The following is a 56541-nucleotide window of genomic DNA, read 5'->3' on the forward strand; positions in this document are numbered from 1 at the left end:
TGAACTTGTTGGAACGCTTGATCATGCCGTGACGCTTGCCGGCCGCAGCCGACAGGACTTTACCCGTACCTGTGATCTTGAACCGCTTCTTGGCGGCCGATTTGGTCTTCATCTTGGGCATTTTGCTACTCCGTCTTGGTGGCGCACAATCGCGCTTCTTGTTCGCTTCGGGCGGACCAAAAGCCCGAAAAGCAAATGAAACCGCCACGGCATGCCCTGCCGGGCGGTTTTCTTGGAACGGCGGTCCTATACGTCAAAGCGGGCTGGCGCGCAACACCCGAAGGGCTGCGACGCTCTGTCTTAATTCACGGTGCAAGGCTGGGCTCCGATAGGTGGGTTGAGATTCAGGTCAGGCCGGCCTCACCTGAATATCGGCCTACCTAGGGCAGCCTGAACAGCACCGGGAGTATACCCGATTGCTGGGCGCCATCGATGGTCTCGAACACCGGCAACGCCACCAGAAACACCAGTCCGTCGAGCAAGGTGGTCAGCAAGAGGCGCGGCTTGAAGCTGCCGGTGTCGCCTTCCTGGTAGAGCGACAGCTTGGGGAAGAAACGCGGCACCCGCGCCAGATAGGCTGTGTAGGGGGCGCCGAGAACCTCCTTGAGATACCGTTCCTCGCGCAGGATGACGATGTGGAAGGCGCCGGCGCACAAAAGCGCAAACAGGACGATGCCGGAGAACGAGCCGATCTGCGCCCCGACGCCGGCGGCGGCAACGGTCGAGAACACGTAGAGAGGATTGCGGGTGATCGAATAGGGTCCGCCGGTGACCACTTCGGAGGATTTGCGCCCGCCGATATAGAGTGTCGACCACAAGCGGCCTACGACGCCAAGGAAGATCAGCAGCACGCCGACCATCTCGATCGTTTCATGCACCGGGGTATCGGGCGGGAAGGTCGACTGGCCGAACAGCAGTGCCGCAAACAGCACCACCACCAGCACCGCAAGCACCATGCGGCGCATGTGCTGGTAGCCGCCCAGCTCCTTGATGGGCGCAGGGTTGATTTCATTGGCCATGTCGGGAATCCGATCGTCGAGAAGCTTTGCCGGCGATCGCGGCGTCTGGACAGGAGAATCGGCGTCCCGCCGATCGCTGGGACGCCATGAGACAGGATTCAGGCGGATTTAGAGCGCAACGCCCGAACTGATCTAGCGCGGCGCCAGCACCATCATCATCTGGCGGCCTTCCAGCTTCGGCTCGGCTTCGACCTTGGCGATGGTAGCCGTCTCCTCGCGCACCTTGTTCAGGAGCTGCATGCCGAGTTCCATATGCGCCATCTCGCGGCCGCGGAAGCGCAGCGTCAGCTTGACCTTGTCGCCTTCCTCGAAGAAGCGCCGCACGGCCTTCATCTTGGTTTCGTAGTCATGGCTGTCGATGTTCGGGCGCATCTTGATCTCCTTGATCTCGATGACCTTCTGGTTCTTGCGCGCCTCGGCCGCCTTCTTCTGGTTGGCGTATTTCAATTTGCCGAGATCGAGAATTTTGACGACAGGCGGCACCGCATTGGGCGAGATCTCGACCAGATCGAGCCCTGCCTCTTCGGCGAGCAGCAATGCGTCGTTGATGGAAATATCGCCGCGGTTCTGGCCATCGGCGTCGATCAGCTGGACCCGGGGAACCCGGATATCACGGTTGGAGCGCGGGCCATCCTTGGCGGGCGCCGCTGCTTTGAAAGGTCTGCGAATGGTCGTGGTCTCCTTGGCCGTTTCGTTCAGGGTTCAAATCTAGAAATGTTCGGGACGCGCCAATGTGGTGAGCGCGCGGGCGGAGTCAATAGCACAGCGCTGACAGAAAATCACCCTGATCGCAGGCCTGCACCAAACAAAGGATGTCGCGAGCACTTTCCGCCTCGCCTGTGCCTGTGTCAAAAGACCGGCGAGTAAAATCAGGCTCCCACAATCAGGCCCCCAGAACCAGGATTGATCCACAGCCATGACCGCGACCACCCCAACCCTGCTGGATGTCGACGGCATCGATATCGCGGTTCGCCATTCCTCGGGCGCAACGCCCGGCATCGTCTGGCTCGGCGGCTACAAATCCGACATGCTGGGCACGAAGGCGCAAACGTTGTCGGATTGGGCGGCCAGGGAAGGCCGCGCATATCTGCGCCACGACTATTCCGGCCATGGCGAATCCGGCGGCGCCTTTGCCGACGGCACCATCTCGAAATGGCTTGGCGAGAGCCTCGCCGCCTTCCGGCGTTTCACCGAGGGCAAGCAAATCCTGGTCGGCTCGTCGATGGGCGCCTGGATCGCGCTGCGCATGGTGCAGGAGCTGCGCAAGGCGGGCGACAGCAATGTGGTTGGCCTGGTGCTGCTCGCGCCGGCGCCGGATTTCACCGCCGAGCTGGTCGAGCCGGCTCTGACGGAGGCACAGAGGCGCGAACTTCGGGAGAAAGGCTTTTTCGAAGAACCTTCGGACTATTCCGCCGAGCCTTACATCTACACAAGCGCGCTGATCGAGGACGGCAGGGCGAACCGGGTCATGATCGGGCCGATCGATACCCATTGCCCCGTCCACATCCTGCAGGGCCTGGCCGATGCCGACGTGCCGGCAAGCCATGCGCTGAAGCTGGTCTCGCTGCTGCCAGCCGACGACGTCACTTTGTCGCTCATTCCCGACGGCGACCACCGCCTGTCGCGGCCTCAGGATCTCGACATGCTGCTGAGGGCGGTGGGCGACATGGTTCAGCGGGCGGGGTAGGCAAGAATGCGCATTTCCATCCCGATATCCGCCTTTGTCGCGGCAATCGTCGGCTTCGGCGGCACGCTGGCCGTCGTCATTGCCGCCGCCAAGGCGGTTGGCGCCACCCAGGCCGAAACCGCGAGCTGGGTGACGGCAGTGTGCGTGGCGATGGCGGTCGAATGCTTGTGGCTGTCCTGGCGCACGAAAATGCCCATCATCACCGCCTGGTCGACACCAGGCCTGGCGCTGATGGCAGCATCGAGCGGCTTTACCATGGCCGATGCGGTCGGCGCCTTCATCGTCACCAGCTTGATGTTGATCGCCACCGGCCTGTTCAAGCCGCTGACCCAGCTTATATCAAGGATACCGACGTCGGTCGCGTCCGGCATGCTGGCCGGCATCGTCGTCACCTTCGCGCTCAATGCCGTCAAGACCATTCCGGTCGACCCCTGGCTTATCCTGCCGCTGATCGCGGCCTTCTTCGTCATTCGCCTGTTCAACCCGGCGCTGTCGGTGCTGGCGGTGCTGATCGGCGGCGGCATCGCCGCCTTCCTGACAGGCCGCGTCGGCGGACTGCCGGCGCCGGAACTGTCGACGCTGACGCTGATTGCCCCGCATTTCAGCGCCGCAGCTGTCATCGGCCTGGCGCTGCCGCTCTACCTCGTCACCATGGCGTCGCAGAACCTGTCGGGTCTCGCCGTCTTGCGCGCCGCCGGCTATCACCCCGAACCCGGCCCGCTGATCGGCGTCACCGGCCTGTTCTCGCTGCTGTCGGCGCCGTTTGGCGGCTCGACCACCAATCTGGCCGCGATCTCTGCGGCGATCTGCACCGGGCCGGACGTCCATCCCGACCCGGCCGAGCGCTGGAAGACCGGACCCTTCTATGCACTTGCCTATCTGATCTTCGCGGTTTTCGGCGCCTCGCTGGTGGCGATCTTCGCAGTGCTGCCGCAAAGCCTGATCGTGCTGGTGGCCGGCCTGGCGTTGATGGGGTCGCTGGCCAACGCGCTGGCGATCGCGCTCAAGGACGAGGACCAGCGCATGGCGGCTACTGTCACCTTCGTTGTCACCGCGTCGGGGCTGACTTTGTTCGGCGTTGGCGCCGCCTTCTGGGGCTTGGTCGCCGGCCTGGTCGTGCTTTTCCTCGAAGCGGTCAAAAAGCGATAATCATTTCAGGACCTTGTCCGGTTTTGGCGGACGTTGTCTTGAATCGCCGTTTTTCTCATCCCATTTCGAATCCACGCAGCCGCTCTTGGCTGTCTCCAACCGAAGGAATGGGAGAAAATGAACACATCCGCATTGATCCGCCCGGCTTGGACGCCGGCGACCATCGCGTTGATGGTGATCGGCTTCATGGTGTTCTGGCCGCTTGGCTTCGCCATGCTCGCCTACATCATCTGGGGCGACCGGCTTGACGGCTTCAAGCGCGACGTCAACCGCGCCACGGACGGCATCTTCGCCGGCTGCCGCCGCGGTTCCGACAAGGCCGCGCGCTGGGGCCACGGTTCGGCTCGCACCGGCAATGTCGCTTTCGACGACTGGCGCGAGAAGGAACTCGAACGCCTTGCCGAAGAGCGTCGCAAGCTCGACGAGATGCTGAGCGAGTTCGATGAGTACGCCCGCGAATTGCGCCGCGCCAAGGATCAGGACGAGTTCGACCGCTTCATGGCCAACCGCAACAAGTCGACAGCGCCTGCGAAAACAGGCTCGGCCGAAACGGCCAAGCCCGCGACCCCCAAGCGTAAGGGCCCGAACCTGCTTGACGACTGAGGCTGCGCGCATGACCCCGAAAATCGAAACCGATTTTCGGAAAGGTTCATGCGCCAAATTAGAGTGCTACAGCGTCCTTTGCGCGTCAGAGACGCGCGGCGCTGTAAGACAGGCCTTGGCATGATGGACGGCGTCGCGCGAGCGGCGCCGTTTCTTTTTTGTTCTGGTCGTTTTCCTCGAATCGCGTATCGTTCAGCCATGTCCTTCGGCTTTTTCCGCAACCTGACCAAACCAAAACCCTCGCCTGTCGAAGAGCGAGAGCACGTCGTTGCCGGCCGCACACTGCCGCTCAGGATCGTCGAGAGCGCCCGCGCACGGCGGCTGACGCTGCGCATCGATTCGGGCGGCCAGGGGCTGCGCATCACCGTGCCGCCGGGCCTGCGCCGCGGCGAGGTGGAGAAATTCCTTCACCGCCACCAGGACTGGCTGGAGCAGCGTCTGGCCAAGGTACCGACACGGCCGCAAGTGCGCCCCGGCATCAAGATCCCGATACGCGGCGTCGCGCATCGCATCGTCCACGAACCGTCGAAACGCGGCACCGTCACCGTGTCGCGCGACGAGCGCGGTCCGCTGCTGATCGTCCATGGCGAGCGCATACATTTGCCGCGCCGCATCGCCGATTTCCTCAGGCGCGAGGCCAAGAAGGACATCGAGAAGCTGGTGGTCAAGCATACCGAGGCCATCGGCAAGCGCGCCAAGGCGATCCGCTTCAAGGACACGTCGAGCCGCTGGGGCTCCTGCACTTCCGACGGCAATTTGTCCTTCTCATGGCGCATCATGATGGCGCCGACGCCGGTGATAAACTACTTGGTCGCGCATGAGGTGGCGCATCTCAAGGAGATGAACCACGGCCCGAAATTCTGGAAACTGTGCGAGCAGCTCTGCCCCGACACCGACCGCTGCAAGGACTGGCTGAAGCGGAATGGTGGGGCATTGCAGGCGATTGTGTTCGATTAGCCTTCGCCGGCGGCGCGCTCAATCATCATTGGCCGCATTAAGCTCTTCAGGCCGCAGCCCTTCGTCGCCATGGCGCGGCCATGGCAGGAAATTCTGCTCGAACGCATCGCTGCCGAAATAATCCAGGACCCGGTGCGCTTCTGCCCCGTCGAAGGCGGCCTTTTGCATCAGATGCGCGATGACGTCGCGCGCTTGCGCGATCTTCTGCCTGAGTTCGGCTATGCTCTGGTCGGCCATTGGTCTGCTCCGCCTTGCTTCTCCCATCAATAGGTAGCGCCTTTGGCGTTGCCGGCAAACAGCATGCTTTTTCTCGACTCTTGGCCGGTTTCGTGCCAATCCCCGCGCCATGGCGCTCGATATCAAGATCTGTGGATTGAAGACCGATGATGCAATGGCCGCGGCATTGGCCGGCGGCGCCAGCCATGTCGGCTTCATCTTCTTTGCCAGGAGCCCGCGCTATGTCGAGCCTGCGGCAGCCGGCCGCCTGCGCCAGGCGGCAATCGGCAAGGCCCTGGCGGTTGCCGTGACGGTCGATGCCGATGACGCCTTCCTGGACGAGATCGTCGAAAAGATGCGACCCGACATGCTGCAACTGCACGGCACGGAGACGCCCNGACGCCTTCCTGGACGAGATCGTCGAAAAGATGCGACCCGACATGCTGCAACTGCACGGCACGGAGACGCCCGAGCGGGTGGCCGAGGTGAAAGCCCGCTACGGCCTGCCTGTCATGAAGGTGTTCTCCGTCAGTGAGGTAGCCGATCTCGAGCGGCTAAAGCCGTTCATCGGCGTTGCCGATCGCTTCATGTTCGATGCCAAGCCACCAAAGGGCTCGCAACTTCCGGGCGGCAATGGCGTCGCCTTTGACTGGCGCATCCTGGCCGGCCTTGACGCCGGGCTCGATTACATGCTTTCCGGTGGGCTCAACGCCGCCAATATCGGCGACGCCCTGATATCAGCCAATCCGCCCGCGATAGACATTTCGTCGGGGGTGGAAAGCGGCCCGGGCGTCAAGGATCCGGCGCTGATCGAGCAGTTCTTCCGGGCCGTCAGGGCCGCGCGCGACGACCGCGCTGCCTGAGGCACTTCTTTCGAACCCGAGCATGTTCCGGAGAAGTGGGGACCGGTTTTCCGATAAGACATGCTCAGAACCAAGACCAGGAGATCGGAGATGAACAAGCCGGCGACACCCAATTCCTTCCGCACGGGACCCGACGAACAGGGCATGTTCGGCATCTTCGGGGGCCGCTTCGTGGCCGAGACGCTGATGCCGCTGATCCTCGACCTCGAGCGGCACTGGAACGAGGTCAAGAACGATCCGGACTTCAAGGCCGAGTTGACCAATCTGTCGACCCACTATGCCGGGCGGCCGTCAAAGCTGTATTTCGCCGAAGGCCTGACCAAGCATCTTCGTGAGGTTTCCTCGGCGAAGGGCCTCGGGGGCGGCGCCAAAGTCTACTTCAAGCGCGAGGATCTGAACCACACCGGTTCGCACAAGATCAACAACTGCCTCGGCCAGATTCTTTTGGCCAAACGCATGGGCAAGAAGCGCATCATCGCCGAGACGGGCGCCGGCCAGCACGGCGTGGCTGCAGCCACCGTCGCGGCGCGCTTCGGCTTTCCCTGCGTCGTTTATATGGGCGCCACCGACGTCGCTCGCCAAAGCCCGAACGTCTTCCGCATGAAGCTGCTCGGCGCCGAAGTGCGGCCGGTCACCGCCGGCCACGGCACGCTGAAGGACGCCATGAACGAGGCGTTGCGCGACTGGGTCACCAATGTCGAGGACACCTATTACCTCATAGGCACCGCCGCCGGCCCACATCCCTATCCGGAGCTGGTGCGCGACTTCCAGTCGGTGATCGGCACCGAGGCGCGCGCCCAGATCCTCGAGCAGGAAGGCCGGCTGCCGGACACCATCATCGCCGCCGTCGGCGGCGGTTCGAATGCCATCGGCCTGTTCCATCCCTTCCTCGACGACAAGGAAGTCCGCATCATCGGCATCGAAGCAGGTGGCCGCGGCCTCGACGGCATCGAGCATTGCGCCTCGATGAACGCCGGCGCGCCCGGCGTGCTGCATGGCAACCGCACCTATCTGCTGCAGAATGCCGACGGCCAGATCCTGGACGGCCATTCGATCTCGGCCGGCCTCGATTATCCCGGCGTCGGCCCCGAACATTCCTGGCTGCGCGACAGCGGCCGCGTCGAATATGTGCCGATCCTCGACGACGAGGCGCTGGAAGCCTTCAAGCTGACGACACGCGTCGAAGGCATCATCCCGGCGCTGGAATCCGCGCACGCCATCGCGCATGCGGTCAAGATCGTGCCGGATATGGACAAGGACCAGATCGTCATCGTCAACCTGTCGGGACGCGGCGACAAGGATGTGCACACAGTGGCCTCGATGCTGGGCATGGAGATCTGATCATGGTGACCCGCATCGACCGCCGCATGGCAAAACTGAAAGCCGAGGGCCGCCCGGCGCTCGTCACCTATTTCATGAGCGGCGACCCCGACTATGACACCGCTTTGTCGATCATGAAGGCGCTGCCGAAGGCCGGCGCCGACATCATCGAAATGGGCATGCCGTTTTCCGATCCGATGGCCGACGGCCCGGCGATCCAGGCCGCGGGCCTGCGCGCGCTGAAAGGTGGCCAGACGCTGGTCAAGACGCTGCAGACGGCGGCTGATTTCCGCGCTGGCGACAATGAGACGCCGATCGTCCTGATGGGCTATTACAACCCGATCTACATCTACGGCGTCGACCGCTTCCTTAAGGACGCGATTGCCAGCGGCATTGACGGGCTGATCGTCGTCGACCTGCCACCGGAGATGGATGAGGAACTCTGTATCCCTGCGCTGAAGGCCGGCATCAACTTCATCCGCCTGGCAACGCCGACCACCGATGACAAGCGCCTGCCCAAGGTGCTGCAGAATACGTCGGGCTTCGTCTATTACGTGTCGATGACCGGCATCACCGGCTCGGCTTTGGCCGACACCGGCAAGGTTGCCGCCGCGGTCAAGCGCATCAAGGGCCACACCAACTTGCCAGTCTGCGTCGGCTTCGGCGTCAAGACCGCCGAGCAGGCGCGCATTATCGGCGCCAATGCCGATGGCGTCGTCGTCGGCACCGCGATCGTCAACGCGGTCGCCAATGTGTTGGGACCGAAGGGCGAGAAGACCGCCGACCCGGCCGAGGCCGTCGCCACCCTGGTCAGCGGACTGTCTCAGGGCGTGCGTTCGGCCCGCCTTGCTGCTGCCGAATAGTTTCCCTACTTAGGCCTTGTGCAAGTCGTTATCCCAAAACCGGTTCCCACTTTTGGGCGACATGCACGAACCAACTCTTCGTCAGGACAGGAGCCGAAGCGATGAACTGGATCACCAATTACGTTCGTCCGAGGATCAATTCGATGCTCGGCCGGCGCACCGACATGCCCGAGAATCTCTGGATCAAGGATCCCGAGACCGGCGAGATGGTGTTTCACAAGGACCTGGAATCCAACCAGTTCGTCATCCCGTCATCGGGCCATCACATGAAGATTTCGGCCAAGGAACGGCTGAAATTCTTCCTCGACGACGGCAAATACGAGCAGCTTGAGAACCCCAAGGTCATGCAGGACCCGCTCAAGTTCCGCGACGAGAAGCGCTACACCGACCGCTTGAAGGACGCCAAGGCCAAGACCGGCCTGGAAGACGCCATCATCAATGCGCTGGGCACGGTCGAGGGCCTGCCGGTTGTAGTGACGGTGCAGGATTTCGCCTTCATGGGCGGCTCGCTCGGCATGGCCGCGGGTGACGCCATTGTGCACGGTTTCGAGGTCGCCTTGCAGCGCAAGCGGCCGCTGATCCTGTTTGCCGCCTCCGGCGGCGCGCGTATGCAGGAAGGCATCTTGTCGCTGATGCAGTTGCCGCGCACCACGATCGGCGTCGATCGGCTGAAGGAAGCCGGCCTCCCATACATCGTCGTCTTGACCAACCCGACCACCGGCGGCGTCACCGCCTCCTACGCCATGCTGGGCGACGTGCATATCGCCGAGCCCGGCGCGCTGATCGGCTTCGCCGGCCCGCGCGTCATCGAGCAGACTATCCGGGAGAAACTGCCGGACGGTTTCCAGCGCTCCGAATATCTGATGGAGCACGGCATGGTCGACATGGTGGTGTCGCGGCTGGAACTGCGCGAGACGATTTCACGGCTGTTGAAAATCCTGCTCAAACTGCCGCAGGAGCAAAAGCCGCTGGAGCCGGAAATCCTGCCGCCGTCGGTCATCCCGACGGAAGCCCGCCCGCAGGCCTGACGCGACATTTCTGGCCGCAAACCGCGATTGCGTGCACCTGCGCGCATGCGTAGGATTCGCTCATGACAACGCTTGCCGCAGATCGTGAAATCGAAGCCCTGATGGCGCTGCATCCGAAAGGCTTCGACCTTTCGCTCGACCGCATCACAAGGCTGCTCGAACGCCTTGGCAATCCGCAGGAGCGGCTGCCGCCGGTCATCCATATCGCCGGCACCAACGGTAAGGGCTCGTGCGCGGCCTTTTCGCGCGCGCTGCTCGAAGCCGGCGGCCACCTTGTCCATGTCCACACTTCGCCGCATCTGGTGAACTGGGCCGAGCGCTACCGACTGGCGGCCGAGGGCGGCGGCCGGCTGGTCGACGACGAGACCTTCGCCGAGGCCATCGCCCGCGTCGCCCGGGCCAATCAAGGCCAGAAGATCACCGTCTTCGAAATCCTAACCGCCGTCACCTTCATCCTGTTTTCCGAACATCCGGCTGCCGCCGCCATCATCGAGGTCGGCCTTGGCGGCCGCTTCGACGCCACCAATGTCGTTGCCCGGCCGGCGGTGTCGGTGATCATGCCGGTGTCGATGGATCACGAAGCCTATCTCGGCGACCGGGTCGAACTGATCGCCGCCGAAAAGGCCGGCATCATGAAGCGCGGCTGCCCGGTGGTCATCGGCGCGCAGGAGAGCGAGACGGCGCTGCAAGTGCTGATCGAAACCGCCGAGCGGCTGGATTGCCCGACCTTCGTCTACGGCCAGGATTTTCTCGCCTTCGAGGAAAACGGCCGCATGGTCTATCAGGATGAGGACGGGCTGATGGACCTGCCGCCACCGCGCCTGCCCGGGCGCCACCAGTTCGCCAATGCGGCGGCGGCGATTGCCGCGGTCAAGGCCGCCGGCTTCGAGATCAGCCATCGCGCCGCTGAAAAGGCGATGGCAAAAGTCGCATGGCCGGGCCGCATGCAGAAATTGGCACAGGGCCGGCTGGCGGACCTCGCTCCCAAGGGCGCCGACATCTGGCTCGATGGCGGTCACAATCCGGGCGCCGGCGTGGTGGTGGCGGAAGCCTTGGCCGAGCAGGAGGAAAAGAACCCGCGGCCGCTGTTTTTGATTGCCGGCATGATCAACACCAAGGACCAGAGCGGCTATTTCCGCGCCTTCAAGGGCCTGGTCCGCCATGTCTACACCGTGCAGGTGAGCATGAGCGACGCCGGTGTGCCGAATGACGAACTGGCGATCCGGGCGACCGAGGCCGGCCTCACCGCCGAGCCGGTCAGCTCCGTCGCCAGCGCGCTGATGCTGCTGCGCGACACCTGGGACGGCCCGGCGCCGCGCATCCTGATCGGTGGTTCGCTGTATCTCGCCGGTGCGGTGCTGGCCGAAAACGGCACGCCACCGACCTGAATCCACACTTTCGCGAGGGAGCCGGTGATGATCAAGGTGAAGCAACTCGCCCATGTCTGCATCTTCGCGCATGATCTGGAAGCGACGCGGGCCTTCTACCGCGACGTGCTCGGCCTCGACACGCAGTTCAACTTCCTGCGCGACGGAAAGGTGTTCGGCTTCTACCTCAATTGCGGCGATCGCAGCCATGTCGAGGTGTTCCAGAAGGACGGCACCAGCCATAGCGAGCTCAACCAGATCAACCATTTCTGCCTTGAGGTGGAAAACATCGATGCGGCGATCGCCCACATCAAGTCGAAAGGCATTGATATCACGGCCAAGAAGCATGCCTGCGACGACACGTTTCAGGCCTGGATCCGCGACCCCAACGGCGTGAAGATCGAGCTGTTCGAATACACCGCAAAAAGCGCGCAATTCACCGGCGGGGATCGCATCGCCGACTGGTAGTATTTTGGCCCGGGGAATCTATCGGGCGGTTGCCCCTCGGGCAGAAGCCCCGATATGCTTGGCGAAGCATGGAGGCAAGCTCGAATGGTTGTGAAGTGTCTTGTTACCGTCGACAACGACCCGCCGGAGGAGCTGATATTTGAATATGCTCCGCGGGTCGGCGATCATGTGATGTTACCGGGAGCCATCGAGCCACCGCACCCAATTGTTCGAGTGGCCCACAGACCGACGCGCCCCAATGATGCATCCGGCCAGCCCAGTGTCGCGTATTTCGTAAGCCGAGAGACGTTTCTCTATCGTGTGTATACGGGCGCTATAGAGGGATATGGGCAGGTCCTGAAGCCCGCGACCGGACGGAAGCCCGGCAAGCCTAGGCAGGCCAAAAAAACCGTGGCTCAAACTAAATAGACATCGGCGGCCGCGGCACCAGTCTGAGGCCTATTTCAGCTCGATCTCGATGAAGGCGTATTCGCCGTCATTGGCGCTGATGACGTCGTGCTCGACGCCTTCCTTGCGGAAGTAGGGCGCGCCCTTCTTCATTTCAGCAAAACTCTCGCCGTCCTTGGTCACCAGCTTCACCTTGCCGTCCATCAGCGGCACCACGACGTAGTCATGGCCATGCCGGTGCCAGCCGGTGTTGTCGCCGGGCTGGAAGCGGTATTCGGTGACGATGACGCGCTCATTGTCGATGAAGACGGTGGCCTTGGCGGATCCGGTCATTCTGTTTCTCCCTGTCCTGCCTCAAGCAGATGACATGGAGTGCGCCGATGCGAGGGCCAGAGGCGGCCGGGCGATGACGCCAAAGAAAAAGCCCGGCGCGAGGGCCGGGCTTCGATCTCGGGAACTAATGCAGGTCGCCCAAAAGTGGTCCCGGTTTTGGGAGGACGACATGCATCAAAACAAAGCCAGATCAGGCGAGGCTGCCATTGATCCAGTGCGACAGCGCGGTCTTCGGCGCGGCGCCGACCTTCATGTCGGCGACTTCGCCGCCCTTGAAGATCATCAGCGTCGGGATCGAGCGCACGCCGAACTGGGCGGCAAGCTCGGGGTTCTCGTCGATGTTCAGCTTGGCGATCTTGATCTTGTCGCCGAGTTCGTTGGCGATCTCTTCCAGCGACGGACCGATCATCTTGCAGGGGCCGCACCATTCGGCCCAGAAATCCACGACGACGGGCTGCGAGGCGTTGAGCACATCGGCCTGGAAATTGCTCTTGTCGACCTTGACGGTGGCCATACGAAAATCCTTTCGAAATTTATCTCGCACCAAATGTGGTGGTTGAGCAGCCCTTCTTCAAGCAGAACTTGTGTCACGCTCCCGTGAGTCGGGCAAGGGCGTCATCCATCGCCTGCGCCGGCAGTTCGATCAGCCTCGGCGCCTCGGTAAACAGCAGCGCCGCCGTCACTGCGCGGCCGGGGTAAAGCGGCTTGAGCAGCGCGCGGTAGAGCGCCAGCTGCAGTATATAGGCCGGCGGCACCTGGGCCAGGCCTGCGGGCGCCGGCCGGTTGGTCTTGTAGTCGACGATCGATACGCGCCCGGGCGTCACCGCCAGCCGGTCGATCTTGCCGGAGATCGAGCGCAGCCTGCCCTTGACCTCGATACTGCCCATGACGGCCACTTCGGCGCGGGACGAGGGCGAAAACAGCCCGGCAAAACGCGAATCTCTGAGGATCGCCATCACCGAAGCCAGCGCCTTGTTGCGCTCGGCCTCCGGCCAGTCGGCGCCGGCTCGAATGAGATACTGCGCCGCCGCGCCTTGCCGTTCGTCTTCGGCAAAACCGGGCAGCATCTGCAGCAGCTTGTGCAGCGCCAGCCCGCGCATCACCGCAAAGCCCGGCTCCGCCTCGCTGTCCAGCACCGGCGAGCGGGTATCGACAACAGCTTCCTTGGCCTCGTCGATCAGCGCCGCCGCGCCGGAAGGCGACAGCGGGCGCGGCAGCTCCTCATAAGGCGGCAAGGGCCGGAACAAGCCCACCGGCAGCGGCGGCACCTGTTGCGGCAGCCGCGACTCGTCGGCTGCCGCTTGCGCCACCGGCGGAAGCTTGGTCATGACGAAACGGTGCACCGGCTCGCTGCTGGCGGGGTGGCGGCGCTCCGTGCTTTCCGGCGCGGCAAGCAGCGCGCGGCTGACAATCGAATGCCAGGTGCCGGTGCTGGGCTGACGCTTGCCGTGATAGCCGCAGACGATCAGCCGGTCCTCGGCGCGCGTCATGCCGACATAGAGCAGCCGCCGGTATTCGTCGTCGGCAAGCTCCCGCGCCCTGGCCGAGGCTGCCTTTGAGAAGCCGTTGGCGACATCGGCGGCTGAGCGCCAGAGATAGCCCTTGCCGTCGAAATTGCGGCCCGAAGCGTCGAACGGCATGAGCCGCGGCAGATGCTGGTCGCTGAACGGCGCCGAACCGCCATCGACCAGGAAGACAACAGGCGCTTCCAGGCCCTTGGCGGCATGCACGGTCATGACGCGGACCTCGTCGCGCAACTGGTCCATCTCGCGCTTGATCTCCGGACCGGTGTTCTCCAGCGTCGCCAGAAAGGCTTCCAGCCCCGGCAGTCCGGTGCGTTCCTCGGCCAGGCAGAAACTCAGGAATTCGTCGAGGATGTCGCCGGCTTCCGGTCCAAGCCGGGCGATCATCTTCTTGCGCAGGCCGTCGCGCGCCAGCACCCCGGCGTAGAATTCGAACACCGGCCGGAACGCCGCCTCGTTGGCCCAGCCGTCGAGCCGGGCAACGACATCGGTCAGCGCGGTATTGTCGCCAGCATGCTGGCGTAGTGAGGCGATCAGCGATGTTCCGGCTGGCCGTCCGGCGCCAAGCGTAAAAAGCGTCTCCTCCGACACGTCGAAAACCGGGCTGCGCAGCACGGCGGCGAGCGACAGGTCATCCTGCGGCTGGATGAGGAAATGGCCGAGTGCGATCAGGTCCTTGACCGCGATGTGGCCGGGCAGGCTCAGCCGGTCGGCGCCGGCAACGGGAATATCGCGGTCCTTCAGCGCGCGCGACAGCGCATGGACGAAGCGGTCGCGCTTGCGCACCAGCACAAGAATGTCGCCGGCCCTCAGCCTGCGTCCCTTGCCCTCGATGATCTCGCGGTCCTTGAGCCAGGTCTGGATGGTCGCAGCCACATGCTCGGCCACCCGCACAGCCGGCGCGCTGGCATGATTGACCGGCAACGTCCAGTCGTCGGGCTCCTCGACGGCGTCAGCGCCGAGCGACGGCCAGACCTCGACATAGCCAGGCGCGTCGTTGCGGATCGCCTTGTGGCCGAGCGGATCGGGGTCATGGCTGATGCCGCGCCGCACGCCCGGATCGGCAAAGACGCGGTCGACGGCGGCAAGCACGTCGTCGGTCGACCGGAACGACCAGGTCAATTTCAGGTCGGCAAACGAAGCATTGGCGGCGTTCACGCGTCCGGAAAACAAGAGCCGGCTGTCGGCAAAGGAATCCGGTGCGGCACCTTGAAAGGAATAGATCGACTGCTTTTCGTCGCCGACGGCGAACACCGTGCGATTGGCCGTGCCGCGCTGGCCGTGGCCGGCAAAGAACTCCTCCGCCAGCCGCTTTACCACCTCCCATTGGTCCGGGCTGGTGTCCTGCGCCTCGTCGAGCAGGATATGGTCGATACCCTGGTCGAGCTTGTACTGCACCCAGGGGCCGGCATCGGGCCGCGCCAGAAGGTTGACGGTGCGGGTGATGAGGTCGTTGAAGTCGAGGAAGCCGCGGCCGCGTTTCAGCCGCTCGTACCGCACGATCAGCCAGTCGGCGATGGTCAGCGCCGCGACCGTGCCTTCCAGCATCCGGAACAGCGCCAGCCGGTCGGAGACCTCTGTTATCGCCTCGACGGCCGCCACATAGCGCTCGGGAAGGTCGGGCAGCCGGCCGAGCAGCGCCTTCTTGAACGCCTTTGAGGGATCATAGGGATCGCCATCGGCCTTGAGAAAGGCTTTGCCGAGCATCTGCAGCCGGCGGGTCGGGTCCGTCTCGGCAAAGGCCAACCGGGCATAGGGCAAGAGATTGTTGAGCACGGTGCGGGCGTCGGCGGCCTCGGCGGCACTGGCGAACACTGCAAAGAAGTCCGGCAGGAAACCCGGCAGCGGCCATACCGATGCCGCTATGTCTTCGGCGCTCCGCCCGGGGCGAAAATGGAATTCGTCGAACAGGGCCTGAAAGCCGCCGCCGTCGCGCCGGACCGCATCGATGAAGCCGCGCAGCCCGTCGCGCTTGCGCACGATTTCGGCGAGCAGCGCATCGAGCCCGTGTTCTCCGCCGCGCTCCAGCACGGTGGCAAAGGCCTCGGCCAGTCCGGCGTCTCCGGCTGACGTGCCCGAAATCATGTCGCGGCGGGCGCCAGCAAACAGCGAGGCCTCCATCTGCGGATCGAGCATTTCGAAATGCGCCGGGATGTTGGCCTCCAGCGGAAACTGGTGCAGCACCGATTCGCAGAAGGCGTGGATGGTCTGGATCTTCAGCCCGCCCGGCGTTTCCAGCGCTTCGGCAAACAGCCGGCGCGCCCGCCGCATCGTGTCGCGGTCGGGTCGGCGGCCGTCCACCGCCTCAATCTTTGTGGCAAGCTCGGCATCGCCGAGCGCCGTCCATTCCGACAGGGTCGAGAACACGCGGTTCGACATGTTGGCGGCGGCCGCCCGCGTATAGGTCAGGCACAGGATCTTCGACGGATCGGTGCCGTTGAGCAACAGCCGGATGACGCGCTGGGCCAGCACATGCGTCTTGCCGGATCCGGCATTGGCCGACACCCAGGCCGAGTTCTTCGGGTCGGAAGCGCGCGTCTGGCTGGCGGCGGTTTCGCCGGGAATGGGATAGGCTTTCTTCATGCCTCCCCCGCCTCGTCATCGCTGTCGCCGCCGGCCGACCATTCGAGCACGCGCGCCAGGTGGTCGTAGTCGCCATCGCTCTCGCCTTCGCGAAACGGCAGCGCCCGCGACAGATAGCCGGTCGTCGGATCGGCATAGTGGACCAGCAGCTTTTCCAGCCGCGCCCAGGCCTCTTCGGCGAGGTCTTCTGCGGTCCGGGGCTGGCGGTTGTAGTCGAGGATGGATTCCTCGAACACTTCGCCATTCGGCTTCAGCCGCACGAATGCAAGCTGCGAGGGTTCGCGCGCGCCAAGCCCCTTGAAGGCGCCGCGCCGGAGCAGCGCCCCTTCGAGCGCCAGCTGTGGCGCCAGCAGCGTGTGCGCCTGCGCCTTGGACGGCGAGGAGCCGGTCTTGTAATCGAGAATGTCGGCCATGCCACCGGCCAAAAGGTCGACGCGGTCGGCATAGCCGGACAGCGTCACACCGGTACGGCCGACAGCCGTCTTTTCGGCGCGCTCCTCGGCATGCCGCCGGGCGACGGCAGGGGCGCGGCCGCGCTCCCATTCGATGATGTTGGCGGCGAGCTTTTCGAAGCGCGGCCACCACACCGCCTCGACATCGGCGGGTAGGGCAATGTCGGCGAAGCAGGTCCGGCCGGCAGCGATGAGGCGTTCCAGAGCTTCGGGCGCGCGGGGATCCGCCACCTCTGTCGAGAACAGATGCAGGATGTCATGAAACAGCGTGCCGCGCTCGGCCGCACCGGGATCGCGGATCACCGGCTCGAGCGGCAGAAGGCTCAGAATACGCTTGGCATAGACCGCATAGGGGTCGCGGCGCAGCGTCTCGATCTCGGTCACCGAGAAGTGGGTGGGCCGCATGCTCAGCGGCGGTTTCGGCTGCGGTCGCGGCGCGAAATGCTGCCGCTCGCCGGCATCGAGCGCGCGCGCCCAGGCAAGCAATTCGTCGCCGCGCCCGCGCAATGCGGCCGCCGGATCCTTGCCGATGAAGGTGAGGATGCGCTGCAGCCAGCGCGACGGCACCGCCGGTGCGTCGCCGGCTCGGGCGGAGCGCGTCAGCACCACCTTTTTCGCCCCCATCGCCATCTGGAAGTCGTGGGCGGCNGGCAAGGCCGATACGGCGCTCCGGCGGCTCGAGATCGATGCCGGTCTTCATCAACCGCGACATGAAGCGATCGCTTTCCGGCTTGCGTGGCCACACGCCCTCGTTCAGCCCGCCAATGACCAGCGTGTCGACATTCTGCAGCCGCGCTTCCAGCGCCCCCCAAATGGCGATGTTGCGGTCGGTGCCTTGCCCGGGCTTGACCGTTTCCGGTGCTACCAGCGCGTCCATCACATCAGGCCATTCGTCGGCCGGGAAGTCGAACGAGGCCGAGGCCGCGACCACACCGCGCAGCAGCTCGGCGAGTTTCTCGCCGGCGTCGCCGGCATAAAATTCAGCCAGGCTGCGCTCCGCCGTGCGGCCGAGATTTTCCAGCGCGGCGACGCTCGCTCTGGTCAACGCGACAAGATCGGCATTCTCTTCACCGCGAAAGGCGGTCAGCGGCGCCAGTGCCGTCACAAGCCGGCTCAGCATATCGCGGGCATCGTCGATGCCGCGCACGCTCAGGCGCGAAAACCAGAAGGGCTGGCGCTTGTCCCCGCTCAGCCCGGCGAGACGCTCCTCGAACAGTGCTGGCAAGGCGGCGATGTCGGGGCGTCCGGTGCCGCCGCGCAGCGCCACGAGTTCGATGAGCTCGGCGGCATGGCGCACGCCGGTGCGCTCAAGTCCGAGCCCGAGCAGCGGATGCTTGAGCAGCGACAAAAGGCCGACGGGATCGCCGGGCCGGAATACCGCTTGAAGTGTGAGCCGCAGCAGGCTGGCGGCAGGCGTGTTGGCGAGCGGCGTGCCGCCGGAATCGTCAGCGATCACACCGAAGCGCAACAGCTCGGCCGAGACGCGCCGCGCCAGCCCGCGGTCGCCGGTAACGAGCGCTGCCCTGTGCCCCGGCTGTTCCACGGCGGTTTTCAGCGCGATGGCGATCGCCGCCGCCTCGTCGCGTTCGCTGGCGGCTTCGACCAGCGTCACATCGGCGAAGGCCTCGGCGATATCCAGGGCGTTGAAGCGTATGCGGGTCTCGGCCCATAGTTCCGTGGTCTCGGCCGGACGCAGCGCCTCGCCGACAAGGGCCGCGCGGAGCACCAGTGCGGGCTCGGCGGCGACCACTTCCTCGACATCGCCACGCAGCACGCCAACCTTGCCGATCAGCTTGGCCATGCCGTATTGTGGGTGGCCGAGCAGTGCCGGCCGCGCACCGGGCGCCGCAATCGCGGCAAAAGACGGTTCGTCCAGCATCCCATCGAGCCCGGGCAGCACCACGGCGCCGTTAGGCAGGCTGGCGACCGTGGCAAGCAGTTCAGCCGTGGCCGGAATAGAGCCCGTCGAGCCGGCGGCGATCACCGGGCCTTTGGGCGGGTTGCGTTCCAGCCGCTTCGCCTCGCGCCGGATCAGCGCATTGCGGTGCGCGGCCGGGTTGGAGCGGTCGCGCTCCTCCAGCAATTTCGGCCAGGCCTCGGTGACGATACGGAGGAAATCGAGCGTCACCAGCCACCAACCGGCAAGATTGCCGGTGACCAGATCGGCAAGCCTGGTCCAGTCCGTGCCTTCGGTTTCGATTTCGTCCATGAGCCGGGCGAGGTCGCGCGCCAGCCAGATCGCATCGGCGGCGGAGGCCGGCACGACAATCTCTTCGTTGAACATATCAAGGACATGCGCCGGCAGGGTGCGCTTCCAGGCCTGCACCAGCGGCGCCAGCAGCAGCAGGCGTTCGATGGCTGCGATCGGCGGCGCCATTTCAAGCTCGGTCGGCGTGCCGGCGTCGAAGGCGGCTTCGTCCTGGTCGAACTCTCCGAGCGGGCGGATGACCGGCAGGATCGCCGAACGGCGGCTCCCTCCCGGTCCCGAAAGCGCGTCGACAAAGGCGCCGCGCAGCGCACGGGCCGCGCGCCGTGTCGGCACATAGATGGTGACATCAGCCAGCGCCAGCGGATCGCCGTCGAACCGGAAGCCGGGCACCAGCCGTCCGGCCAGCAAGGCCTCGGCCAGAGTCGGCAGGAATGGCGCTCCGGGCGGGATCGAAAGAACGCGGCGCGCGCCGCTCATACCACCTTCGCGAGAGCTTCGGCGGCGGCCGCTTCCGCCTGCGGAATGGCGTCGGGAGTGCCGACGGTGATCCAGCTTCCGCGCATCTGCATGCCGAACAGACGGCCAGAGGCGATTGCCTTGTCGAAATAGGTGTTGAGCGAATGCGCCCCGGCCGGCGCATCCCTGAAGATGGCGGGATTGACGATTGCCGCTCCGGCATAGATCAACCCGGCCGGATCGCCTTTCGAGCGCCGCAGGCCGCCATCCGGCGCCATCAGGAAATCCGTGCCGACACCGTGTCCGGTGGCCGAGTCGAGATCGGTAAGCATCAGCAGAATATCCATTTTCGCGCCGTCCCATGCAAGGGCAAGGCGCTCGAGGCTGGGCTGGCCGCTGTCGATCCAGAACGTATCGGCGTTGATGATGTAGAAGGGGTCGCTGCCCAGCAGCGGCAATGCCTTGACGATGCCACCCGCCGAATTCAGCAGTGCGTCGCGCTCGTCGGAAATGACGATCTTTGGCGCCCGCCTGTGGGCGATATGGGCGACGATCTGGTCCGGCAGATAGTGCACGTTGACGATGGCTTTCTCGACGCCGGCCGCTTCGAGACTGTCCAGCCCCCAGTCGAGCAAGGTCCTGCCGGCGATCCGCACCAGCGGCTTCGGCATGGTGTCGGTGATCGGCCGCATGCGCTTGCCAAGACCAGCCGCCAGCACCATCGCTGTGGTCAAGGTCACGGGAGCCGTTCCTCCAGCAGGCCATGTGCCATGTAAAACTCCTTCAACTGAGCCAGCGCCGGGTGCGCCAGCGCCCGCCTGAGATAATCGCGGATGCGCGGCAGGTGTCGGAGATAATAGGGCTTGCCGTCGCGCTTTTCGAGCCGCACGAAAATGCCGAGGATCTTCGAATTGCGCTGCGCCGCCATGATCGCATAGGCCGCGCGGAAGGCGTCCTCATCGAAGCCGCCGGCGGCGTGGCGCGCAGCGACATAGGCGTCCACGGTCCGCTGCTCGATATCGGGCGAAACGGTGACGCGGGCATCCATGGCCAGCGACGCAACGTCATAGGCCGCCGGACCCATCAGCGCGTCCTGGACATCGACGATGCCCAGCCGGTCGTGGCCTTTGCGGTCACCGCGCCAGATGATGTTGGGCGAATGGAAGTCGCGCAGCATCAGCGTGTATTCCTGTGTGTCCAGCCGATCGAGAACCGCGTTCCATTCCCTGTGATAGCCGGCGCGTAAAGCCTCGCTTGCCGGGCTGCCGGTCACCATCGGCACATACCAATCGACCAAGAGATCGGCTTCGATCAGCATGGCGGCGCGATCGAAGGGCGGCACCTCGTGGAAGACGCCCGGCACGGCCTCCATGCGCTGCGGCCAGGTCTTCCCATGCATCATCGCCAGCAATTCGGCCGCTGCCGCGTAGCGCTCGGCCACCGGCTCATCATTGCCGTCGAGAAAACCTTCCGAGCCCAGATGCTCCAGCAGCAGAAAGCCCCGTTCGAGATCCTCGGCATGGATTTTTGGGACACTGACACCTTGCGCCAGCAGCGCCTTGTCGATGGCGACGAAAGCGGTGACCGACTGCGCCGTGTGGGCGATCACGGCATAGGGCTTGCCGTCGCGCACCGGCGGCCCCAGCACCAGCCTTGGCGAATTCATCAGCACGCGCGGCGCAAGGCCGGCGAGCGAAACAATCTCGTAAGAGCGCGCCGAGGCGTCGCCGACGAAATGGCGCCGCGCGGCGTCGCCCCAACCGGCCGTTTTGAGGAAATCGCGCATCGCCAGCGATCGCGCCACGCGTTCGAAGGCAACGCCTTGGCCCGATAGTTTCGCCAATCGTCCTTCGTCCTGATGGACGAGTTCGATCCAGATCGACGTTCTCGGAAGAGCGGCCTCCGCCCGTTCCGGCCACTCGACAAGGGCAGCGCCCTGCAGCAGCGCCTCGTCGAAACCCAGCTCGTCCATCTCGCCGGCCGAGGACAGGCGATAGAGATCGAAATGGTGCACGGGGATGCGCGTGTCGTAGCTTTGCACCAAGGTGAAGGTAGGGCTCGGCACATCGAGGCCGGCATCATCGGCCAGCGCCCTGATCAGGGCCCGCGCCAGCGTCGACTTGCCGGCGCCGAGATCGCCCTTGAGCGCCAGCACGTCGCCCGGCCGCAGCGCCATGGCCAGGTCTTCGCCGAGCCTTGCGGTCGCAGCCTCGTCGGCGAGAAAACGCTCCAGCACAACAACAGTCATCGAGCGCGCTACTCGGCCGCGGCGCGGATGCCCGACGGTGCATCGGGGAAGGTGCAGATGACGGTGGTGCCCTTGTCCTTGCCGGTCTCGATGCGCACGCTGCCGCCGTGCAGCTCGACAAAGCTCTTGACGATCGACAGGCCTAAGCCCGCACCGCGCCGGCGCCCGCCATTGGTGCGCGGCTCGAAGCGGCGGAACACCGAATCGAGCAGGTCCGGCGGCATGCCGGGGCCGTTGTCATGGACGGAGAATTCCACACCTTGCTCCAAATGCCGGCAGGCAAGCGTGATAGTGCTCGCCTCCGGCGCGTAATTGGCGGCGTTGCTGAGCAGATTGTAGAGGATCTGGCGAACCCGGGTCTCGTCGCCGTGAAAACTCTTCGGCGCCGCAGCGGCGTCGATCCGGAGCTTGATCGAATGCTCTTGCAGCCGGTCGGCGACCAGTTCGGCCGCGGCCTCGATGGTGCGCTCGACGCTTACTTCCGAAATGTCGAGCTGCATGATGCCGGCGTCGACGGTGGCGAGGTCGAGTATGTCGTTGACGATGGTGAGCAGCACCGAGGATGACGAGCCGACATGCTCGACATATTCGCGCTGCTTTGGGCTGAGCGGCCCGGTCGCCGGCAGCGACAGAAGCTCGGTGAAGCCGATGATGTTGGTCAGCGGCGAGCGCAGCTCGTAGGAGACATGCTGCACGAACTCGTTCTTCAGCTGGTCGGATTTCTGCAGCGCTTCGTTCTTGTCCTTCAGCGCGCGCTCGACATTGACGCTGTCGGTGACGTCCACAAAGGTCATCATCACCTGGCCGTTGGGCAGCGGGATGACGGCGTAGCTGAGCACTGTGCCGTTCTTCAGTTCGGTCTGGCCATGGCGGTCGCGGCGCTCGTCGTCGAAACCGGTGATGGCGGCGACGAACCCGCCCCACGGGCTGTCGACGGCGCGCTGGTCGCTGAGATCGCGGATCGCCGAGACATGGACGTTGGGCTTGATCACATCCTGGCTCAGTCCCCACAGCGCGACAAAGGCCGGGTTCGACAGGCGCAGCCGCCCATCGGGACCGAACACGGCGACGCCTTCGGCCAGATTGTCGAGCGTTTCGCCCTGGACCCGCACCGCCGTCTGGTAGCGGCTTTCGAGGTCCATCTTCTCGGTCAGGTTCTCGAACACCCAGGTCACGCCGCCCTTCGGCTGCGGGTTGGCCACCACGCGGATGGTCTTGCCGTCGGGCAGATGCCACCAATGCTCTTGCGATTCCACCGCGCGGTAGGCGCCAAGCAGGCCTTCTTTCCAGCGCCGCCATTCCGGCTGCTCGGCGATCTTGCCTTCGCTGCGCAGCCGGTCGAGCAGCAGCGCATTGTCGGGCGCGCTGTGCAGGAAGCCCGGGTCCAGCCCCCACAGTTTCTGGAACGCCTGGTTGAAGAAGCGCAACTTCTCGTTGGCATCGAAGATCGCCACCGCCGTGTTGAGCTGGTCGAGCGTGTCGGCATGGCTGCGCACCGTGCGCTCATATTCGCCGCGAATGGTTTCGGTGGCGCTGGTGTCGCAGGCAAGACCGGCCGAGCCGTCGGCACCGGCGAAGTCGGTGACGGCGAACACCCGGCGGTCGCCCTCGATCACCGTCGACAGCGTCTGTTCGAAGATCGGGCGCGATTTGTGCTGCGCGGCGATCTGTTCGCGCGCTTGGGCGCCGAGGAATTCCTTGGCTTCGCGCACCGCGGTCTCGGCGTTCGGTGCCTCGACCGCTCCGGCATAGGCACGGTTGACCCATTTCAGCCGCCCGTCGGTGGCGCGCAGCCAGGCCGGCATCGGCAAGGCGTCGAGCAGGCCGATCATCGTCTCGTAGTCGGCGGCCAGCCGCTGGTTCTCGATCTTCAGCCTGGCCTGGCTTCGCTGCGTCTCCGACAGCGAGACGAAGCGCACCAGCACATGCGCGGCGCTCTTGCGGCCATGCACTTCAAGCGGCGCCCCGGCCTGCGATTCGATCACGAGATCAAAGGGTTTCGCTTTCTCGCGCAGACCAGCGACGGCATTTTCGAGCGCCGCCGCCGAGCGCGGCATCAGCCAGCGGCCGAAGGCGAGGAAGGCTGCACGGTCGTCCGGCGCACCGCTTTCCAGCGGCAGCGTGCCGATCAGCTCCGGCTTCTTGTTCTCCGACGCCCAGACGATGACGCGCTGGTCACGCAGATTGAGCAGCGCCTCGGAGCGCTGCAGCGCCGCATTGATGTCGGCAATGCGGGCTCTGAGTTCGACATTCTGCGCCGAGGTGCGGGCTCTTTCGCGGATCAGGAAGATGGCCGAGACCAGTGCCGCGCCCATGACGCCGACGAACATGGCGAGCTGGATGACTTCGACCGCGCTGACCGACAGTCCGGCCTTCTGCGCAATGGCCGGCTCGGCATGGGCGGCAAACGAGGTGAGCGGGCCGGCAAGAGCTGAGGTGGCAAGAAAGCCGGCGGTGCGGGCGCCAACGCGCCTCTTCAGGCCACCGCCTGTCGTGACGGAGCCATTGCTATCGGAATCGTCATGGCCGCCGGAAACGGCCGATCCCGCGCGAGGCGGGTTTTCCCCCGGCATGCCTTGGTCCTCTTCGCCGCCTGAATGCAAGACCGCCTAGATCAGGATCACGTTTGATGGAAACGCCCTTCTGACCTAACTCTTTTCTAAAGGGCATGATCTTTTCCGAAAACCGCTTCCCACTTTTCGCTGACGCGGTCCTTCGGTTCGAATCATGCTCTCGATGCGTACGCCGGCCTCGTCCCCGGCCCACGAATCAGCACAATAGCGCGTGCTGGAATCGGCGTGAAGAATCATCCGCGCAAAAAAGAAGCCGGGCGAAAAGTCAATCGCCCGGCTTCAATATCTAGTGGTAAACGCCGCTTTGGCTAATAGCGGTAGTGTTCCGGCTTGAACGGACCCTGCGGGGTCACGCCGATATAGGCGGCCTGTTCGCCGGAAAGTTCGGTCAAGCGGGCTCCAAGCTTGTCGAGATGCAGACGCGCCACCTTCTCGTCGAGGTGCTTGGGCAGCACATAGACCTGGTTCTGGTACTGGCCGGGCTTGGTGTAGAGCTCGATCTGCGCCAGCACCTGATTGGTGAACGAAGCCGACATCACGAAGCTCGGATGACCGGTCGCGTTTCCGAGGTTGAGCAGGCGCCCCTCGGACAGCAGGATCATCCGCTTGCCGTCCGGGAAGGTTATCATGTCGACCTGCGGCTTGACGTTGGTCCATTGCAGGTTGCGCAGCGACGCGACCTGGATCTCATTGTCGAAGTGGCCGATATTGCCGACGATCACCATGTCCTTCATCGAGCGCATGTGGTCGAGGGTGACGACATCCTTGTTGCCGGTGGTGGTGATGACGATGTCGGCGGTCGGTGCGGCATCTTCCAGCGTGACGACTTCAAAGCCGTCCATCGCCGCTTGCAGCGCGCAGATCGGATCGACTTCGGTGACCTTGACGCGGGCGCCGGCGCCCTTGAGCGAAGCCGACGAGCCCTTGCCGACGTCGCCATAGCCGCAGACGACCGCAACCTTGCCGGCCATCATGGTGTCGGTGCCGCGGCGGATGCCGTCGACCAGCGATTCCTTGCAGCCATATTTGTTGTCGAACTTCGACTTGGTGACCGAGTCGTTGACGTTGATCGCCGGGAAGGGCAGCAGGCCCTTCTTCTGCAGCTGGTAGAGCCGGTTGACGCCCGTCGTCGTCTCTTCGGTGACTCCGCGAATGGCTTCCTTCTGCTTGGTGAAGAAGCCGGGTGAGGCCTTCAGGCGCTTCTTGACCTGGGCGTAGAAGTATTCCTCTTCCTCGCTCTGCGGGTTGGACAGCACGTCCTCGCCGGCCTCGGCGCGGGCGCCGATCAGTATGTACATGGTGGCGTCGCCGCCATCGTCGAGGATCATGTTGGAGAGGCCGCCATCGGCCCACTGGAAGATCCTGTCGGTGTAGTCCCAATACTCCTCGAGCGACTCGCCCTTGACGGCGAACACCGGGATGCCGGCCTCGGCGATGGCTGCGGCCGCATGGTCCTGGGTCGAGAAGATGTTGCACGAGGCCCAGCGGATATCGGCGCCAAGCGCCTTCAGCGTCTCGATCAGCACCGCAGTCTGGATGGTCATGTGCAGCGAGCCGGTGATGCGCGCACCTTTCAACGGCTTCTTGTCGCCGAATTCCTCGCGGCAGGCCATCAGGCCCGGCATTTCGGTTTCGGCGATATCGAGTTCCTTGCGGCCCCAGCCGGCAAGCGAGATGTCGGCGACCACATAGTCCTTGCTACCTGTCATGGCAGTGCTCCGGTGTGATTTGTCTTCAGAATGCGCCTGCGCCACACGGCGCGTCCAAGGGCGCGGGATGCCGGCCTGACTAGCAGATCGCCGCCAAGACGACAATGGGATATAAAGAAATCTTTATGCGCGTATGTGTTTTACGGGGATGCATGCCGCCCAAAAGTATCCCGCGGTTTTGGGACAACGGCGTCCAAAGCAAAAACTTCAGCACTCTTCGCCGAAGCGCGAGGCGACCAGCTGCTCCAGCGCGTCCATCGCCGCTGCGGCTTCAGCGCCGCTGGCGGTGACGCGGATCGAATAACCGGGGCTCGCCGCCAGCATCATCAGCCCCATGATCGAGGTGCCGCCGACCTTGAGACCATCCTTCTCGACATGGACGGTGGCGTCGAAGCCGCTGGCGACCTGGACGAACTTCGCCGAGGCGCGCGCATGCAGGCCGCGCTGGTTGACGATCGGGAACTCGCGCACGATCTCACCGGGCGACAGCGCGTTCATTTGCTGCTCAGCAGCTGACTTGCGACGTTGATGTATTTGCGCCCCGCGGCCTGCGCCTCGTCGAGCGCGGTCGCCATGTTGTCGCCCTTGCGGATCGACGACAGCTTGATCAGCATCGGCAGGTTCATGCCGGCGATGACCTCGGTGCGACCGGATTCCATCACCGAAATGGCGAGGTTGGAAGGCGTGCCGCCGAACATATCGGTCAGAACGATGACGCCGGTCCCGGTGTCGACGCGGCCGACGGCGTCGACGATATCGCGCCTACGCTGCTCCATATCGTCGTCGGCGCCGATTGCCACGGTTTCGAAATTGTCTTGTGGCCCCACGACATGTTCCACGGCATGGCGGAACTCGGCGGCCAGTTGACCGTGCGTTACAAGCACGAGTCCGATCATTCTATGGTGGCTCCCGTCATCGCCGCTTCACAGGCGCTTTTTATGCTCGCCGGCCATCCCAGGCGGCGGGAGCGCTATCTTGTCGACGCGCGGCGCGTTGACAAGCCCAAAATTGCGTCGGCCATGGCCAATTTGACGCATTGCAGCAAAAAACCGGCGGCGGATCATACGAAAGGCGCAATCGCCAGCCGCGCCATTACCGCCGGCAAAGCCGCAGTGACGTTGCGCTGAACGAGGTCGATGCGCGGCACCACACAGCCGGCAATGGTCGCGCTCGACTCTTCCTGGAAACGCTCCACAGCGTTAGCGGCAACCAGCTGGATCGTAAGGTCGATGACTCCCACAGATTGGAACAAAAGCGGCTTCGGACCAAGTCCGGGCACCTCTGCGAGGCCGGCAATGCTGGCGGGCGCATGGCAGACCAGCCGCCCGAAACGCGCCGCGACAAACAGCTGGTCGTCGCCGATCAGCCGCGCAAACAGCCCGAGCCGGCTGAAATGGTCGATGAGCGCCAGCGCCAGCGTTGTCTTGCCCGAGCCGGACGGCCCGGTGATCAGGACGCCCCGCTCGCCAATCAGGACTGCGGTGGCATGGATGTTCTCGGGTTCCGCGGTGGGATCGGGCATGCGCAGCCGCGATCAGCCTTCGGCCGGCAGCGTAACGACGAAGCGCGCGCCCTTGATGTCGCCGGGCTTGGTGCCGGGGATGTTCTCGGCGGTCAGCGTGCCGCCATGGGCTTCGACGATCTGCCTGGATATCGACAGGCCAAGCCCCGAATTCTGGCCGAACGCCTCGCCGGCCGGGCGGTCGGTGTAGAAGCGCTCGAAGATGCGGTCGATGGCGTCGGCGCGGATTCCGGGGCCGTTGTCGTCGACGGTGACGATGTTGACCTTGCCCGAGCGTGCCAGGGAAATGGCGATATGGCCGTGGTCCTCCGGCACGAAGGAGCGGGCATTCTCGATCAGATTGGTGATGACCTGGCCGATCCTCAGATCATGGCCGGTGACGAAATAGCCTTTGACGCCTTGCGGCAGCTTGGCGGCCTTGAATTCGATCTCGACAGCCTTTTTGTTGCGCGTCGCTTCGCGCGACACGGCGACGAGATCGGTGATGAATTTCTTCAAATCGACCGTGGCGGCATCCTCACGCGCCAGTTCGGCGTCTAGGCGCGAGGCATCGGAAATGTCGGTGATCAGCCGGTCGAGACGCCGGACATCGTGCTGGATGATCTCCATCAGCCTGCCGCGTGAATTGTCGTTCTTGGCCAGCGGCAAGGTCTCCACCGCGCTGCGCAGCGAGGTCAGCGGGTTCTTCAGCTCGTGCGAGACATCGGCGGCGAAGCTTTCGATCGCCTCGATGCGGGCATAGAGCGCATTGGTCATGTCGCGCACCGCGACCGACAAATTGCCGATCTCGTCCTGGCGGTCGGAAAAGTCGGGGATCTCCTCGCGGCTCTTGACGCCGCGCCGCACCCGCACTGCCGCCGCCGATAGCCGGCGCAGCGGATTGGCGATGGTGGATGCGAGCAGCATCGACAGGATGGCGGTGACCAGGGCGGCGATGCCGAACACGCGCAAAATAGCCTTGCGCTCGGCGGCGACGATCTTGTCGATGTCGCCGCCTTCCGTCGACAGCATCAGCACGCCGAGGACGGCGCGGAAGCGCTGGATCGGCACCGCCACCGAAACGATCTGCTCGCCCTGTTCGCTCACCCGCACGATCGTCGACGGACTGCCGGTCAGCGCCTTGACCACTTCCGGGAAGGCCGCACCGTTGCCGCCGGGCTGCTCATGGTAGACGGGCAGGTCCTTGTTGCGGAAGAAGTCGAAGACGAATTTCTGCACGCGCTCCAGCATATCCGGCTGCTCGTCCTCGACCGGCGGCAGGTCGTAGCGCAGGATCTGGCCGCGCGAGTAGAGATGGCGCGAATCGAGCAGCAGATTGGCGTCGCGGTCATAGATGCGGGCCCGGGTGCGCGTCGGCGAAATCAGCCGCCGCAGCACCGGCGCGACGCGCTCGGGGTTGATCGGGAAATCCAGATTGTCGAGCTGGTCTGAGCCCGGCCCCAGGCTTTCACCGGCCTGCAGTTCGAGTAGTTTTTCCGGATCGATGCTGATCGAATCGGTCTCGACCGTTGCCGACGCGGCAATGGCGCCGGCGATGATCTCGCCCTGCGTCATCAGGCTTTCGACGCGGGCGTCGATCAGCCCGTCGCGGAAGGTGTTGAGATAGAGGATGCCGGTGACCAGCACGGCGAGGCCGGCCAGGTTGAGGAACAGGATGCGCCGGGTCAGGCTGGAAAAGATGTGGTGGCCGAGGAAGCGGCGCATCGGCACCGTCAACCTCGACAGGAATGCGGGCAGAATCCGCGACCGCCTGACAGCGCTCGTTCGTCTGCTCCGCTGTACATCCACTGCCATCGAATAGCAGCTCCCGCCTAGTCTTTGGTTTTATGCATGTCGTCGTCCCAAAAACCGCGACCACTTTTGGGCGACATGCATCAACTCAAGCTTCGCGGAACCGGTATCCGACTCCGTAAAGGGTTTCGATCATTTCGAAGTCGTCATCGACGGCCTTGAACTTCTTGCGCAGCCGCTTGATGTGGCTATCGATGGTGCGGTCGTCGACATAGACCTGCTCATCATAGGCGGAATCCATCAGCGCATCACGGCTTTTTACCACGCCTGGGCGCTGCGCCAACGAGTGCAGGATGAGAAATTCGGTGACCGTCAGCGTCACCGGCTCGCCCTTCCAGGTGCAGGTATGGCGTTCCTGGTCCATGACCAGCTGCCCGCGTTCCAGCGAACGGGCCTGCTGGCTGGGCGCCTTTGCCGCAGCTTCGCGGGCGCTGGCGCGGCGCAGCACGGCGCGCACCCGCTCGACCAGCAGGCGCTGCGAGAACGGTTTGCGGATGAAATCATCGGCGCCCATCTTGAGGCCGAAAAGCTCATCGATCTCATCGTCCTTCGAGGTCAGGAAGATCACCGGCAGGTCCGACTTCTGCCGCATCCGGCGCAACAGCTCCATGCCGTCCATGCGCGGCATCTTGATGTCGAGGATGGCGAGATTCGGCGGCCGCGCCGCCAGGCCTTCAAGCGCCGACGCACCATCCGTGTAGGTCTCGACGCGATACCCCTCGGACTCGAGGGCGATCGACACCGATGTCAGAATGTTGCGGTCGTCATCGACAAGCGCGATTGTTGCCATTTCAAGCGGCTCCCTCATGAGCTGTCCCTTCTGTCTTAGAGAAGGGGCTTTTGCAGGACAAATTAGGTACAAAATGTGGCACAGGCTCCACCCGCTGTCGCGGACGGCTTGCCGGCGGCCCCATCGGAACCTCTACACGGGTTGGACGAACACTGTGTGCCAATCCTTTGGGCAACCACCGTGATTTTTTGCATATATAAACGATTTAAACAACTTTCAAAATTTTTAAATCGATTAATGATTTGATATCATTCGGGTTTTCTGGTTCTCACCGTCTCAGCCCCTAACGCGGGCTCGCCGGAAACCGCCGGCAAAGTGCGGCGAATCCAGAAGAAGGGACCCTTGATGTCGGAAGTCGGCAAACGCAATTCTGCTTGCGCGATCGATCGTATCGGCCTGAAAACCACCGGCACGGTGCATTATAATTTTGGTGCGGCCGCCCTTTATGAGGCAGCGATCCGCCGTGGCGAGGCCCGGTTGACCGCCGGCGGCGCGCTGCTTGCCGAGACCGGCCAGCACACTGGCCGCTCGCCCAAGGACAAGTTTGTCGTCCGCGATGGCGCCACCGAGCCCCATGTCTGGTGGGACAACAACAAGGCGATTTCGGCGGGCCAGTTCGAAATGCTGCTCGCCGATTTCCTTGTCCACGCCGCGAATAGCGATCTCTATGTGCAGGACCTCGTCGGCGGCGCCGATGCCGAGCTGAAGCTGCCGACGCGGGTCATCACCGAATTCGCCTGGCACTCGCTGTTCATCCGCAATCTTTTGATCCGCCCGCAGGCCGCCGAGCTTGAGGATTTCGTGCCGGAGATGACGATCATCGACCTGCCGTCCTTCCGCGCCGATCCGGCCCGCCACGGCAGCCGCACCGATACGGTGATTGCGGTCGATCTCACCCGCAAGATCGTGCTCATCGGCGGCACTTCCTATGCCGGCGAGATGAAGAAATCGGTGTTCACCATGCTCAACTATCTGCTGCCGGAAAAGGGCGTCATGCCGATGCACTGCTCGGCCAATGAGGGCCCGGGCGGCGACGCAGCGATCTTCTTCGGGCTTTCCGGGACGGGCAAGACGACGCTGTCGGCCGATCCGTCACGTACGCTCATCGGCGACGACGAGCACGGCTGGGGACCGCACGGCATCTTCAACTTCGAAGGCGGCTGCTACGCCAAGACGATCCGGCTGTCGGCCGAGGCCGAGCCGGAGATTTTCGCCACCACGCAGCGTTTCGGCACGGTGCTGGAAAATGTCGTGCTCAACGCCGACCGCGTGCCGGACTTCAACGACGGCCGGCTCACCGAAAACACGCGCTGCGCCTATCCGCTGGATTTCATCCCCAATGCCTCGAAGAGCGGACGGGCCAGCCACCCGAAAAACATCATCATGCTGACCGCCGATGCCTTCGGCATCATGCCGCCGATCGCACGGCTGACCCCGGCGCAGGCGATGTATCACTTCCTCTCCGGCTACACCGCCAAGGTGGCCGGCACCGAGAAGGGCGTTACCGAGCCGGAAGCGACCTTCTCGACCTGCTTCGGCGCCCCGTTCATGCCGCGCCACCCCAAGGAATACGGCAATCTGCTGCGTGAGCTGATCGCCCGCCACGGCGCCGATTGCTGGCTGGTCAACACCGGCTGGACCGGCGGCGCCTACGGCACCGGCAAGCGTATGCCGATCAAGGCGACGCGCGCCTTGCTGGCCGCAGCGCTTGACGGTTCGTTGAAGGCGTCCGGTTTCCGCACCGACGCCAATTTCGGCTTCGAGGTGCCGGTTGCTGTGCCTGGCGTCGACAACGCCATTCTCGACCCGCGTTCGACCTGGGCCGACAAGGCAGCCTATGACCGGCAGGCAGCGCGATTGGTCGGCATGTTCGCCGTCAACTTCGAGAAATTCGAGAGCCATGTCGATGCCGTCGTGCTCGGCGCAGCACCCCGCCTGCAGGAAGCTGCGGAATAGTCGAGACATCTTCACCGAAGCATCCTTGAAAGGCGCGGTCTCGATCGGGCCTTTTCTTTTTTGGTCCGCCGCGCCATGACTGCGGCATGCCTATCGACGACATCATCATATCAGACGAGGCCGTAATCCACCCGGGCGACCTGCACGAGGATTTCATCCGCTCGTCGGGTCCCGGCGGCCAGAACGTCAACAAGGTGGCGACCGCGGTCCAGTTGCGCTTCGACGCCGCCAATGCGGCTGGCCTGTCCGAACGCGTGCGCGCGCGCACGATCAAGCTCGCCGGCCAGCGCGCCACCAAGGACGGCGTCATCGTCATCGAGGCCGGCCGCTTCCGCACCCAGGAGCAGAACCGGGCCGATGCCCGGGCAAGGCTGACGGCGCTGGTCGCCAAGGCCGCGGAACCGCCGCCGCCGCCGCGCAAGAAGACCAGGCCGTCGAAAGGCTCGGTGGAGCGGCGGCTGCAAAGCAAGGCAGGGCGCGGCACGATCAAAAAGCTGCGCGGCCGGGTAGAGAACGACTAAGGACCGCGCCGACTGCGTGCATAAAGCGGCCTCCCCTTCGGAACCGCAGCCGCAAGGTTTCACCATTGCCACAGAAAGGGAGGCCGACAACGGTGGCTTTCGGGTCGCCGTTTCTGATTGGCGGTGGCATGGTTTCAGTATCAACCGGAGGCGAAGTCATGCTCGTTCTGCCCAAAGGCGTCCGCCACATGCCTGGTTATCTGTCCCGCGCGGCGCAGGAAGCGCTGGTCGAAGAGGTGAGGACCATTGTACAGCGGGCGCCGCTGTACGTGCCGGCGATGCCGCGGACCGGCAAGGAGATGAGCGTGCGCATGACCAATTGCGGCACGCTCGGCTGGGTCACTGACAAGGAGTTGGGCTATCGCTACCAGCCAACGCACCCACTCACCGGAGAGCCATGGCCGCCGATCCCGGACGCGCTGCTGCAATTGTGGCGGGAGGTTGCCGCCTATCCGAATCCGCCGGAGGCCTGCCTGGTCAATTTCTATACGCAGGACGCCAAAATGGGTCTGCACCAGGATCGCGACGAAGCCGATTTCTCGGCCCCAGTGGTCTCGGTGTCACTTGGCGACGATTGCCTGTTCCGGGTCGGCCAAGTGACGGGCAGGGGGGCCACACGCGACGGCGGTACCAAATCGTTCCGCCTGAAAAGCGGCGACGTCGTCGTGCTCGGCGGCGAAGGCCGGCTCTGCTTCCACGGCGTCGACCGCATCTATCCGTCGACCTCGGCGCTGCTGAAAAATGGCGGCCGGATCAATCTGACGCTGCGGCGGGTGACCTTGCCTTGAAGAGGTGAGAGTGCAATCTTGCACTTACTGAACCACTGACCTTGCGAATGAAAAGTCCCTAACGGAATTTAAGGTTTCGGCCGCTAGTCTGCGCCAAAACGTCATCATTCCCGGTGTGGATACCATGCTCGAAATCGAATCCGAAGTGATTTGGCGCTACATTCGAAATGCCGCATGGCGCACGGTTTCGATCGCCCGCTCGGATGCATCGCTCTACCTGTTCATTGGCATCTACACTGCAACGGGGCTGGGGTTTCTGGCTTGGGTCGGCGCGCTCCATCGCACCGCATACCAGACCTACGTGCCGATATGGCTTATGGTTTTCGGTTTCGTGCTGCCGGCGGTATCGCTTCTCCTGGAAACCGGCTGGCTTTTGCATCGATTTGAGCGTCGGCGGAAATTTGCTGCGGGCAAGATGTTCTCAGCCGAGCGGATGGCGGTTCTCTTTTCCGGCATATGTCTGTTGATGGGCATCATGATTTTCCAAAGCACCTTCACCTCGGTCAAGAACGGCATGTCCGTCCTGTGGAAAGGTTTCCCCTATGATCGCGCCTTGGCAGATATCGATGCCTATCTGCATTTCGGCACTGATCCGTGGCGATGGCTCTACGTTATCGGCAAGCATGACTGGGTACGGGAATCCGTCGGATGGAACTACGACATGCTGTGGTTCATCATTTGCTACAGCATGCTGTTTTTCATGGTCACGTCACCACGCACCACGCATCTGAAGAGACGCTATGTGCTGTCCTTCATGGTGGTGTGGATAGTCGTCGGAAACATCCTGGCCGGGCTGTTCATGTCGGCCGGACCGGCGTTCTACGGCTATGTCACCGGCGATGTGCCACGCTTCGGTGAACAGCTTTCGTTTCTTGCGCAAAGCCCGTCGGCGAGTTCCGCCGCCGTGTACCAGCAGTATCTGTGGACGCTCCAGACCGAGGGTGTGACTGGACTCGCGTCGGGAATATCGGCATTTCCAAGCGTTCATGTCGCCTTGATCACCCTGAATGCGGTGTATACCTGGGAGTACGACCAGCGGTTGGGCGCCATCGCATTTCTGTATGTCGCCTTCATAGTCGCGAGTTCGGTCTATCTTGGTTGGCACTATGCGATCGATGGTTATGCGGCGGTCGCGCTCACGATCGCCCTATGTGCGGCCGTCCGCAAGCTGGTACCCGACGGCGAAATCCTGATGCCAAGCCCGGCCCGGCAATCGGCGACTGGCGGCAGCCGCCCGGCGGCGGCGGTCACAGTTTCCTGAGCGCCACTTCCTCGACCAGATGATTGGCGCCCTTGCGCAGGATGAGGTCGGCGCGCGCCCGTGTCGGCACGATGTTCTCGCGCAGGTTTTTCAGGTTGATGTTGGCCCACAAGCCTTCCGCAACGGCGCGCGCGGCGTCTTCCGAAAGCTGCGAATAGCGGTGGAAGAAGGAGTCCGGATTGCGGAAGGCCGTCTCGCGCAGCCGCATGAAGCGGGCGATGTACCATTGGTGGATCAGCTTTTCGTCGGCGTCGATATAAATGGCGAAATCGAAGAAATCCGACAGGAACGGCACGATCTTGCCGTCCTTCGGCAATTTGCCGGGCTGCAGAACGTTGATGCCTTCGAAGATCAGAATGTCGGGCCGGTCGATGGTGACGAACTCGCCGGGAATGACGTCATAGGTCAAATGCGAATAGACGGGCGCGCGGACATTGCGCTGCGCCGACTTGATGCCCGAGAGGAAACGCAGCAGCGCACCGACATCGTAGCTGTCCGGAAAGCCTTTGCGCTCCATCAGATTGTCTCGTCGCAACACCTTGTTGGGCAGCAGGAACCCGTCGGTGGTGATGAGATCGACCTTGGGGCTCGACGGCCAGCGCGCCAGAAGCTCCTTCAGCACGCGGGCCGTTGTCGATTTGCCGACCGCAACCGAACCGGCAATGCCGATGATGAACGGTGTCTTGACCACATCCAGCGCGTTGAAGAAGGCCTGGCGCTGGCGAAACAGCAACTGGCTGGCCTCGACATGCGCCGAAAGCAGCCGCGAGAGCGACAGATAGATGCGCTTGACTTCTTCCAGGTCGACCGGATCGTTCAGTGAGCGCAGACGGTTGATCTCGTCTTCGCCCAGCGTCATCGGCGTGTCGGCGCGGAAGTTCGACCATTGCTCGGCCGAGAAGAAACGATAGGGGGAATATTTCTCGGTCGGAGCGAGCTGGTCCATCGAGTTTCCTGCCCTCTAGAGCATGAGGCCGAAAAGTGTGAAGCGGTTTTCGGGCGACATCATGCTCCCTTTATCAATTTAGAGACGGATTCAGATTTAAGGCCTCGGCCCGAAATCATCCGGCTCTCGCGGTCAGCCTTTCGGCCGGGATGCCTTTTCAGTGACGCCCGAACGGCCGGTACGGCCCTCAAGCTCCTTCAGCACCTCGCCCAGCGAAACGCCGGCCATGCCAAGCACGACGAGCCAATGATATATGAGATCGGCACTTTCGGAAACGAGGACATTTTTGTCGCCTTTGACGGCGGCAATCACCGTCTCGACTGCCTCTTCACCAAGCTTCTGCGCCGCCTTGTCGATGCCTTTGGCGAACAGTTTTGCCGTCCACGAGTCCGGGTCGCCGGAACGGGCGCGTTCGCCAATGATCGTTTCCAGATCGGACAGCGAAAATTCAGCCATGGCGCAGCCTACAGCCTTTGTGGAGTGGATTGAACCGGGTAGTCCAGCCGCATCGGTAGCCCGGCCTCGGCCATATGCGCCTTGGCTTCCGCAATCGTGTAAGTGCCGAAATGGAAGATCGAGGCCGCGAGCACGGCGCCGGCGTGGCCGTCGCGAATGCCCTCGACCAGATGGTCGAGCGTGCCGACGCCGCCCGACGCGATGACCGGCGCGCGCACCGCATCCGCTATCGCGCGGGTCAGCGCAATGTCGTAACCGGCCTTGGTGCCGTCACGGTCCATCGAGGTCAAAAGAATCTCGCCGGCGCCGCGATCGACCATTTTTCGCGCAAACTCGACCGCATCGATGCCGGTCTTTTCACGGCCGCCATGGGTGAAGATCTCCCAGCGGTCGGCTTCATTGGGTGCCGACACCTTCTTGGCGTCGATGGCGACGACAATGCACTGGTTGCCGAACTTGTCGGCGGCTTCCGCGACGAAATCGGGGTTCTTCACCGCCGCAGTGTTGATCGACACCTTGTCGGCGCCGGCCAGCAACAGTTTGCGAATATCGGCCACCTGGCGCACGCCGCCGCCGACGGTCAGCGGCATGAAGCATTGTTCGGCGGTGCGGGCGACGACGTCGAAGATGGTTTCACGGTTGTCGGACGACGCGGTGATATCGAGAAAGCAAAGCTCGTCAGCGCCGGCCGCGTCATAGGCTTTGGCCGCCTCGACCGGATCACCGGCATCGATGAGGTCGACGAAATTGACGCCCTTGACGACGCGGCCGTTCTTGACGTCGAGGCAAGGGATGACTCGGGCCTTCAGCATCAGCCCTTCTCCATCGTCGCCAGCAACTCGCTGAGCAGTTCGCCGACCAGCGGCGGAACCTCGGCCTGCGCATCGAACGCCGGATCGTAGGCGGAAATGGTGATGCCGGAAATCGGCAGCAGGCCGGCCATGCCGCAGACAGCCTGGCGCAGCTGTTTCGGCTCCGGGCCGCCGGGCGTGGTGTAGCGGTTGGCCTGCAGCGCCCCGGGGTCGTGCACGTCGAGATCGAGATGCAGGTGCACCCGCTTCGCATCCGGCGCCTTCAGCCTGGTGCTCGCCGTCGCCCAGTCCGGGCATTCGGTGCGGATGACCGGCAACGTCTTCAACAGCTCTGTTTCGGCCGGATCGAGATCGCGCGCGTTGACCAGCACGCAGCGCGCCGGATCGATCGGCCTGAAGCCGGGGATGGCCGAGGCCATCGGCTTCCAGCACAGGCCGAGAACCGTAGCCAGCGCCATGCCGTCGAGAAAGCCGAAGATGGACGTCTCCGGCGTGTTGAGATCGCCATGCTGGTCGGCCCAGATGATCGCATCGGCATCCTCGCCGGCAACCGCACCGGCCGATGTCAGACAATTGCCGGCCAGCACGATGGGAAGCCGGCCGCGGTCTATGGCGATGCGGACCTCGCCGGAGACGGCGCCGCACACGGCAAAGCCGGTGGCGATCTCGCGCTGCTGTTCGTCGCCAACCCTGCCGATATCGGTGACGACGACGTCATGCCCGGAGAGCGTCAGCGCGTCGACCAGCCCGCCGGCGACGAGTGCATCCGGGCCTCGGCCCATGCCGCCGTGATAGTGGCCGCTGTCATAGGAGGCCAGGATGATGGAGATCTTCAAGATCGGGCCTCCATCGCCTTGCCCTGCAGCACCGCAAGCGCCTCGGCCGGATCGATGCGCCCGTCATAGAGCGCGCGGCCGGAGATGGCGCCTTCGAGTTTCTTTGCGTCGGGCATGGTCATGCGCACGATGTCGGCGATCGAGGCCAGCCCGCCCGAGGCGATGACCGGGATCGACACCGCGTCGGCGAGATCGATCGTGGCGTCCCAGTTGATGCCGGTCAGAACGCCGTCGCGGTCGATGTCGGTGTAGATGATGGCGGCAACGCCGGCGCCTTCGAATTTCTGCGCCAGTTCGATGACGCCGAGGCTGGAGGCCTCGGCCCAGCCTTCGACCGCCACCTTGCCGCCCTTGGCGTCGATGCCCACGGCGATCTTTCCAGGAAATTCCTTGCAGGCTTCCCGGACCAGGTCGGGATCGCGCACCGCCACCGTGCCGAGGATGACGCGGGCCAGCCCGCGGTCGAGCCAGTCCTCGATCTGCGCCAGCGTGCGGATGCCGCCGCCGAGCTGCACCGGGTTTTTCGTCGCCTTGAGGATGGCGCCGACCGCCGCGCTGTTGACGCTCTGGCCCTTGAAGGCGCCGTTGAGGTCGACGACATGCAGCCATTCAAACCCTTGCTCTTCGAAGGCCTTGGCCTGGGCCGCAGGGTCGTCATTGTAGATGGTCGCGGTCGCCATATCGCCGTGCTTCAGCCGCACGCACTTGCCGTCCTTGAGGTCGATGGCCGGAAACAAGATCACCGTTCAGACCCCTTCCACAATGGCGAAATGCGAGGTCGAATAAGCGCGCCGGAATTTCAGCGCTGCCTGGTATTCGGGGGAATGGAAGCAAGCCAGCGCGACCTCGTAGCTTTCGAACTCGACGATCACATGGCGATTGCCGGATGGCCCTTCCGGGCTTGACGACTGACCGCCTCGCGTCAGGAATTTCGCGCCGTATTTGTCGAACGCCGCTTTGTTGGCGGCGATGTATTTCGGATAGTTTTCCGGATCGGTCACATCGACCATCGCCATCCAGTAGCCCTTCTTGCTCATCTCAAGGCCTCCAGCGCAGGAAGTTGGTGATCAGTGCCAGGCCGAGCGCCTGGCTCTTTTCCGGATGGAATTGCGTGCCGGCAAGGTTACCGCGCGCGACCGCCGCCGTTACCGGGCCGCCATAATCGGCGACGGCCAGCACTTCGTCCGGCCTTGTCGCGTCGAGATGGTAGGAATGAACGAAATAGGCGTGCAGACCCTTAGGCCCGGTCGCAATACCCGAAAACAGCGGGTGCTTGCGCTCCAGATCGATGGTGTTCCAGCCGATTTGCGGGATCTTCAGTGCCGGATCGGCGGGCGTGATCTCCTTGACGTCGCCGGCAATCCAGCCGAAGCCCTTGGTCACGGTCTTTTCCAGGCCGCGCTCCGACATCAGCTGCATGCCGACGCAGATGCCGAGGAACGGCCGCGCCTTGGCGATCGCTACCTCTTCCACCGCTTCCCACATGCCGGCGACGCCGCGCAGGCCCGCCGCGCAATCGGCATAGGCGCCGACGCCGGGCAAAACGATTCGGTCGGCGCTGCGCACCCGCTCGGCGTCGGCGGTCAGCTCAATGGCAGCGGCAATGCCGGCTTCATGCGCGGCGCGCTCGAAGGCCTTGGTGGCCGAGCGCAGATTGCCCGACCCGTAATCGATGATGGCAACCCGCATCTCAGGCTTTTCCCGGCGTATGGCTCAGGCCCAGCGTCAGCCCGGTCTGCGTCGGCCGGGCCAGGCTGGCGTCCGGCACGATGCGCGGCAGCGGCGCCGGCTCGTCGGCAAGCGCCTCGGCGTCCAGTGTCTGGCGGATGTCGGCATCGTCAGGATTGTCGGCTTCGACGACGCCCCATTCATGCCAGCCGCGGCAGCGCAGCGCTGCGATCCGCAGCCCTTGGCCTTCCAGCCCGATATAGAGCGAGACCAGTAAAGACAGTGCGGAGCCGGCCCAGTCCAGTCCCAGCCATTGGCCGAGCACCGAGATGAGCCCCATGGCGACGAAGGCGAGCGCGGCCTCGATCCAAAGCCGGTGCCAGGCGAGCCACAGCGGCGCCACCAGGAAAGCCAGCCAGGAAAAACCGTCGCGGACCAAAACGGTTGCGTCGGCCGCCTCGGTGCGGCCTGGCGGTTCCATCACGACATAGATGGCCATCAGCCTACCCTTTCAGAGATCCCTTGGTGGAGGGAACCGCTTCCGGCTGGCGCGGGTCGCGCTCCAGTGCGAAACGCAGCGCGCGCGCCACCGCCTTGAAGCAGGTCTCGGCAATATGGTGATTGTTGGCGCCATAATGATTGGTGACATGCAGCGTGATACCGGCATTCTGCGCCAGCGCCTGGAAGAATTCACGCACCAGTTCGGTGTCGAACGTGCCGATCTTCGGGGACGAGAAGGCGACATTCCAGACCAGGAACGGACGGCCCGACACGTCGATCGCGGCCCGCGTCAGCGTCTCGTCCATGGCAAGGTCGACAGAGGCATAGCGCATGATGCCGCGCCGCTCGCCCAGCGCCTCGGCCAGCGCCTGGCCGATCGCAATGCCGGTGTCCTCGACCGTGTGGTGGTCGTCAATGTGCAGGTCGCCCTTCGCCTTCACCGTCATGTCGATCAGCGAGTGGCGCGACAGCTGGTCCAGCATATGGTCGAAGAAGCCGACGCCGCTCGACATGTCGGATTTTCCGGTGCCGTCGACATGGACCGAGACACTGATCTCGGTTTCCTTGGTCTTGCGGCTGACTTCGGCGGTACGGGACGCCATGACCTTGTCCTTGTCTTTGGGCATACGACACTTTTGGCAACTGACCGGGGCGAAACGAAAAGACAATGCCTCCAGGCGCTCATTTGCTTGAAAACGAAAGCCTTCTAGCAGCATGATCCTGCGATGGCCAGTTGCGATGCGGACCGCTATCGGCCCATGGCGGAGGCGGTTTGCAATCGTTAGCCCCATGCATACATATGGCCGATCGAAATCCCGCGCCAATCGCCTCATCGGGATCGCGCGAATCGGAGCAGCAGATGTCCAATGAACTGAGCATGCACGCCACGACCATCGTGACGGTGCGCAAGGGCAACAAGGTGGTGATCGCCGGCGACGGCCAGGTCAGCCTTGGCCAGACCATTATGAAAGGCAACGCCAAAAAGGTGCGCCGCATCGGCAAGGGCGGCAATGTCATTGCGGGCTTCGCCGGCGCCACGGCGGATGCTTTCACCCTTTTGGAGCGGCTCGAAGCCAAGCTCGAACAATATCCGGACCAGTTGACGCGCGCCTGCGTCGAGCTCGCCAAGGACTGGCGCACCGACCGTTATCTGCGCCGGCTGGAAGCGATGATGCTGGTGGCCGACAAGTCGGTTTCGCTGGCGCTCACCGGCACCGGCGACGTGCTGGAGCCCGAATTCGGCGTCATGGCCATCGGTTCCGGCGGCAACTATGCGCTGGCCGCTGCCCGCGCGCTGATGGACAGCGACAAGGATGCCGAGGAGATCGCCCGCAAGGCGATGCAGATCGCCTCCGACATTTGCGTCTACACCAACAACAACTTTGTTGTCGAAACGCTCGATGCCGGCTAACCCGCCGGTGCTCTATGATTTTCGACCGGTTACCGAAAAAGACCTGCCGATGATCGCCGGCTGGCTGGCCGAGCCGCATGTCGCCGAATGGTGGGACGATCCGGAGACGGAAATCGCCGAAATCCGGGAGCACATTGACTCTATTTCTGTAGAGCCGCTGATCGTCGAGCTCGACGGCAGGCCGATCGCCTATCTGCAGAGCTACGATCCGCATCTGGATGACGGCCATCCCTATGCCGACCAGCCGTTTGGCACGCTCGGCATCGACCTGTCGATCGGCGTGCCGGACCTTGTCGGCAAAGGTCATGGCTCGGCGATCGTCAGGCAATTCGTCGAGCAACTGTTCGAGGAAGGCGCGCCGCGCATCATAATCGATCCGCATCCCGACAATGGCCGCGCCATCCGCGCCTATGAAAAAGCGGGCTTCAGGGCTATCGATCGCAGGCACTCTAGATATGGGGACGTCGTGCTGATGGCTGTCGGTGCCAAAGAGAGCGACGCGGAAGAAGGGGAATGAGTTGATGGCGACACCGGGCACTGCCAAAAATTACTCGGCCTACGAAGACAGCTGGCGGATGGGGCTTCTGCTCGTGCTCGCTCTGCTCATCTTCCAGGCCGGTGCGCTTTACGGCATGGGCCGCACGCCGATCTGCACCTGCGGTTACGTCAAACTCTGGCACGGTGTGGTGAACAGTTCGGAGAATTCCCAGCATATTTCCGACTGGTACACGTTCTCGCACATCATCCACGGCTTCCTGTTCTACGCCTTGGCCTGGGTCCTCTTCCCGCGCTCGCCAATCGGTCTGCGCCTGGCTTTCGCCGTTGTCATCGAGGGCGGCTGGGAACTCCTGGAAAACAGCCCGTTCATCATCGAGCGCTACCGCGCCGGCACCATTTCGCTGGATTACTATGGCGATAGCATCATCAATTCGGTGTCCGACACGCTGGCCATGGTGCTGGGATTTGTGATGGCCCGAAAGCTACCTATATGGAGCATCGTCGGCCTCGCCCTCATCTTCGAACTGGGTGTTGGCTACCTCATCCGGGACAATCTGACACTCAACGTGATCATGCTGCTGCATCCGTTCGAGTCCATCAAGCAGTGGCAAAGTGGAATTCAGTGATATGACCACCTTCTCTCCCCGTGAAATCGTTTCGGAACTCGACCGCTTCATCATCGGCCAGAAGGACGCCAAGCGCGCCGTGGCCATTGCCTTGCGCAACCGCTGGCGCCGCCAGCAGCTGGAAGGCCAGATGCGCGAAGAAGTGATGCCGAAGAACATCCTGATGATCGGCCCGACCGGCGTCGGCAAGACCGAGATCTCGCGCCGCCTGGCGCGACTCGCCGGTGCGCCTTTCGTCAAGGTCGAGGCGACCAAGTTCACCGAAGTCGGCTATGTCGGCCGCGATGTCGAGCAGATCATCCGCGATCTGGTCGAGATCGCCATCGGCTTGGTGCGCGAGAAGATGCGCGAGGACGTGAAGGCGCGCGCGCACCTCAATGCCGAGGAGCGCGTGCTGGAAGCCCTGGTCGGCAAGACGGCGAGCCCGGCGACCCGCGATTCCTTCCGCAAGAAGCTGCGCGACGGCGAGCTCGACGACAAGGAGATCGAGATCGAAGTTGCCGACACCGGCACCGGCGGCATGCCCGGCTTCGAGATCCCCGGCATGCCGGGCGCTAATATCGGCGTGCTCAACATCAACGACATGCTGTCGAAGGCGATGGGTGGCAAGAAGACCAAGGCGCGCAAGACGACGGTCAAGGAGTCCTACGCGCTGTTGGTCAACGACGAGTCCGACAAGCTGCTCGACCAGGACGAGGTGGTGCGCCGGGCGCTCGACGCGACCGAAAATGACGGCATCGTCTTCCTCGACGAGATCGACAAGATCGCCTCGCGCGAAGGCGGCATGGGCGCCGGCGTCTCGCGCGAAGGCGTGCAGCGCGACCTGCTGCCGCTGATCGAAGGCACGACGGTGGCGACCAAATACGGACCGTTGAAGACCGACCACATACTGTTCATCGCCTCGGGCGCCTTCCATGTCTCCAAGCCGTCCGACCTGTTGCCGGAATTGCAGGGCCGCCTGCCGATCCGGGTCGAGTTGCGGGCGCTGGAGAAGGACGATTTCATTCGCATCCTCACCGAGACCGAGGCCAGCCTCATCAAGCAGTATATCGCGCTGATGAAGACCGAAGGCGTCGACCTCACCTTCACCGACGATGCCATCGATTCGCTGGCCGGCATTGCCGTCGACCTCAACGCCAGTGTCGAGAACATCGGCGCGAGACGCCTGCAGACGGTGATGGAGCGTGTGCTGGACGAGATCTCCTACGACGCGCCCGACCGCAACGGCACCAGCGTCGCCATCGATGCCGCCTATGTGGAAAAGCATGTCGGCGACCTCTCGCGAAACACAGATTTGTCGCGATTCATCCTTTAAACGAGGGCGCCGGTTCATCCGGCGCCGGTATTAGAGCGCCGCGCGTCCTTTGGACACGCAAAGGTCGCTCTAGCAGTATTGAATCGATGCATCGGACTTTCCAAAAATCGGTTTCGATCTTTGGGCCGATGCTTAGGCAACAATCCGGCTAACAGCTTGATGTGTGGCCGGATGGTATCATCGGGCCACCTTTCGTCTTGCCGGGTGCAAGGGCGCTCTCGACTCAACCGGGAGCACTCCCTAGTTTGCGCGGCAATTCTCTAGACGCAATTCCGGACGGAAAGCCGTTTCACACTTTCCTGGAATTGCTTGGGCGGCGGCGCATGAAAAAACTGATCCTTGTCATTCTCGGCTTGACGCTGGCGGCGACGCTGTTCGCGGCTGACGCGGCGACATTGGTGCCGGCGGGCAACCGCAATGTCGTGCAGCCCGACATACCGGGCGCCTCCAGCCGCCGCACCCAGGCGACCAACACCTCCTTCCAGGCCAAATACCGCAAGGTCTACGCCTTGCTTCAGAACGACGTCGAACTGCGCGCCAAGATCAGGAAGGCCGCCGCTGCCTACGGCATCAATCCTTTGCACATCGTCGGCGCCATCGTCGGCGAGCACACCTACAATGTCGACGCCTACGACCGGCTGCAGACCTACTACGTCAAGGCGATTTCCTACCTCTCCAGCAAGCTGTCCTTCGCCTATGACGGAGAGGACATCACCGATTTCGTGCAGCGGCCGGAATTCAAGAAGTGCACGATGTCGGACAGCTACGACCTGTGGGAATGCCGCGAGCAGGTGTGGAACCGCTCCTTCCGCGGCAAGACCGTCGGCGGCACAAGCTTTCCCAACGACCGCTTCGGCGCAACCTTCTTCCAGCCCTACTATGCCGGCCAGACCTTTGGCCTCGGCCAGCTCAACCCGCTGACCGCGCTGCAGATGAGCGATCTCGTGCACAAGGTGTCGGGGCTGCCCGAGCTCGATGTCGGCGATCCCAATGGGGTCTACAAGACCATCATGGATCCGGACCTGACATTGCCCTACGTCGCAGCGACGATCAGGAAGTCGATCGACGCCTACAAAAACATTGCCGGCTTCGACATCTCAGGCAATCCGGGGCTGACCGCCACGCTCTACAATGTCGGCAATCCCGAGCAGCGCGCCTATGCGCTGAAGGCCGAGAACGACAAGCGCCGCGCGGCGGGTGAGGCGGTCAAACTGCCCGAGGAGAATTATTACGGCTGGCTGGTCAACGACAAGCTGGACGAGCTGAAGGCGCTGTTTTAGCGGGCTTAGCTCAGCCGTCTACCTCCCCCTTTGTGGGGAGGTCGGACCGCAGGTCCGGGTGGAGGCCGGTGCCGCACCCCCGCCCCGCTGCTTCGCAGCGACCCTCCCCACAAGGGGAGGGTAAGTCAGTCCTTCACGCTGCCAGCAACGACTTCAGCTTCACATCCGGCGACCCCAACGCCTCCGGCGCCGGCCTAGCCCGCTTGGCGATCAGCATCTCGGCCAGCCTGATGTCGCGCGCCACGGCATTGCCCGTACCGAGGCCGCTCGCCGCCACCAGCCTGCCATCCTCGGCCAGATGAAACAGAATAAAAGCACCGTCGCCGAGATCGCGGCGGACCGTGCTTTTGCCCTCGTCCGAAAGGCCGGCGACCTGCAGCGACAAACCATACTGATCCGACCAGAACCATGGCACCGCGGCATGCGCTTCGCGGGCGCCCAGCATGTTCTTCGCGGCCAGCGCACCCTGTTCCTGCGCATTGCGCCAGGCTTCCAGCCGCACCCGCCGGCCAGCATAGACAGCGAGCGGAAACGAGCAGCAATCGCCGGCGGCGAAGATGTCGGGATCGATTGTTTGGAGTTCGCCATTGACGGCGATGCCGTTATCGACGGTCAGGCCCGCTTCCGCGGCAAGCCCGGTCACCGGCACGGCGCCGATGCCGATGACGGCGAGATCGGCGACGATGTCCTGCCCATCGGCGAGCATGATGTGCACCTCAGCGCCGTCGTCGGCGATATCAGCGATGCCCTGACCGGTGAGCACGGTCACGCCTTCGGCCTCATGCGCCTGATGGATGATTTCAGCGATCTCCGCCGGCACCCCGCGCAGGAGGATGCGCGGCTGCGCCTCAATGACGGAGACGGCAGCCCCTGCCTTGCGCGCCGAAGCGGCGAGCTCCAGGCCGATAAAGCCACCACCAATGATGGCGATGCGGTTTGCCGGGCTGAGGTGGGCGCGAATGGCCAGCGCGTCGGCAAAGGTGCGGAGGTAGACGCAGCGCGACCCCAATCCCGGCATCGGCAGCTTGCGCGGTGTCGAGCCGGTCGCCAGCAGCAGCTTGTCGTAGGGCAGGGCCGAACCGTCCGACAGCCGCACCATATGCGCCGGGCGGTCGATCGCCACCGCTTGAACGGAATGGATATGCCGGATCGATTTCTCGGCCAGAATTTCGTCGCTGGCGATCGTCTTGATCTCGGCCGCGTCGCTCGTCATTGCGTCCTTGGACAGGGGCGGCCGCTCATAGGGCAGATGGGGTTCGTCACCCACCAGCGTCACCGGCCCGTCATAACCCAGCTCGCGCAGTGTCAGCGCTGCCCGCCCGCCGCACTCGCCGGCGCCAATGATGACCATTCCCGCCTGCATGGTCCTATCCGATCTGGATCAGCACTTTGCCGGCCTCGACCTTTACCGGATAGGTGGCGAGATTGACGCAAACCGGCGCGCCGCGTGCCGCCCCCGTCTTGTAATTGAAGCGGCCATTGTGCTTGGGGCACTCGATGATGTCATCCATCACCAGCCCGTCGGCCAGATGCACCTTTTCGTGCGTGCACAGGCCATCGGTGGCGAAGTAGTCGTCATCGGGGCTGCGATAGATGGCGAAGGTGCGGCCGCCATGGTCGAAGCGCATCACATCTTCTTCGTCGATGTCGCCGGCAGCACAGGCTTCGATCCAGTCGCTCATGTGTTCCTCCCAAAAGCAATTCCAGGAAAGTGCGTTGCGGTTTTCCGTTCGGAGTTGCGTCAAAACAAAAGCTTAATCGCGCGATCATTCCGCCGCGGCGGTGACGGCGTCGTTGTGGAGTTCCTCGCGATAGGGCCGCGCCGTCGGCGGCAGTTCGCGCTTGAGGAAATAGTCCTCGTTGCGCAGCTGGCGCAAAAAGGCCGGGATCATCTCGCGGTAGCCGGCCAGGATCGACGGCGTCGGCGCCGGCAGATCGTGCTTGATCAGCGCATGCAGTTTAGGCAGCGCATGATAGGGCACCATCGGGAACATGTGGTGTTCGACGTGATAGTTCATGTTCCAGTAGATGAAGCGGCTGACCGGGTTCATGTAGACGGTGCGGCTGTTCAGCCGGTGGTCGATGACATTTTCCGCGAGCCCGCCATGCTGCAGCAGGCCGACCATGACATGATGCCAGGCGCCGTAGAGCCGGGGCAGCCCGACCAGCATCAGCGGCAGCCATGAACCGAAATAAAGCGCCAGCGCGATCGTCACGGCATAGATCGCCGTCCAGATGCGGGCGATGCGAATGGCTTTAGGCTGCTCCTGTTCGGGGATAAAAGTCTTTTCCGCCGCGCTGATATTTCCGGCGGCATTGCGCAGCATGTCCGACATCGCATGCCAGGCATCCAGCACGCCGATAAAGCCAAGCGCGACCCGGAACAGATCCGGCGGCCGCATAACGGAGATTTCCGGGTCGCGGCCGACGATGATGGTGTCGGTGTGGTGGCGGGTGTGGCTCCAGCGCCAGGTCACCGGATTGCGCATGATCATGAAGCAGGCGATCTGGTAGACCGCGTCGTTCAAGATCGGAAGAGCACACGTCTNCGCCATAGACGAAGAAGAACGGCACGCACCACCAGCTGCCCCAGAACCAGGCGCCGCCGGCGGCACTCAGGATCAGCGCGGCGAGCCAGATCGTGGTGTCGCGGATCGCCGGCCCATCGGAGCGCTGCATCAGCTCCTTCATCTGCTTGCGCGGAATATCGGTGTGATACCACTCGGCCGCCGACAGGCCGGTCTCGACGGCGAGCTTGGCGTCGCGGCCGATCAGGCTGTAGTCGCGCCGGGACGGTGGTGTGGATAGTGTCGCTTCCATAGGGGCTGCCTCCGTCGGCCACAGCATCCGTCAGGACGGATATGTCCATTACAGGCGCCTGTGTCCGAGCGCAAAATAGCGCCATGCGGTGATAGTCTCAATATCACAAAGATAGTTTCTATCATTTTCCATCAGAACGATGTAAGCAGTTGCAGGCACTCATGCGGGACAGTCATGGCAAAACGGCCAACCATCACCGATCTGGCGCGCATCTCCGGCGTTAGCGTCGCCACTGTCGACAGGGTGCTGAACAACCGGCTGCCGGTGCGCGAGGAAACCGCGCGCCGCGTCTATGAGGCGGCGACCGGCATCGGCTACCACGCCGCCGGGCTGATCAAGCGGCGCATGCGCCAGGAATTGCCGGAATACCGCCTCGGCTTTCTGCTGCTGCGGGGCAATGATGTTTTTTACGGCGATTTCGCGAGGGAGCTAGAAATGGCGGTCTCGCAATCGCAGCGCTTCCGCGGCGTCGCCACCATCGATTTCGCCAGCTCGCTAGCCGCCGACGAGATCGCCGCCCAGATGCGCAAGCTGGCAGCGAAATCCAGAGCAATCGCCGTTGTCGGTCCGGACCATCCGACGCTGACGGCGGTCGTGGAGTCGCTGAAAGCGAGGGGGCAACCTGTCTTCTCGCTGCTGTCCGACTTTGCCGCTGGCATCCGTGAGGGATATGTCGGCCTCGACAATCGGAAGGTCGGTCGCACCGCGGCCTGGATGATCGCCAGGGCGGCAAAGAACCCCGGCAAGGTCGCCCTTTTCGTCGGCAGTCATCGCTTCCACGGCCATGAACTGCGCGAGATCGGATTTCGCTCCTTCTTCCGCGAACATGCGCCGGACTTCACGGTGATGGAAACGCTGGTCAATCTGGAAGCCAACCAGGTCACCCACGATGCGATGATCGATCTCCTGGTGCGGTATCCGGATATTGCCGGCTGCTATGTCGCCGGCGGCGGCATGGAAGGCGCGGTCTCGGCGCTGCGCGCAGCGAAGCCCGCAAACATGCCGGTGGTCGTCTGCAACGAGATCAACGCCGAATCGCGCGCGGCACTCGCCGACAACATCCTGACAATGGTGATCTCGACGCCGCTCGCCGCCTTGTGCCGCGAGCTTGTCGACCTGATGGCGCATTCCATCGAGGCCGGCGCCGCCAACGCGCCGGGCCAGACCTTTCTGCCCTTCGACATCTATCTGCCGGAAAATATCTAACGCGTTGCCGCGCCGACCCGTTCGGCGTGGGCTCTCCCGGCGATGATAGAATCTATCAGAGTCTGCCTTCAGACTCGGCCTGGGCCGCTGTCGGCCTTGATTCGACGTGAAATTGCGGCGCGGCGACCGAAAATCCGCTTTCCGACTTAGGAATCGCTCTTGACGTCTCGCGAAAAAATGGAATAAATATTTCATCAGATTGGTATTTTGGTTCTTTCGTTCCGGAACATCTGTTTCAAACTGGGAGCCTGGCGTTCCATCCCTTGGACAAAACGCCATACGGAACAGGAAGGCATCAGGGAGAGATTCCTCGGGCTATCGGGGATTCCGGGTAGATCGGTGCAGCCGGACACCAATGTGGAGGAGAAACACAATGAAGAAACTGATTTTGGGCGTCGCCTTTGCGGCGCTGATGAGTTCGTCCGCTTTTGCCGCCAAGGTCGGCGTGTCGATGGCCAAGTTCGACGACAACTTCCTCACCGTGCTGCGCAACGGCATGATCGAGCAGGCCAAGGGCATGAGCGGCGTGGAACTGCAGGTCGAGGACGCGCAGAACGACGTCGCCAAGCAGCTCGACCAGATCAAGAACTTCGCCGCCTCGGGCGTCGACGCCATCATCGTCAACCCGGTCGATACCTCGGCCACGCAGGCGATGTCGGACGCCGCCGCAGCCGCCAAGATCCCGTTGGTCTATGTCAACCGCCAGCCGGTCAATGTCGACACGCTGCCGGACAACCAGGCCTTCGTCGCGTCGAACGAGGCCGATTCCGGCACGCTCGAGACCAAGGAAGTCTGCCGCCTGTTCACCGAGGCCGGCAAGAAGGAGGCCAATGTCTATGTCATCATGGGCGAGCTTTCCAACCAGGCCGCCGTGCAGCGCACCAAGGACATCGAAGAGGTGATCGCCACGCCGGAGTGCAGCTTCATCAAGATCATCGACAAGCAGACTTCGAACTGGAACCGCGACGAAGCGCAGAACCTGATGACCAACTGGCTGTCAACCGGCAAGCCGTTCGACGGCGTCATCGCCAACAATGACGAAAGCGCCATCGGCGCCATCCAGGCGATGAAGGCCGCCAACATCGACATGAAGACGGTCGTCGTCGGCGGTGTCGACGCCACGCAGGACGCGCTTGCCGCCATGCAGGCCGGCGACCTCGATGCCACCGTGTTCCAGGATGCGGCCGGCCAGGGCGCCGGCGCTCTGGACGCAGCGCTGAAGCTCGCCAAGGGCGAGAAGGTCGAGCACAAGGTCTACGTGCCCTTCCAACTCGTGACGCCAGCCAACATCGACAAGTTCCTGAAGAAGAACTGAGCCGGCGACTCGTTCGACTAACGGAGCGGCGCATCAATCGCGCCGCTCCCGTTTCCCTCACCGCCCTTACGTGCGGGAGGGCAAATGCCGCCTCACGGAGGACAGACATGTCACAGACATCTCATGGCGTCGGCGGGGTCAGCTATGACGCGAAGAGGCGGACATGGCCGGCCGAATTCAACGTCTTCCTGGCGCTGGTCATTCTGGTCGTCATCTTCGAAATGATCGGCCGCATCTTTCTTGGCGACAGCTTCCTGTTCAACACGCGCGACAACGTCGCCGGGATCTTCAATGAGGCCCGCCTGCAGATCATCATCCTGCAGGTGTCGATCGTCGGCATCATCGCCATCGGCGTCACGCAGGTGATCATTTGCGGCGGCATCGACTTGTCCTCGGGCTCGATCGTCGGCGCCACCGCCATGATCGCCATGAGTTTTGCCCAGGTGGCGACGGTCAACGGCAACCCCAACCCCAAGGCGATGTTCCTGGCGCAAGGCTGGACCGACCTGCCGGTCATCGTGCCGGTACTAGTCGCCATCGGCTGTGGTCTGCTCGCCGGTCTCGTCAACGGCTCCTTGATTGCATACACGCGCATTCCGCCGTTCATCGCCACGCTCGGCATGATGGTGACCGCGCGCGGCATTGCCAAATGGTGGTCCAAGGGTCAGCCGATCTCGTTTCCGACCGAAAGTTTCGCTGGTATCGGCAAGGGCCTGATGCCGGTCATCATCTTCCTGTCGCTGGCGGTGCTGTTCCAGTTGATCATGACCTACACACGCTACGGCAAGCACTGCTACGCCATCGGCTCCAACGAGGATGCCGCGCGCATGTCGGGCATCAAGATCGCCAACCACAAGATCCTCGTCTATGTCATTGCCGGCATCCTCGCCGCGCTGGCCGCCGTCGTGCTCTCCTCCAAGAACCTGACAGCACAGTCCGGCATGGGCGTCATGTACGAGCTCGACGCCATCGCCATGGCGGTCATCGGCGGCGTCTCTTTGTCGGGCGGCCGCGGCTCGATCGTCGGCACCGTGATCGGCTCGCTGATCTTCGGCGTCATCATTTCCGGCTTCACCTTCCTGCGCCTCGACGCCTACTATCAGGAGATGGTCAAGGGCGTGATCATCGTCGGCGCGGTCGTTCTCGACCAATGGCGCCAGCGCATGCGGGCATTGAGGGCTTGACCATGCCAGATATCTCCACGACAGACATCGTCCTGAAGACCGAAAACCTGACCAAACGCTATGGCGGCGTCCATGCGCTGGAAGGCGCGAATTTCGAGCTGCGCAAGGGCGAGCATGTCGCCATCATGGGCGACAATGGCGCCGGCAAATCCACCTTCGTGCGCCAGATCACCGCCGTCGAGCAGCGCACCAGCGGCCAGATCTGGTTCGACGGCAGGGAAGTGAATTTTGCCGGGCCGATCGAAGCGCGCACGGCGGGCATCGAGACCGTGTTCCAGAACCTGGCGCTGGCCGACGATCTCGACGTGCCGTCGAACCTGTTCCTCGGCCGCGAAAAGGTGCTTTTCAATCTCGGCCCGTTCTCGATCCTCGACCGCAAATACATGCGCAAGGCGACCGAGGCGGCGCTGATCCGCACGGCAGTGAAAATCCCCAATTTGTCCAACACCATTCGCCACATGTCGGGCGGCCAGCGCCAGTGCGTTGCGATCGCCCGGACCGCGACCTTCGCCTCCAAGCTGATCATCATGGACGAGCCGACGGCAGCCCTTGGCGTGCAGGAGACGGCGCAGGTCGAGAACATCATCCGCACGCTGAAGGACAATGGCGAGCCGCTGATCCTGATCAGCCACAACATGCGCCAGGTGTTCGACCTGTGCGACCGCATCGTCGTCTTCCGGCGCGGCCGCATCGTCGCCAACCTGCGCAAGGAAAACACCGACGGCAACGACATCGTCTCCTACATCACCGGCGCCAAGACCGGGGAGGCGGAACTCGCGGCCTGAACAGGATGGTCATCCTGTTTTCTGGCGTGCTCGAAAAATTATCTTGCCACCTTTCTCAAAAGGAAGGTGGAGACACAACTCTCTCGAACCCATCCCCCTAGAGGAAATACCCCATGACTGTTCGTTTCGCCCTCCTCGGTGCCGGCCGCATCGGCAAGGTCCATGCCCGCGCCGTCGGCTCCAACCCGCAGGCCAGACTGGTGGCCGTTGCCGACGCTTTTGAAAAGGCGGCGACCGAGTTGGCAACCGCCTATGGCGCCGAAGTGCGCACCATCGACGCGATCGAGAAGGCCAAGGACATCGACGCCGTGGTCATCTGCACGCCGACCGACACCCATGCCGATCTGATCGAGCGTTTCGCCAAGGCCGGCAAGGCGATCTTCTGCGAGAAGCCGATCGACCTCGACGTCAAGCGCGTCGAGAAGTGCCTGGCCGTGGTCGACAAGGCCAAGGCGACGCTGATGGTCGGCTTCAACCGCCGCTTCGATCCGCACTTCGCCGCCGTGCGCAAGGCGATCGACGACGGCGCCATCGGTACTGTCGAGATGGTCACCATCACCTCGCGCGATCCGGGCGCGCCGCCGGTCGATTACATCAAGCGCTCGGGCGGCATTTTTCGCGACATGACCATCCACGATTTCGACATGGCGCGCTTCCTGCTCGGCGAAGAGGTGGCGGCGGTCAGCGCCCATGCTTCGGTGCTGGTCGACAAGAAGATCGGCGAGGCCGGCGATTTCGATTCGGTCAGCGTCATCCTCGAAACCGCGTCCGGGAAGCAGGCCGTCATCTCCAATTCGCGCCGCGCCACCTATGGCTACGACCAGCGCATCGAGGTGCATGGCTCCAAAGGCATGGTCGCCGCCGAAAACCAGCGGCCGGTGTCGATAGAGGTCGCCAACGAGAAGGGCTATACGCGCCCGCCGCTGCACGATTTCTTCATGACCCGCTATCTCGACGCCTACGCCATCGAGATTGCCGCTTTCATCACTGCTGCAACCTCGGGCAAGAAGGCATCGCCGAGCGGCGCCGACGGCCTCGTGGCGCTGAAGCTGGCCGATGCCGCGCTGAAGTCGGCGACATCAGGCAAGACCGTCCGTCTCGACAAGTAAGAACCGGAACCAAGGCACAGGAGCAGAGCGATGAGCACATCCGCCGATCGCAATTCGAACACGCGCGCCATCGTCACCGGCGGTGCGCAAGGCATCGGCTTTGCCGTCGCCGAAGCGCTGGCCGACGAGGGCTGCAAGGCGCTGGCGCTCATCGGCCGCTCGCAGGAGAAGGGCGACAAGGCGGTCGCCCACTTCAAGAAGGCCGGCGTCGATGCGATCTTCATCAGCGCCGACGTCTCGAAAGTGGCGGACTGCAAGCGTGCGGTGGCAACCGCGATCTCGCATTTCGGCACCATCAACGCGCTGGTCAACGCCGCCGCCACGTCCGCGCGTGGTTCACTTGTCGAAACTTCGGAAGAGGTGTTCGACCAGATTTTCCACACCAATGTGCGTGGTCCCTTCTTCCTGATGCAGGGCGTGGTGGCGCATCTGCTGGACAAGAAGGCGCCGGGCTCGATCGTCAACGTGCTGTCGATGTCGGCACATTGCGGCCAGTCGTTCCTTGCGCCCTATTCCTCGAGCAAGGGCGCGCTGGCGACGCTGACCAAGAACGTCGCCAACGCCTATCGTTTCAACCGCATCCGCTGCAACGCCGTGCTGCCGGGCTGGATGGACACCGAGGGCGAGGACATCGTGCAGAAGAAATGGCACGGTGCCTCCGACGACTGGCTGGCAAAGGCAGAGGCCGGCCAGCCCATGGGCCAACTGGTGAAGCCCGACCAACTGGCGCGGCTGATCAGCTACATGGCCAGCCCGCAATCCGGTGTCATGACCGGCTCGCTGGTTGACTACGACCAGAACGTCGCGGGGACCTCGCCGGAGTAGCCTCAAACCCTGTTGCAGCAACATCGCCATTCCCACATAGTCCTGATAGTCAGGCTAGTCACGAGCATGCGATGCTAACGTCATCCAAAGACACCAACTGGACGGTTGCCGGGGCAAAAGCCCGGCTCTCCGAGGTCATCGAGCGCGCACAGTCCTTGCCGCAGACGATCACCAAGAACGGCAAACCAAGGGTGGTTGTCGTCTCGGCCGAGGAATGGCAGCGCAAGATCGCACGCAAGGGTACGCTTGCCGAGTTCCTGCTGGACTCGCCGCTGCGCGGCGCCGATCTCGAGCTTGAACGTCAGCGCGACGAACCGCGTGACCTGCCGCAGTGAGACTGCTGCTCGACACGAATGTCCTGTCCGAGGTGACGAGGCCAGCGCCTGACGCACGTGTCCTGGGCTGGCTGGACGAGCTTGATGAGGACCGCTCCTTCATCAGCGTAGTGTCGATCGCCGAGATCCGGCGCGGCGTCTCTCTGATGGATGAGGGCCGCAAACGCGAGGCGCTGGCCGAATGGCTCGCCCGGGACCTGCCCCAGCGCTTCGAACAGCGGGTTTTGCCGGTGGACGATGCGGTTGCCTTGGCCTGGGGCGACCTGATGGGTCTTGCGAAGCGCCGCGGTCGTGGTCTGTCGTCGATGGACGGCCTGATCGCAGCCACTGCGATTGCGCACGAGCTCACCTTGGCAACGTGCAATACGAAAGATTTCGAAGGCTTTGGGCTTGAACTCTTCGATCCCTGGACCGCATGAGCCGCTCCGCGTTATACGTGTTGGCGATTGGCGAACCGCCGGCACTTCGTCATCCACGGGCGGAGCAAGGAGCGTGGCGACGCAGCGCAGACCCGAGGATCCATGCCGCGACTTCAGAGCGCTGCTACGGTCCAGAATTCTGCTCTGCCGCACTCCACGGCCCAGGTCACGGAATGGATCCCAGGGTCTCCGCGACGGAGCTTCGCTCCTGCTCCGCCCAGGGATGACGAAATCGCGAGGATTCGGCCAATCCCGAATTGTCTCCGCATACCCCACGTGACAAGCGCCTCGGCATCGACTATATGAACCTCATGATCAACCTGACCGCCACCTATTGGTACTTTACGAGCTCGCTGGCGGCGGGAGGATTGCGCTCGATCTGAAGATTGCAGCAACAAGTCCGAACAGCCGCCAGACCTGGCGGCTTTTTTGTATCAGCCGGCAGGTCTCCTAAAAACAGGAGCAGAAAGCCGTGTTGACCACCACAGACGATCTTCGGGTCAAGGAAATCCGAGAATTGAGTACGCCGGACGAGGTGATGCGGGAGATCCCGCGCACGCTGACGGCAACGCGCACCGTGAGCGCATCACGCAACGCCACCCATGCCATCTTGAACGGCACCGACGACCGGCTGCTTGTCATCGTCGGCCCGTGTTCGATCCACGACCCGGTCGCGGCCGTTGACTATGCCAGCCGGCTAGTGGCGCTGCGCGAGACCCTGTCCGACCGGTTGGAGATCGTCATGCGGGTCTATTTCGAAAAGCCGCGCACGACTGTCGGCTGGAAGGGCCTTATCAACGATCCCGATCTCGACGGCAGCTTCAACATCGACAAGGGGCTGCGGATGGCGCGCAACGTGCTGTCGGCGGTCAACAATCTCGGCCTGCCCTCGGCCACCGAATTTCTCGACATGACGACGCCGCAATACATTGCCGACCTCGTCGCCTGGCGCGCCATCGGCGCGCGCACCACCGAGAGCCAGATCCACCGCGAACTGGCTTCCGGCCTGTCCTGCCCGGTCGGCTTCAAGAACGGCACCGACGGCAATCTCAGGATCGCCGCCGAGGCGGTGAAATCCGCCGCCCAGCCGCATCATTTCATGGCGGTGACCAAGGGCGGACGCAGCGGCATTGCGACTACTACCGGCAATGAGGACTGCCACGTCATCCTGCGCGGCGGCGTTCAGCCGAATTACGATTCGGCGAGCGTCGAGGCGGCCTCGGTCGAACTTGCCCGCATCGGCGTCGCCCCCCGTCTGATGATCGATGTCAGCCACGCGAACTCGAGCAAGAAGCCGGAGAACCAGCCGAAGGTGGCGGCCGATGTCGCCGGCCATGTGGCAGCAGGGGACGAGCGTATCATCGGCGTCATGATCGAGAGCAATCTCGTCGCCGGCCGGCAGGACGTGGTATCAGGCAAGCCGCTCGTCTATGGCCAGAGCATCACAGATGGCTGCATCGACTGGGCGACCACAGAGACGGTGCTGCACGGCCTCGCCGGCGCCGTAGAATGGCGCCGCTCAGCCCGCCGCGCCATGATGGAGAACCGGCCG

General features: G+C 63.5%; 55 protein-coding genes and 3 pseudogenes (2 of these 58 running past the window's edge). 29 read left to right on the top strand and 29 right to left on the bottom strand.

Annotated features, from left to right (window positions below):
- The 3 genes from rpmI to infC form a co-directional block, all read right to left on the bottom strand.
- Nucleotides 1-121, bottom strand: the 5' portion of a protein-coding gene (gene rpmI, locus X727_RS146035; protein WP_006201248.1) for a 50S ribosomal protein L35. The gene continues 83 nt to the left of window position 1, outside the view; only the first 121 of its 204 coding nucleotides appear in the window; the start codon lies at nt 119-121; its stop codon lies beyond the left edge, outside the window.
- Nucleotides 122-380: 259 nt separating this feature from the next.
- Entirely contained in the window at nt 381-1019 is a 639-nt protein-coding gene (locus X727_RS146030; protein WP_023755491.1) for an isoprenylcysteine carboxylmethyltransferase family protein, read from the bottom strand.
- A 132-nt stretch (nt 1020-1151) separates the two neighbouring features.
- Nucleotides 1152-1688 carry a translation initiation factor IF-3 gene (gene infC / locus X727_RS146025; RefSeq protein ID WP_081726160.1) on the bottom strand — a complete coding sequence of 179 codons (537 nt, stop codon included), beginning with the start codon at nt 1686-1688 and terminating at the stop codon, nt 1152-1154.
- Nucleotides 1689-1935: 247 nt separating this feature from the next.
- Here infC and X727_RS146020 point away from each other — a divergent pair, with 247 nt between their 5' ends.
- From X727_RS146020 to X727_RS146005, 4 genes are all read left to right on the top strand, one after another.
- The gene (locus tag X727_RS146020) at nt 1936-2706 is read left to right on the top strand and encodes an alpha/beta hydrolase (RefSeq protein ID WP_023834601.1); all 771 of its coding nucleotides are present in this window, start codon (nt 1936-1938) and stop codon (nt 2704-2706) included.
- 6 nt (nt 2707-2712) lie between these two features.
- Nucleotides 2713-3855, top strand: a complete 1143-nt coding sequence (locus X727_RS146015; protein ID WP_023834602.1) for a benzoate/H(+) symporter BenE family transporter — start codon at nt 2713-2715, stop codon at nt 3853-3855.
- A 117-nt stretch (nt 3856-3972) separates the two neighbouring features.
- Nucleotides 3973-4458 carry a DUF2852 domain-containing protein gene (locus tag X727_RS146010; protein WP_023672286.1) on the top strand — a complete coding sequence of 162 codons (486 nt, stop codon included), beginning with the start codon at nt 3973-3975 and terminating at the stop codon, nt 4456-4458.
- A 198-nt stretch (nt 4459-4656) separates the two neighbouring features.
- The gene (locus tag X727_RS146005) at nt 4657-5415 is read left to right on the top strand and encodes a M48 family metallopeptidase (protein WP_023672287.1); all 759 of its coding nucleotides are present in this window, start codon (nt 4657-4659) and stop codon (nt 5413-5415) included.
- Between the two features lie 18 nt (nt 5416-5433).
- Here the strand turns inward: X727_RS146005 and X727_RS146000 are convergent, their stop codons facing one another.
- Nucleotides 5434-5652 carry a hypothetical protein gene (locus X727_RS146000; protein WP_023672288.1) on the bottom strand — a complete coding sequence of 73 codons (219 nt, stop codon included), beginning with the start codon at nt 5650-5652 and terminating at the stop codon, nt 5434-5436.
- 109 nt (nt 5653-5761) lie between these two features.
- Between X727_RS146000 and X727_RS01000000164845 the strand changes: the two are divergent.
- The 6 genes and pseudogenes from X727_RS01000000164845 to X727_RS145975 all read left to right on the top strand — a co-directional run bounded on the left by X727_RS01000000164845 (nt 5762) and on the right by X727_RS145975 (nt 11540).
- A pseudogene (locus X727_RS01000000164845) lies at nt 5762-6494 on the top strand (phosphoribosylanthranilate isomerase).
- A 90-nt stretch (nt 6495-6584) separates the two neighbouring features.
- Nucleotides 6585-7835 carry a tryptophan synthase subunit beta gene (gene trpB / locus X727_RS145995; RefSeq protein WP_023834603.1) on the top strand — a complete coding sequence of 417 codons (1251 nt, stop codon included), beginning with the start codon at nt 6585-6587 and terminating at the stop codon, nt 7833-7835.
- 2 nt (nt 7836-7837) lie between these two features.
- Nucleotides 7838-8677: a tryptophan synthase subunit alpha gene (trpA, locus tag X727_RS145990; RefSeq protein WP_023687438.1), complete on the top strand. Its 840-nt coding sequence runs from the start codon at nt 7838-7840 to the stop codon at nt 8675-8677.
- Nucleotides 8678-8778: 101 nt separating this feature from the next.
- Complete coding sequence (accD, locus tag X727_RS145985) at nt 8779-9705, top strand: acetyl-CoA carboxylase, carboxyltransferase subunit beta (protein ID WP_023687437.1); 927 nt, start codon at nt 8779-8781, stop codon at nt 9703-9705.
- 62 nt (nt 9706-9767) lie between these two features.
- Nucleotides 9768-11093 (top strand): folylpolyglutamate synthase/dihydrofolate synthase family protein, encoded by a 1326-nt coding sequence (locus X727_RS145980; protein WP_023834604.1) that lies wholly within the window; start codon nt 9768-9770, stop codon nt 11091-11093.
- Between the two features lie 27 nt (nt 11094-11120).
- Nucleotides 11121-11540 (top strand): VOC family protein, encoded by a 420-nt coding sequence (locus tag X727_RS145975; protein WP_023687435.1) that lies wholly within the window; start codon nt 11121-11123, stop codon nt 11538-11540.
- A 438-nt stretch (nt 11541-11978) separates the two neighbouring features.
- On the opposite strand, the gene X727_RS145965 is transcribed toward X727_RS145975, so the two are convergent.
- From X727_RS145965 to X727_RS145910, 13 genes and pseudogenes are all read right to left on the bottom strand, one after another.
- Complete coding sequence (locus X727_RS145965) at nt 11979-12260, bottom strand: cupin domain-containing protein (protein ID WP_023681396.1); 282 nt, start codon at nt 12258-12260, stop codon at nt 11979-11981.
- A 190-nt stretch (nt 12261-12450) separates the two neighbouring features.
- Complete coding sequence (gene trxA / locus X727_RS145960) at nt 12451-12774, bottom strand: thioredoxin (RefSeq protein WP_023672297.1); 324 nt, start codon at nt 12772-12774, stop codon at nt 12451-12453.
- 73 nt (nt 12775-12847) lie between these two features.
- Nucleotides 12848-16366 carry a double-strand break repair helicase AddA gene (gene addA / locus X727_RS145955; protein ID WP_023834605.1) on the bottom strand — a complete coding sequence of 1173 codons (3519 nt, stop codon included), beginning with the start codon at nt 16364-16366 and terminating at the stop codon, nt 12848-12850.
- Nucleotides 16363-19504 (bottom strand): annotated as a pseudogene (addB, locus tag X727_RS01000000164850) (double-strand break repair protein AddB). Before addB ends, addA begins: the two are co-directional and overlap by 4 nt.
- Nucleotides 19501-20205, bottom strand: a complete 705-nt coding sequence (locus tag X727_RS145950; RefSeq protein WP_031197320.1) for a nucleotidyltransferase family protein — start codon at nt 20203-20205, stop codon at nt 19501-19503. The pseudogene addB and the gene X727_RS145950 overlap by 4 nt, the downstream one beginning before the upstream one ends.
- Nucleotides 20206-20219: 14 nt before the next feature.
- Nucleotides 20220-21731 carry a tRNA (adenosine(37)-N6)-threonylcarbamoyltransferase complex ATPase subunit type 1 TsaE gene (gene tsaE, locus X727_RS145945; protein WP_023672299.1) on the bottom strand — a complete coding sequence of 504 codons (1512 nt, stop codon included), beginning with the start codon at nt 21729-21731 and terminating at the stop codon, nt 20220-20222.
- An 8-nt stretch (nt 21732-21739) separates the two neighbouring features.
- Nucleotides 21740-24304, bottom strand: coding sequence for a PAS domain-containing sensor histidine kinase (locus X727_RS145940; RefSeq protein ID WP_023672300.1), 2565 nt, complete (start codon nt 24302-24304; stop codon nt 21740-21742).
- 308 nt (nt 24305-24612) lie between these two features.
- Nucleotides 24613-26013, bottom strand: a complete 1401-nt coding sequence (ahcY, locus tag X727_RS145935) for an adenosylhomocysteinase (RefSeq protein WP_023681401.1) — start codon at nt 26011-26013, stop codon at nt 24613-24615.
- 207 nt (nt 26014-26220) lie between these two features.
- On the bottom strand, nt 26221-26511 hold the full coding sequence (locus tag X727_RS145930; protein WP_023672303.1) for an HPr family phosphocarrier protein: 291 nt from the start codon (nt 26509-26511) through the stop codon (nt 26221-26223).
- Entirely contained in the window at nt 26508-26909 is a 402-nt protein-coding gene (locus X727_RS145925) for a PTS sugar transporter subunit IIA (protein WP_023672304.1), read from the bottom strand. Before X727_RS145925 ends, X727_RS145930 begins: the two co-directional genes overlap by 4 nt.
- A gap of 164 nt (nt 26910-27073) precedes the next feature.
- On the bottom strand, nt 27074-27535 hold the full coding sequence (locus X727_RS145920) for an HPr kinase (RefSeq protein WP_023687429.1): 462 nt from the start codon (nt 27533-27535) through the stop codon (nt 27074-27076).
- A 12-nt stretch (nt 27536-27547) separates the two neighbouring features.
- Nucleotides 27548-29329 carry a sensor histidine kinase gene (locus X727_RS145915; RefSeq protein ID WP_023672307.1) on the bottom strand — a complete coding sequence of 594 codons (1782 nt, stop codon included), beginning with the start codon at nt 29327-29329 and terminating at the stop codon, nt 27548-27550.
- A gap of 85 nt (nt 29330-29414) precedes the next feature.
- A complete protein-coding gene (locus X727_RS145910) occupies nt 29415-30116 on the bottom strand; it encodes a response regulator transcription factor (RefSeq protein WP_010912942.1) in 702 nt (233 codons plus the stop codon).
- A 345-nt stretch (nt 30117-30461) separates the two neighbouring features.
- Here X727_RS145910 and X727_RS145905 point away from each other — a divergent pair, with 345 nt between their 5' ends.
- From X727_RS145905 to X727_RS145890, 4 genes are all read left to right on the top strand, one after another.
- The gene (locus X727_RS145905; protein ID WP_023744920.1) at nt 30462-32072 is read left to right on the top strand and encodes a phosphoenolpyruvate carboxykinase; all 1611 of its coding nucleotides are present in this window, start codon (nt 30462-30464) and stop codon (nt 32070-32072) included.
- 86 nt (nt 32073-32158) lie between these two features.
- Nucleotides 32159-32593, top strand: coding sequence for an alternative ribosome rescue aminoacyl-tRNA hydrolase ArfB (gene arfB / locus X727_RS145900; RefSeq protein ID WP_023672309.1), 435 nt, complete (start codon nt 32159-32161; stop codon nt 32591-32593).
- Nucleotides 32594-32751: 158 nt separating this feature from the next.
- Nucleotides 32752-33381 (top strand): alpha-ketoglutarate-dependent dioxygenase AlkB, encoded by a 630-nt coding sequence (locus X727_RS145895; protein WP_023681406.1) that lies wholly within the window; start codon nt 32752-32754, stop codon nt 33379-33381.
- Between the two features lie 124 nt (nt 33382-33505).
- A complete protein-coding gene (locus X727_RS145890) occupies nt 33506-34642 on the top strand; it encodes a phosphatase PAP2 family protein (protein WP_023744921.1) in 1137 nt (378 codons plus the stop codon).
- On the opposite strand, the gene coaA is transcribed toward X727_RS145890, so the two are convergent.
- The 9 genes from coaA to hisB form a co-directional block, all read right to left on the bottom strand.
- Entirely contained in the window at nt 34629-35588 is a 960-nt protein-coding gene (gene coaA, locus X727_RS145885) for a type I pantothenate kinase (RefSeq protein WP_023834606.1), read from the bottom strand. The genes X727_RS145890 and coaA overlap by 14 nt on opposite strands.
- Before the next feature lie 132 nt (nt 35589-35720).
- The gene (locus X727_RS145880) at nt 35721-36044 is read right to left on the bottom strand and encodes a phosphoribosyl-ATP diphosphatase (RefSeq protein ID WP_023834607.1); all 324 of its coding nucleotides are present in this window, start codon (nt 36042-36044) and stop codon (nt 35721-35723) included.
- 8 nt (nt 36045-36052) lie between these two features.
- On the bottom strand, nt 36053-36859 hold the full coding sequence (gene hisF, locus X727_RS145875; protein WP_023695992.1) for an imidazole glycerol phosphate synthase subunit HisF: 807 nt from the start codon (nt 36857-36859) through the stop codon (nt 36053-36055).
- Complete coding sequence (locus X727_RS145870) at nt 36856-37692, bottom strand: arginase family protein (RefSeq protein WP_023834608.1); 837 nt, start codon at nt 37690-37692, stop codon at nt 36856-36858. The genes hisF and X727_RS145870 overlap by 4 nt, the downstream gene beginning before the upstream one ends.
- The gene (hisA, locus tag X727_RS145865; protein WP_023834609.1) at nt 37689-38435 is read right to left on the bottom strand and encodes a 1-(5-phosphoribosyl)-5-[(5-phosphoribosylamino)methylideneamino]imidazole-4-carboxamide isomerase; all 747 of its coding nucleotides are present in this window, start codon (nt 38433-38435) and stop codon (nt 37689-37691) included. The genes X727_RS145870 and hisA overlap by 4 nt, the downstream gene beginning before the upstream one ends.
- Before the next feature lie 3 nt (nt 38436-38438).
- Nucleotides 38439-38729 (bottom strand): DUF1330 domain-containing protein, encoded by a 291-nt coding sequence (locus tag X727_RS145860; RefSeq protein ID WP_023672318.1) that lies wholly within the window; start codon nt 38727-38729, stop codon nt 38439-38441.
- A gap of 1 nt (nt 38730) precedes the next feature.
- Nucleotides 38731-39381 carry an imidazole glycerol phosphate synthase subunit HisH gene (gene hisH, locus X727_RS145855; protein WP_023681413.1) on the bottom strand — a complete coding sequence of 217 codons (651 nt, stop codon included), beginning with the start codon at nt 39379-39381 and terminating at the stop codon, nt 38731-38733.
- A gap of 1 nt (nt 39382) precedes the next feature.
- On the bottom strand, nt 39383-39859 hold the full coding sequence (locus X727_RS145850; protein ID WP_023695989.1) for a DUF2628 domain-containing protein: 477 nt from the start codon (nt 39857-39859) through the stop codon (nt 39383-39385).
- 4 nt (nt 39860-39863) lie between these two features.
- Nucleotides 39864-40463 (bottom strand): imidazoleglycerol-phosphate dehydratase HisB, encoded by a 600-nt coding sequence (gene hisB / locus X727_RS145845; RefSeq protein WP_023834610.1) that lies wholly within the window; start codon nt 40461-40463, stop codon nt 39864-39866.
- A 257-nt stretch (nt 40464-40720) separates the two neighbouring features.
- Between hisB and hslV the strand changes: the two genes are divergently transcribed.
- The 5 genes from hslV (at nt 40721) to X727_RS145820 (ending at nt 44991) form a co-directional block, all read left to right on the top strand.
- Nucleotides 40721-41272: an ATP-dependent protease subunit HslV gene (hslV, locus tag X727_RS145840; RefSeq protein WP_023672322.1), complete on the top strand. Its 552-nt coding sequence runs from the start codon at nt 40721-40723 to the stop codon at nt 41270-41272.
- Nucleotides 41262-41789, top strand: a complete 528-nt coding sequence (locus X727_RS145835) for a GNAT family N-acetyltransferase (protein WP_023834611.1) — start codon at nt 41262-41264, stop codon at nt 41787-41789. The genes hslV and X727_RS145835 overlap by 11 nt, the downstream gene beginning before the upstream one ends.
- A 4-nt stretch (nt 41790-41793) precedes the next feature.
- Nucleotides 41794-42396, top strand: a complete 603-nt coding sequence (locus X727_RS145830; protein WP_023728854.1) for a DUF2585 domain-containing protein — start codon at nt 41794-41796, stop codon at nt 42394-42396.
- A 1-nt stretch (nt 42397) separates the two neighbouring features.
- Complete coding sequence (hslU, locus tag X727_RS145825) at nt 42398-43711, top strand: ATP-dependent protease ATPase subunit HslU (RefSeq protein WP_023672325.1); 1314 nt, start codon at nt 42398-42400, stop codon at nt 43709-43711.
- A 323-nt stretch (nt 43712-44034) separates the two neighbouring features.
- The gene (locus X727_RS145820) at nt 44035-44991 is read left to right on the top strand and encodes a DUF1402 family protein (protein ID WP_023834612.1); all 957 of its coding nucleotides are present in this window, start codon (nt 44035-44037) and stop codon (nt 44989-44991) included.
- 133 nt (nt 44992-45124) lie between these two features.
- On the opposite strand, the gene X727_RS145815 is transcribed toward X727_RS145820, so the two are convergent.
- The 3 genes and pseudogenes from X727_RS145815 to X727_RS01000000164855 form a co-directional block, all read right to left on the bottom strand.
- Entirely contained in the window at nt 45125-46354 is a 1230-nt protein-coding gene (locus X727_RS145815; RefSeq protein ID WP_031201364.1) for an FAD-dependent oxidoreductase, read from the bottom strand.
- 4 nt (nt 46355-46358) lie between these two features.
- Nucleotides 46359-46673 carry a MocE family 2Fe-2S type ferredoxin gene (locus tag X727_RS145810; protein ID WP_023672328.1) on the bottom strand — a complete coding sequence of 105 codons (315 nt, stop codon included), beginning with the start codon at nt 46671-46673 and terminating at the stop codon, nt 46359-46361.
- A gap of 84 nt (nt 46674-46757) precedes the next feature.
- Nucleotides 46758-47811 (bottom strand): annotated as a pseudogene (locus X727_RS01000000164855) (fatty acid desaturase family protein).
- 174 nt (nt 47812-47985) lie between these two features.
- Here X727_RS01000000164855 and X727_RS145805 point away from each other — a divergent pair.
- From X727_RS145805 to X727_RS145765, 10 genes are all read left to right on the top strand, one after another.
- Nucleotides 47986-49017: a LacI family DNA-binding transcriptional regulator gene (locus X727_RS145805; RefSeq protein WP_023695982.1), complete on the top strand. Its 1032-nt coding sequence runs from the start codon at nt 47986-47988 to the stop codon at nt 49015-49017.
- Between the two features lie 373 nt (nt 49018-49390).
- The gene (locus X727_RS145800; RefSeq protein WP_023684065.1) at nt 49391-50332 is read left to right on the top strand and encodes a sugar ABC transporter substrate-binding protein; all 942 of its coding nucleotides are present in this window, start codon (nt 49391-49393) and stop codon (nt 50330-50332) included.
- A gap of 107 nt (nt 50333-50439) precedes the next feature.
- Nucleotides 50440-51516: an ABC transporter permease gene (locus X727_RS145795; RefSeq protein WP_023687413.1), complete on the top strand. Its 1077-nt coding sequence runs from the start codon at nt 50440-50442 to the stop codon at nt 51514-51516.
- 2 nt (nt 51517-51518) lie between these two features.
- Entirely contained in the window at nt 51519-52301 is a 783-nt protein-coding gene (locus tag X727_RS145790; protein WP_027049093.1) for an ATP-binding cassette domain-containing protein, read from the top strand.
- 113 nt (nt 52302-52414) lie between these two features.
- On the top strand, nt 52415-53410 hold the full coding sequence (iolG, locus tag X727_RS145785; RefSeq protein WP_023672333.1) for an inositol 2-dehydrogenase: 996 nt from the start codon (nt 52415-52417) through the stop codon (nt 53408-53410).
- Between the two features lie 30 nt (nt 53411-53440).
- Nucleotides 53441-54235, top strand: coding sequence for an SDR family oxidoreductase (locus X727_RS145780; protein WP_023672334.1), 795 nt, complete (start codon nt 53441-53443; stop codon nt 54233-54235).
- A gap of 71 nt (nt 54236-54306) precedes the next feature.
- Nucleotides 54307-54570, top strand: coding sequence for a type II toxin-antitoxin system prevent-host-death family antitoxin (locus X727_RS145775; protein WP_023834613.1), 264 nt, complete (start codon nt 54307-54309; stop codon nt 54568-54570).
- Nucleotides 54567-54989: a type II toxin-antitoxin system VapC family toxin gene (locus tag X727_RS145770; protein ID WP_023672336.1), complete on the top strand. Its 423-nt coding sequence runs from the start codon at nt 54567-54569 to the stop codon at nt 54987-54989. The genes X727_RS145775 and X727_RS145770 overlap by 4 nt, the downstream gene beginning before the upstream one ends.
- A 257-nt stretch (nt 54990-55246) precedes the next feature.
- Nucleotides 55247-55372, top strand: coding sequence for a hypothetical protein (locus X727_RS1000000169635; RefSeq protein WP_280800225.1), 126 nt, complete (start codon nt 55247-55249; stop codon nt 55370-55372).
- Between the two features lie 89 nt (nt 55373-55461).
- Nucleotides 55462-56541: the 5' portion of a 3-deoxy-7-phosphoheptulonate synthase gene (locus X727_RS145765; protein ID WP_023834614.1), read on the top strand. It continues 12 nt past the right edge of the window; only the first 1080 of its 1092 coding nucleotides appear in the window; the start codon lies at nt 55462-55464; the stop codon falls past the right edge of the window.

The sequence above is a fragment of the Mesorhizobium sp. L103C105A0 genome (assembly GCF_000502215.1).
Classification (GTDB): Bacteria; Pseudomonadota; Alphaproteobacteria; order Rhizobiales; family Rhizobiaceae; genus Mesorhizobium.

Bases quoted from the DNA above. Each gene is read 5' to 3' on its own strand.
- X727_RS146015 (WP_023834602.1), top strand. From the start codon at position 2,713: ATGCGCATTTCCATCCCGATATCCGCCTTTGTCGCGGCAATCGTCGGC.
- X727_RS145895 (WP_023681406.1), top strand. From the start codon at position 32,752: ATGCTCGTTCTGCCCAAAGGCGTCCGCCACATGCCTGGTTATCTGTCC.
- hisB (WP_023834610.1), bottom strand. From the start codon at position 40,463: ATGGCGTCCCGTACCGCCGAAGTCAGCCGCAAGACCAAGGAAACCGAG.
- X727_RS145905 (WP_023744920.1), top strand. From the start codon at position 30,462: ATGTCGGAAGTCGGCAAACGCAATTCTGCTTGCGCGATCGATCGTATC.
- X727_RS145860 (WP_023672318.1), bottom strand. From the start codon at position 38,729: ATGAGCAAGAAGGGCTACTGGATGGCGATGGTCGATGTGACCGATCCG.
- X727_RS145795 (WP_023687413.1), top strand. From the start codon at position 50,440: ATGTCACAGACATCTCATGGCGTCGGCGGGGTCAGCTATGACGCGAAG.
- X727_RS145835 (WP_023834611.1), top strand. From the start codon at position 41,262: ATGCCGGCTAACCCGCCGGTGCTCTATGATTTTCGACCGGTTACCGAA.
- X727_RS145925 (WP_023672304.1), bottom strand. From the start codon at position 26,909: ATGATCGGACTCGTGCTTGTAACGCACGGTCAACTGGCCGCCGAGTTC.
- X727_RS145880 (WP_023834607.1), bottom strand. From the start codon at position 36,044: ATGGCTGAATTTTCGCTGTCCGATCTGGAAACGATCATTGGCGAACGC.
- trpA (WP_023687438.1), top strand. From the start codon at position 7,838: ATGGTGACCCGCATCGACCGCCGCATGGCAAAACTGAAAGCCGAGGGC.
- X727_RS145890 (WP_023744921.1), top strand. From the start codon at position 33,506: ATGCTCGAAATCGAATCCGAAGTGATTTGGCGCTACATTCGAAATGCC.
- trpB (WP_023834603.1), top strand. From the start codon at position 6,585: ATGAACAAGCCGGCGACACCCAATTCCTTCCGCACGGGACCCGACGAA.
- X727_RS146030 (WP_023755491.1), bottom strand. From the start codon at position 1,019: ATGGCCAATGAAATCAACCCTGCGCCCATCAAGGAGCTGGGCGGCTAC.
- ahcY (WP_023681401.1), bottom strand. From the start codon at position 26,013: ATGACAGGTAGCAAGGACTATGTGGTCGCCGACATCTCGCTTGCCGGC.
- iolG (WP_023672333.1), top strand. From the start codon at position 52,415: ATGACTGTTCGTTTCGCCCTCCTCGGTGCCGGCCGCATCGGCAAGGTC.
- hslU (WP_023672325.1), top strand. From the start codon at position 42,398: ATGACCACCTTCTCTCCCCGTGAAATCGTTTCGGAACTCGACCGCTTC.
- X727_RS145980 (WP_023834604.1), top strand. From the start codon at position 9,768: ATGACAACGCTTGCCGCAGATCGTGAAATCGAAGCCCTGATGGCGCTG.
- X727_RS145820 (WP_023834612.1), top strand. From the start codon at position 44,035: ATGAAAAAACTGATCCTTGTCATTCTCGGCTTGACGCTGGCGGCGACG.
- X727_RS145950 (WP_031197320.1), bottom strand. From the start codon at position 20,205: ATGGTGCTGGCGGCTGGTCTTGGCAAGCGCATGCGGCCGATCACCGAC.
- X727_RS145810 (WP_023672328.1), bottom strand. From the start codon at position 46,673: ATGAGCGACTGGATCGAAGCCTGTGCTGCCGGCGACATCGACGAAGAA.
- X727_RS145930 (WP_023672303.1), bottom strand. From the start codon at position 26,511: ATGAACGCGCTGTCGCCCGGTGAGATCGTGCGCGAGTTCCCGATCGTC.
- hslV (WP_023672322.1), top strand. From the start codon at position 40,721: ATGTCCAATGAACTGAGCATGCACGCCACGACCATCGTGACGGTGCGC.
- hisH (WP_023681413.1), bottom strand. From the start codon at position 39,381: ATGCGGGTTGCCATCATCGATTACGGGTCGGGCAATCTGCGCTCGGCC.
- X727_RS146000 (WP_023672288.1), bottom strand. From the start codon at position 5,652: ATGGCCGACCAGAGCATAGCCGAACTCAGGCAGAAGATCGCGCAAGCG.
- X727_RS145830 (WP_023728854.1), top strand. From the start codon at position 41,794: ATGGCGACACCGGGCACTGCCAAAAATTACTCGGCCTACGAAGACAGC.
- X727_RS145780 (WP_023672334.1), top strand. From the start codon at position 53,441: ATGAGCACATCCGCCGATCGCAATTCGAACACGCGCGCCATCGTCACC.
- X727_RS145910 (WP_010912942.1), bottom strand. From the start codon at position 30,116: ATGGCAACAATCGCGCTTGTCGATGACGACCGCAACATTCTGACATCG.
- accD (WP_023687437.1), top strand. From the start codon at position 8,779: ATGAACTGGATCACCAATTACGTTCGTCCGAGGATCAATTCGATGCTC.
- X727_RS145805 (WP_023695982.1), top strand. From the start codon at position 47,986: ATGGCAAAACGGCCAACCATCACCGATCTGGCGCGCATCTCCGGCGTT.
- X727_RS145975 (WP_023687435.1), top strand. From the start codon at position 11,121: ATGATCAAGGTGAAGCAACTCGCCCATGTCTGCATCTTCGCGCATGAT.
- X727_RS145775 (WP_023834613.1), top strand. From the start codon at position 54,307: ATGCTAACGTCATCCAAAGACACCAACTGGACGGTTGCCGGGGCAAAA.
- X727_RS145790 (WP_027049093.1), top strand. From the start codon at position 51,519: ATGCCAGATATCTCCACGACAGACATCGTCCTGAAGACCGAAAACCTG.
- X727_RS146010 (WP_023672286.1), top strand. From the start codon at position 3,973: ATGAACACATCCGCATTGATCCGCCCGGCTTGGACGCCGGCGACCATC.
- X727_RS145815 (WP_031201364.1), bottom strand. From the start codon at position 46,354: ATGCAGGCGGGAATGGTCATCATTGGCGCCGGCGAGTGCGGCGGGCGG.
- coaA (WP_023834606.1), bottom strand. From the start codon at position 35,588: ATGGACCAGCTCGCTCCGACCGAGAAATATTCCCCCTATCGTTTCTTC.
- arfB (WP_023672309.1), top strand. From the start codon at position 32,159: ATGCCTATCGACGACATCATCATATCAGACGAGGCCGTAATCCACCCG.
- X727_RS145915 (WP_023672307.1), bottom strand. From the start codon at position 29,329: ATGGCAGTGGATGTACAGCGGAGCAGACGAACGAGCGCTGTCAGGCGG.
- X727_RS145850 (WP_023695989.1), bottom strand. From the start codon at position 39,859: ATGGCCATCTATGTCGTGATGGAACCGCCAGGCCGCACCGAGGCGGCC.
- trxA (WP_023672297.1), bottom strand. From the start codon at position 12,774: ATGGCCACCGTCAAGGTCGACAAGAGCAATTTCCAGGCCGATGTGCTC.
- X727_RS145965 (WP_023681396.1), bottom strand. From the start codon at position 12,260: ATGACCGGATCCGCCAAGGCCACCGTCTTCATCGACAATGAGCGCGTC.
- addA (WP_023834605.1), bottom strand. From the start codon at position 16,366: ATGAAGAAAGCCTATCCCATTCCCGGCGAAACCGCCGCCAGCCAGACG.
- X727_RS146020 (WP_023834601.1), top strand. From the start codon at position 1,936: ATGACCGCGACCACCCCAACCCTGCTGGATGTCGACGGCATCGATATC.
- X727_RS145940 (WP_023672300.1), bottom strand. From the start codon at position 24,304: ATGCCGGGGGAAAACCCGCCTCGCGCGGGATCGGCCGTTTCCGGCGGC.
- tsaE (WP_023672299.1), bottom strand. From the start codon at position 21,731: ATGACTGTTGTTGTGCTGGAGCGTTTTCTCGCCGACGAGGCTGCGACC.
- X727_RS146005 (WP_023672287.1), top strand. From the start codon at position 4,657: ATGTCCTTCGGCTTTTTCCGCAACCTGACCAAACCAAAACCCTCGCCT.
- X727_RS145920 (WP_023687429.1), bottom strand. From the start codon at position 27,535: ATGCCCGATCCCACCGCGGAACCCGAGAACATCCATGCCACCGCAGTC.
- X727_RS145800 (WP_023684065.1), top strand. From the start codon at position 49,391: ATGAAGAAACTGATTTTGGGCGTCGCCTTTGCGGCGCTGATGAGTTCG.